The sequence below is a fragment of the Sphingopyxis sp. P8 genome (assembly GCF_020622175.1).
Lineage (GTDB): Bacteria > Pseudomonadota > Alphaproteobacteria > Sphingomonadales > Sphingomonadaceae > Sphingopyxis > Sphingopyxis jiangsuensis.
This window is the reverse complement of record NZ_JACNMK010000001.1, coordinates 338485-394804: the sequence shown is the minus strand read 5'-3', so window position 1 is coordinate 394804 and position 56320 is coordinate 338485. Positions and strand designations below refer to the sequence as shown.

The 56320-nt window shown below is 64.4% G+C and carries 55 protein-coding genes and 2 tRNA genes (2 of these 57 running past the window's edge); 32 read left to right on the top strand and 25 right to left on the bottom strand.

The window, feature by feature from the left end; all coding sequences use genetic code 11:
• A protein-coding gene (locus H7692_RS01980) for a pseudouridine synthase (protein WP_227339687.1) crosses the window boundary here: on the bottom strand, positions 1-370 show its 5' end (the start). The gene continues 464 nt to the left of window position 1, outside the view; only the first 370 of its 834 coding nucleotides appear in the window; its start codon is at positions 368-370; the stop codon falls past the left edge of the window.
• Between the two features lie 155 nt (positions 371-525).
• Here H7692_RS01980 and H7692_RS01975 point away from each other — a divergent pair, with 155 nt between their 5' ends.
• Both H7692_RS01975 and H7692_RS01970 read left to right on the top strand, forming a co-directional pair.
• The gene (locus tag H7692_RS01975; protein ID WP_201925399.1) at positions 526-963 is read left to right on the top strand and encodes a response regulator; all 438 of its coding nucleotides are present in this window, start codon (positions 526-528) and stop codon (positions 961-963) included.
• A 116-nt stretch (positions 964-1079) separates the two neighbouring features.
• Positions 1080-2501: an AmpG family muropeptide MFS transporter gene (locus H7692_RS01970; RefSeq protein ID WP_227339686.1), complete on the top strand. Its 1422-nt coding sequence runs from the start codon at positions 1080-1082 to the stop codon at positions 2499-2501.
• A gap of 10 nt (positions 2502-2511) precedes the next feature.
• Here H7692_RS01970 and H7692_RS01965 read toward each other — a convergent pair whose 3' ends face one another.
• The 6 genes from H7692_RS01965 to H7692_RS01940 form a co-directional block, all read right to left on the bottom strand.
• Positions 2512-3825 (bottom strand): bifunctional folylpolyglutamate synthase/dihydrofolate synthase, encoded by a 1314-nt coding sequence (locus H7692_RS01965; protein ID WP_227339685.1) that lies wholly within the window; start codon positions 3823-3825, stop codon positions 2512-2514.
• A gap of 130 nt (positions 3826-3955) precedes the next feature.
• On the bottom strand, positions 3956-4807 hold the full coding sequence (accD, locus tag H7692_RS01960; RefSeq protein ID WP_201925392.1) for an acetyl-CoA carboxylase, carboxyltransferase subunit beta: 852 nt from the start codon (positions 4805-4807) through the stop codon (positions 3956-3958).
• A complete protein-coding gene (trpA, locus tag H7692_RS01955) occupies positions 4804-5595 on the bottom strand; it encodes a tryptophan synthase subunit alpha (protein ID WP_227339684.1) in 792 nt (263 codons plus the stop codon). Before trpA ends, accD begins: the two co-directional genes overlap by 4 nt.
• Positions 5592-5768 (bottom strand): hypothetical protein, encoded by a 177-nt coding sequence (locus H7692_RS01950; RefSeq protein WP_227339683.1) that lies wholly within the window; start codon positions 5766-5768, stop codon positions 5592-5594. Before H7692_RS01950 ends, trpA begins: the two co-directional genes overlap by 4 nt.
• Before the next feature lie 23 nt (positions 5769-5791).
• A complete protein-coding gene (trpB, locus tag H7692_RS01945; RefSeq protein WP_227339682.1) occupies positions 5792-7012 on the bottom strand; it encodes a tryptophan synthase subunit beta in 1221 nt (406 codons plus the stop codon).
• Between the two features lie 99 nt (positions 7013-7111).
• Positions 7112-7744, bottom strand: a complete 633-nt coding sequence (locus H7692_RS01940) for a phosphoribosylanthranilate isomerase (RefSeq protein WP_227339681.1) — start codon at positions 7742-7744, stop codon at positions 7112-7114.
• A 99-nt stretch (positions 7745-7843) separates the two neighbouring features.
• On the opposite strand from H7692_RS01940, the gene H7692_RS01935 reads away from it, so the two are divergent.
• A complete protein-coding gene (locus tag H7692_RS01935; protein ID WP_227339680.1) occupies positions 7844-8260 on the top strand; it encodes a hypothetical protein in 417 nt (138 codons plus the stop codon).
• A 6-nt stretch (positions 8261-8266) separates the two neighbouring features.
• On the opposite strand, the gene pyrF is transcribed toward H7692_RS01935, so the two are convergent.
• The 3 genes from pyrF to purB form a co-directional block, all read right to left on the bottom strand.
• Entirely contained in the window at positions 8267-8941 is a 675-nt protein-coding gene (pyrF, locus tag H7692_RS01930) for an orotidine-5'-phosphate decarboxylase (RefSeq protein ID WP_201925382.1), read from the bottom strand.
• A complete protein-coding gene (locus tag H7692_RS01925) occupies positions 8938-9264 on the bottom strand; it encodes a lipopolysaccharide assembly protein LapA domain-containing protein (protein WP_227339679.1) in 327 nt (108 codons plus the stop codon). The genes pyrF and H7692_RS01925 overlap by 4 nt, the downstream gene beginning before the upstream one ends.
• A 67-nt stretch (positions 9265-9331) precedes the next feature.
• A complete protein-coding gene (gene purB / locus H7692_RS01920) occupies positions 9332-10642 on the bottom strand; it encodes an adenylosuccinate lyase (RefSeq protein WP_222136131.1) in 1311 nt (436 codons plus the stop codon).
• Positions 10643-10839: 197 nt separating this feature from the next.
• Here purB and H7692_RS01915 point away from each other — a divergent pair, with 197 nt between their 5' ends.
• Positions 10840-11295, top strand: coding sequence for a calcium-binding protein (locus H7692_RS01915; protein WP_201925379.1), 456 nt, complete (start codon positions 10840-10842; stop codon positions 11293-11295).
• A gap of 58 nt (positions 11296-11353) precedes the next feature.
• Here the strand turns inward: H7692_RS01915 and radC are convergent, their stop codons facing one another.
• Complete coding sequence (gene radC, locus H7692_RS01910) at positions 11354-12043, bottom strand: RadC family protein (protein ID WP_222136132.1); 690 nt, start codon at positions 12041-12043, stop codon at positions 11354-11356.
• 152 nt (positions 12044-12195) lie between these two features.
• Here radC and H7692_RS01905 point away from each other — a divergent pair, with 152 nt between their 5' ends.
• From H7692_RS01905 to H7692_RS01835, 15 genes are all read left to right on the top strand, one after another.
• On the top strand, positions 12196-15342 hold the full coding sequence (locus H7692_RS01905; RefSeq protein ID WP_227339678.1) for a YdbH domain-containing protein: 3147 nt from the start codon (positions 12196-12198) through the stop codon (positions 15340-15342).
• The gene (locus H7692_RS01900) at positions 15339-15554 is read left to right on the top strand and encodes a YnbE family lipoprotein (RefSeq protein WP_201925375.1); all 216 of its coding nucleotides are present in this window, start codon (positions 15339-15341) and stop codon (positions 15552-15554) included. The genes H7692_RS01905 and H7692_RS01900 overlap by 4 nt, the downstream gene beginning before the upstream one ends.
• A 14-nt stretch (positions 15555-15568) precedes the next feature.
• Entirely contained in the window at positions 15569-15973 is a 405-nt protein-coding gene (locus tag H7692_RS01895) for a YdbL family protein (RefSeq protein ID WP_201925373.1), read from the top strand.
• Positions 15974-16202: 229 nt separating this feature from the next.
• A complete protein-coding gene (locus tag H7692_RS01890) occupies positions 16203-16523 on the top strand; it encodes an AtpZ/AtpI family protein (protein ID WP_201925371.1) in 321 nt (106 codons plus the stop codon).
• Positions 16524-16590: 67 nt separating this feature from the next.
• Positions 16591-17376: a F0F1 ATP synthase subunit A gene (locus H7692_RS01885; RefSeq protein ID WP_201925369.1), complete on the top strand. Its 786-nt coding sequence runs from the start codon at positions 16591-16593 to the stop codon at positions 17374-17376.
• A 41-nt stretch (positions 17377-17417) separates the two neighbouring features.
• Positions 17418-17645: a F0F1 ATP synthase subunit C gene (locus H7692_RS01880; protein ID WP_003044110.1), complete on the top strand. Its 228-nt coding sequence runs from the start codon at positions 17418-17420 to the stop codon at positions 17643-17645.
• A gap of 74 nt (positions 17646-17719) precedes the next feature.
• Positions 17720-18220, top strand: a complete 501-nt coding sequence (locus H7692_RS01875; protein ID WP_201925367.1) for an ATPase — start codon at positions 17720-17722, stop codon at positions 18218-18220.
• Complete coding sequence (locus H7692_RS01870) at positions 18213-18743, top strand: F0F1 ATP synthase subunit B (RefSeq protein WP_227339677.1); 531 nt, start codon at positions 18213-18215, stop codon at positions 18741-18743. Before H7692_RS01875 ends, H7692_RS01870 begins: the two co-directional genes overlap by 8 nt.
• A 295-nt stretch (positions 18744-19038) precedes the next feature.
• The gene (gene uvrC, locus H7692_RS01865) at positions 19039-20973 is read left to right on the top strand and encodes an excinuclease ABC subunit UvrC (RefSeq protein WP_227340039.1); all 1935 of its coding nucleotides are present in this window, start codon (positions 19039-19041) and stop codon (positions 20971-20973) included.
• Between the two features lie 57 nt (positions 20974-21030).
• A complete protein-coding gene (locus tag H7692_RS01860) occupies positions 21031-21423 on the top strand; it encodes a PaaI family thioesterase (protein WP_222136137.1) in 393 nt (130 codons plus the stop codon).
• A complete protein-coding gene (recO, locus tag H7692_RS01855) occupies positions 21411-22160 on the top strand; it encodes a DNA repair protein RecO (protein ID WP_222136138.1) in 750 nt (249 codons plus the stop codon). The genes H7692_RS01860 and recO overlap by 13 nt, the downstream gene beginning before the upstream one ends.
• 180 nt (positions 22161-22340) lie before the next feature.
• Entirely contained in the window at positions 22341-23387 is a 1047-nt protein-coding gene (gene leuB, locus H7692_RS01850) for a 3-isopropylmalate dehydrogenase (protein ID WP_201925357.1), read from the top strand.
• A 4-nt stretch (positions 23388-23391) separates the two neighbouring features.
• Positions 23392-24597 (top strand): trans-sulfuration enzyme family protein, encoded by a 1206-nt coding sequence (locus tag H7692_RS01845; protein WP_201925355.1) that lies wholly within the window; start codon positions 23392-23394, stop codon positions 24595-24597.
• A gap of 17 nt (positions 24598-24614) precedes the next feature.
• Complete coding sequence (gene apaG, locus H7692_RS01840) at positions 24615-25016, top strand: Co2+/Mg2+ efflux protein ApaG (protein ID WP_201927231.1); 402 nt, start codon at positions 24615-24617, stop codon at positions 25014-25016.
• Positions 25013-25807, top strand: a complete 795-nt coding sequence (locus H7692_RS01835) for a LysR family transcriptional regulator (protein ID WP_201925353.1) — start codon at positions 25013-25015, stop codon at positions 25805-25807. The genes apaG and H7692_RS01835 overlap by 4 nt, the downstream gene beginning before the upstream one ends.
• A 3-nt stretch (positions 25808-25810) precedes the next feature.
• Here the strand turns inward: H7692_RS01835 and H7692_RS01830 are convergent, their stop codons facing one another.
• From H7692_RS01830 to parE, 4 genes are all read right to left on the bottom strand, one after another.
• Complete coding sequence (locus H7692_RS01830) at positions 25811-27133, bottom strand: serine hydrolase (RefSeq protein WP_201925351.1); 1323 nt, start codon at positions 27131-27133, stop codon at positions 25811-25813.
• Between the two features lie 7 nt (positions 27134-27140).
• Positions 27141-27716: a hypothetical protein gene (locus H7692_RS01825; protein WP_227339676.1), complete on the bottom strand. Its 576-nt coding sequence runs from the start codon at positions 27714-27716 to the stop codon at positions 27141-27143.
• On the bottom strand, positions 27713-28234 hold the full coding sequence (locus tag H7692_RS01820; protein WP_227339675.1) for an RNA polymerase sigma factor: 522 nt from the start codon (positions 28232-28234) through the stop codon (positions 27713-27715). The genes H7692_RS01825 and H7692_RS01820 overlap by 4 nt, the downstream gene beginning before the upstream one ends.
• Positions 28235-28316: 82 nt before the next feature.
• Positions 28317-30296: a DNA topoisomerase IV subunit B gene (gene parE, locus H7692_RS01815; protein WP_201925345.1), complete on the bottom strand. Its 1980-nt coding sequence runs from the start codon at positions 30294-30296 to the stop codon at positions 28317-28319.
• Between the two features lie 171 nt (positions 30297-30467).
• On the opposite strand from parE, the gene H7692_RS01810 reads away from it, so the two are divergent.
• A complete protein-coding gene (locus H7692_RS01810; protein ID WP_201925343.1) occupies positions 30468-31301 on the top strand; it encodes an outer membrane protein in 834 nt (277 codons plus the stop codon).
• A 54-nt stretch (positions 31302-31355) separates the two neighbouring features.
• On the opposite strand, the gene H7692_RS01805 is transcribed toward H7692_RS01810, so the two are convergent.
• Positions 31356-31754, bottom strand: a complete 399-nt coding sequence (locus H7692_RS01805; protein ID WP_201925341.1) for a PaaI family thioesterase — start codon at positions 31752-31754, stop codon at positions 31356-31358.
• Positions 31751-32431, bottom strand: a complete 681-nt coding sequence (locus H7692_RS01800) for a GcrA family cell cycle regulator (RefSeq protein WP_201925339.1) — start codon at positions 32429-32431, stop codon at positions 31751-31753. Before H7692_RS01800 ends, H7692_RS01805 begins: the two co-directional genes overlap by 4 nt.
• A 109-nt stretch (positions 32432-32540) precedes the next feature.
• Between H7692_RS01800 and H7692_RS01795 the strand changes: the two genes are divergently transcribed.
• The gene (locus H7692_RS01795) at positions 32541-33413 is read left to right on the top strand and encodes an ABC transporter permease (RefSeq protein WP_201925337.1); all 873 of its coding nucleotides are present in this window, start codon (positions 32541-32543) and stop codon (positions 33411-33413) included.
• Positions 33414-33428: 15 nt separating this feature from the next.
• On the opposite strand, the gene hspQ is transcribed toward H7692_RS01795, so the two are convergent.
• The 3 genes from hspQ to H7692_RS01780 form a co-directional block, all read right to left on the bottom strand.
• Positions 33429-33809 carry a heat shock protein HspQ gene (gene hspQ / locus H7692_RS01790; RefSeq protein WP_201925335.1) on the bottom strand — a complete coding sequence of 127 codons (381 nt, stop codon included), beginning with the start codon at positions 33807-33809 and terminating at the stop codon, positions 33429-33431.
• 85 nt (positions 33810-33894) lie between these two features.
• Positions 33895-33984, bottom strand: a tRNA-Ser gene (locus H7692_RS01785).
• A gap of 92 nt (positions 33985-34076) precedes the next feature.
• Entirely contained in the window at positions 34077-37319 is a 3243-nt protein-coding gene (locus H7692_RS01780; protein ID WP_222136142.1) for an amidohydrolase family protein, read from the bottom strand.
• Between the two features lie 141 nt (positions 37320-37460).
• Here H7692_RS01780 and H7692_RS01775 point away from each other — a divergent pair, with 141 nt between their 5' ends.
• The 7 genes from H7692_RS01775 (at position 37461) to H7692_RS01745 (ending at position 45496) form a co-directional block, all read left to right on the top strand.
• A complete protein-coding gene (locus H7692_RS01775; protein ID WP_201925331.1) occupies positions 37461-38639 on the top strand; it encodes a CaiB/BaiF CoA transferase family protein in 1179 nt (392 codons plus the stop codon).
• Between the two features lie 86 nt (positions 38640-38725).
• Positions 38726-39610, top strand: coding sequence for a glutathione-dependent disulfide-bond oxidoreductase (yghU, locus tag H7692_RS01770; RefSeq protein ID WP_201925329.1), 885 nt, complete (start codon positions 38726-38728; stop codon positions 39608-39610).
• 173 nt (positions 39611-39783) lie between these two features.
• Complete coding sequence (locus H7692_RS01765; RefSeq protein WP_201925327.1) at positions 39784-40239, top strand: TadE/TadG family type IV pilus assembly protein; 456 nt, start codon at positions 39784-39786, stop codon at positions 40237-40239.
• Positions 40239-41861, top strand: a complete 1623-nt coding sequence (locus tag H7692_RS01760) for a pilus assembly protein TadG-related protein (RefSeq protein ID WP_227339674.1) — start codon at positions 40239-40241, stop codon at positions 41859-41861. Before H7692_RS01765 ends, H7692_RS01760 begins: the two co-directional genes overlap by 1 nt.
• A gap of 92 nt (positions 41862-41953) precedes the next feature.
• Positions 41954-42847, top strand: a complete 894-nt coding sequence (locus H7692_RS01755) for a type II toxin-antitoxin system prevent-host-death family antitoxin (protein ID WP_227339673.1) — start codon at positions 41954-41956, stop codon at positions 42845-42847.
• A gap of 205 nt (positions 42848-43052) precedes the next feature.
• The gene (locus H7692_RS01750; RefSeq protein ID WP_227339672.1) at positions 43053-44246 is read left to right on the top strand and encodes an acyl-CoA dehydrogenase family protein; all 1194 of its coding nucleotides are present in this window, start codon (positions 43053-43055) and stop codon (positions 44244-44246) included.
• A gap of 110 nt (positions 44247-44356) precedes the next feature.
• On the top strand, positions 44357-45496 hold the full coding sequence (locus H7692_RS01745) for an acyl-CoA dehydrogenase family protein (RefSeq protein WP_227339671.1): 1140 nt from the start codon (positions 44357-44359) through the stop codon (positions 45494-45496).
• Positions 45497-45522: 26 nt separating this feature from the next.
• On the opposite strand, the gene H7692_RS01740 is transcribed toward H7692_RS01745, so the two are convergent.
• The 4 genes from H7692_RS01740 to H7692_RS01725 form a co-directional block, all read right to left on the bottom strand.
• Entirely contained in the window at positions 45523-47928 is a 2406-nt protein-coding gene (locus H7692_RS01740; protein ID WP_227339670.1) for a TonB-dependent receptor domain-containing protein, read from the bottom strand.
• A 62-nt stretch (positions 47929-47990) separates the two neighbouring features.
• Positions 47991-48926 carry a FecR family protein gene (locus H7692_RS01735; RefSeq protein ID WP_201925315.1) on the bottom strand — a complete coding sequence of 312 codons (936 nt, stop codon included), beginning with the start codon at positions 48924-48926 and terminating at the stop codon, positions 47991-47993.
• A complete protein-coding gene (locus H7692_RS01730) occupies positions 48916-49437 on the bottom strand; it encodes an RNA polymerase sigma factor (RefSeq protein ID WP_201925314.1) in 522 nt (173 codons plus the stop codon). The genes H7692_RS01735 and H7692_RS01730 overlap by 11 nt, the downstream gene beginning before the upstream one ends.
• 243 nt (positions 49438-49680) lie before the next feature.
• Complete coding sequence (locus H7692_RS01725; protein ID WP_227339669.1) at positions 49681-52893, bottom strand: autotransporter domain-containing protein; 3213 nt, start codon at positions 52891-52893, stop codon at positions 49681-49683.
• 182 nt (positions 52894-53075) lie between these two features.
• On the opposite strand from H7692_RS01725, the gene H7692_RS01720 reads away from it, so the two are divergent.
• On the top strand, positions 53076-53792 hold the full coding sequence (locus H7692_RS01720; protein WP_222136148.1) for a 2OG-Fe(II) oxygenase: 717 nt from the start codon (positions 53076-53078) through the stop codon (positions 53790-53792).
• A 14-nt stretch (positions 53793-53806) separates the two neighbouring features.
• Here the strand turns inward: H7692_RS01720 and H7692_RS01715 are convergent.
• A tRNA-Ser gene (locus H7692_RS01715) sits at positions 53807-53896 on the bottom strand.
• 225 nt (positions 53897-54121) lie between these two features.
• On the opposite strand from H7692_RS01715, the gene H7692_RS01710 reads away from it, so the two are divergent.
• The 3 genes in view from H7692_RS01710 to H7692_RS01700 are tightly spaced (at most 8 nt apart) and all read left to right on the top strand, a layout consistent with a single transcriptional unit that may run on beyond the window.
• Entirely contained in the window at positions 54122-55183 is a 1062-nt protein-coding gene (locus tag H7692_RS01710; RefSeq protein ID WP_222136155.1) for a lytic transglycosylase domain-containing protein, read from the top strand.
• Positions 55167-56123 carry a septal ring lytic transglycosylase RlpA family protein gene (locus H7692_RS01705; protein ID WP_222136156.1) on the top strand — a complete coding sequence of 319 codons (957 nt, stop codon included), beginning with the start codon at positions 55167-55169 and terminating at the stop codon, positions 56121-56123. The genes H7692_RS01710 and H7692_RS01705 overlap by 17 nt, the downstream gene beginning before the upstream one ends.
• A gap of 8 nt (positions 56124-56131) precedes the next feature.
• Positions 56132-56320, top strand: partial view of a D-alanyl-D-alanine carboxypeptidase family protein gene (locus tag H7692_RS01700; RefSeq protein ID WP_222136157.1) — the 5' end (the start) only. It continues 1041 nt past the right edge of the window; the window shows 189 of its 1230 coding nt (coding positions 1-189); its start codon is at positions 56132-56134; its stop codon lies off the right edge, out of view.

Genomic DNA, 56320 nt, shown 5'->3' with positions numbered 1-56320 from the left:
TCGTCTTGCGCCCTTTCGGATCGCGCGCCGCAGTCAGGCATCCTGCGGGCTTGTGAAAGCGGTAAAGGCGCGTCGAAACGGGCTTGGCGACGGGATTGCCATCGACTGTCAGGCCTTCCGTAGTCGCAAGGAGCGGCGCGGGCTGCGAAATGATCTCACCATGAAGTGCGATACGGCCTTCCTCGATCATTCGCTCGACATCGCGGCGCGAACCGACGCCGGCGCGGGCCAGCAACTTGGCGATGCGTTGCGGTCCTTCCTCATGTTCGGTTGGCGCAGCTTTGCGCGGCGATTGCGAAGCGCGCGCGGCGCGGCGGCCTTTTGGGGCTTCGCGGTCGGGCGTGTTTCTTGGCGGGCGGCGGGTCGTCATCGGAACGGATGCGGCTTTCTTGTCGTTTTTGGAAAAGGAAGTGTTGCGTTGTGACCACGCTCATAGCCGGAAAACTGTCGCTTCGTCGATGGCAAGCAGAAGCGATATTGCAGGAAGGGGAAGAGCGGGTCATGGCGGTTTCAAAGGGAGTATTCATGCTCTTCGCGTCTCGCCCGTCCTGCATCAAGCGGCTGCTGGTCATCGAGGATGACCCGCTGGTCGCGTTCGACAACGAGCGGACGCTGAAGCACAGCGGCTATCAGGTCGTCGCGTCAGTCGATTCGGGCGAGGCGGCGGTGGCGATCATCGCGTCGGAACAGATTGACGCGCTGGTGCTCGACCTGGGCCTTGCCGGACATATGACGGGACGCGAGGTCGCCCGGCTGGCGCGCGATCGCGGGATGGCCGTACTGCTGGTAACGGGCCAATGCCCCGACGATGCCGCCGATATCGCCGACGCCTTCCTTGGGAAACCCCACGGCCCTTCGGCGTTGATCGGCGCCCTGCGCGCGATCGAGTCGACGATCTGCAAAAACGAGGCGCCGCGCAAGGTCAGCGGCTTTCGCATGTTCCGGCGGCCCGAAGCCGCGTGACGCGACAAGGTGCGTCCCGTAAGGGGCGGATCGCGATTTAGTCGCTTCCAATTTATCGACGAAGCATTAGGCCAATATCCCTGGATGCCGCGATGTGCGGGCAGGGGAGGAACCTTATGCAGCTTGGGCTCGACACGGCGGTGCTGGTGGCCGTTATCCTGTTGGTCATCGGCCTCGCTTTCGTTATCCCGAGTTTTGCACCCTATCGCAAACCCATGCCGATCGTGGCCTTCCTGCTCGGCATTTCGAGCGGCTTCCCGCTGACCCTGCTGCTCGGAACGATGACCTTTTGGCTGTCGAAGGTCGGAATCGAAAAGTCGACCATCGGTTTCGCGATCGGTCTCACCACGCCTTACACGCTCAAATTCCTGTGGGCGCCGCTCGTCGACCGCTTGCCTTTGCCGTTCCTGACGCGGATTTTCGGGCAGAGGCGGGGTTGGTTGTTCTTCATCCAGGCGCTTCTCGTCGTTGCGATCTGGCAACTCGGAACGAGCAATCCGACGAACGACAATCTTGCTCCCTTTGCCTTCTGGGCGATTGCCGTCGCTTTCCTGTCGGCGACGCAGGATATCGTGATCGACGCCTATCGCATCGAAATCCTCTCCGATGCAGAATTGCCGCACGGTACTGCCATGAACCAGTTCGGCTATCGAACCGGCAATCTGATCGCCGGGGTCGGGACGATCGCCCTCGCGTCGCCAGAGGGGTTCAATCTCGGCTGGGCGGCCGCCTATGGCTTTACCGCGCTGGCCGTTCTGCCCGCGCTGTTCGGCGCGCTTTATGCCGGAACGGGGCGTTTCGACCCGACGCGGGCCAAGGCGCTCGCGAGCGGCTTCGGGGCGTGGCTACAGGACACGGTCGTCAATCCCTTCCGCGAATTTCTCGGGCGCAACGGGGCGGTGCTGATCCTGCTCTTTGTGCTTGTTTACAAGGTCGGCGATGCGATGGGGCAGGGCATGCTGAACCCGATGATCGTCGAACTCGGTTTCAGCGACACCGAATTTGTCGCGATCAACAAGGGAGTCGGCTTTGTCGCGCTGATCGTCGGATCAGCGTGCGGCGCGCCCTTCATCGCATGGCTGGGAATGGGCCGCGCCTTGCTCGTTTCGGGCCTGCTGATGATGTTCAGCAATCTGCTGTTCGCGGTCCTCGCTGCGGTCGGCCATTCGCCGCTGATGCTAGCGATTGCGGTGGGGACCGAGAATTTCACGAGCGGGATCGGGCTGACCGTCTTTGTCACCTATCTCTCCGGCCTGTCGAGCCTTGCTTACACGGCCACGCAATTCGCGCTCCTGTCGTCGTTCGCAGCGGTTGGGCGGACGTGGCTGGCAACCCCCGGAGGCTTCCTCGCCGAAGGGCTCGGCTGGATCGGTTTCTGGATCGTCACGGTGGCAATCGCGATCCCCGGCATGCTCCTTCTCTGGATCCTGTGGCGCAAGGGGTTCGTCGTCGAATCCGTTCGCCAGCCGAGCACCGAAGATGACGGCCACGAACTTGTGCATCCCGAGGAAGGTCGACCAAAGCCGGTCAAGACCTGAGGTCACGCCCCTAGGCTGGCAACTCGCCGTTCGCGGCAAGGACAATGCCCGCCAGATAGAGCGACCCCGCGATCAGCACGATTTCGCGCGCGGGATCGACCGCGAGGCCGGCGAGCGCCTCTTCGACGCTTGCGGCCTGCCGTGCGGCGGGGCCAAACGCGCTGGCGTCGTGATGTTCGTGACCGGGCACGGGGACGATATTGATCGACGCGAGGCGGTCGGCGAGCGGCGCCATAATGGCTTCGGGATGTTTGTTCGCCAGCATGCCCGCAATCAAATGGATGCGGCGCGGGTCGTTTCGGAGATGCGCGGCAATCTGTATGCCTGCGTCGGCGTTATGTGCGCCGTCGAGCCAGATCTCGGTGCCAACGGGGGCAAGCTCGCTCAGCGGTCCCGAGTTGAGCAGTTGTAAACGTGCAGGCCAATGGGCGACAGCGATCCCTTGCACGATGGCGTTGGAAGACGGGCGCGGATCGGCGAGGTGGAGCATCGCAATGGCAAGGCCCGCGTTGCGCATCTGATGCTCGCCCGCCATGCGCGATGTCAGCAAAGGTTCGACGTCGCCGCGCGCCGATCGCCAATGGAATCCTGCCTCCGCGCATTCGACGGACCAGTCGCGACCCTCCGCAAAATGCCCGGCGCCCGCCGCGGCGGCGCGACCCGCCACGACGTCCATGACCGCGGGCGAATAGCCGAGCGACGCGAGCTTTGAACCAGGCTTGACGATCCCCGCCTTTTCCCATGCGATGCGCTCGGCCGCGTCCGCCGGCGTCCCGGCCTCGGGAGCGAGCAAAAAGGCTTCGTGGTCGATGCCAAGCGACGCGATGCCGCAGACGGCAGGCGCTGGAATGATGTTCGTTGCGTCGAGGCGGCCGCCCAACCCGACTTCGATCACGCAATCATCCGCCGGGACGCGTGAGAACGCCAGGAAGGCCGCGGCCGTCGTAACCTCGAAAAAGCTGGCGCCGAGATCGTCCGACACGTCGAGCACCTCTGCGAGCAACGCCGCCAGCTGCGCATCGTCGATGAGCGCGCCGGCGAGGCGGATACGCTCGTTGAAGCGCACGAGGTGCGGGCTGGTATAGCAATGGACGCGGCGCCCGTCGGCTTCGAGGATGGCGCGGAGATAGGCGCAGGTCGAGCCCTTGCCGTTCGTCCCGGCGACATGGAAGGTACGCGGGAGCTTGTCCTGCGGGTTGCCGAGGCGGCGGCACAGTGCAGCGATGCGTTCGAGCCCCAATATGTCGCGCCCCGGCGACAGCGCGGCGAGGCGGTCGAGCTGGGCCTGGACGGCAGGGTCGGAGCTGTGCGCGTGGTCGGGCATTGCGGGTGGCGCCTTACAATCGGCTCGTCATTGCGAGCGGAGCGAAGCAATCTCCAGCTTTCGGCGTCTCGATGACGATAACGGGGGATTGCCGCGTCGCTTCGCTCCTCGCAATGACGATACGGGAAAGTCAGGCCGCCTTTTCGGGCGCCAGATAACCGATCAGGCGGCCGAGCGTCGCTGGCAGGTCCTTGCGCGCGACGACCATGTCGATCATCCCGTGCTCGAGCAGATATTCGGCGCGCTGGAAGCCTTCGGGCAGCTTTTCGCGGATCGTATTCTCGATCACACGCTGGCCGGCGAAGCCGATCAGCGCCTTGGGTTCGCTGATCTGAATGTCGCCCAGCATCGCATAGCTTGCCGTCACGCCGCCGGTCGTGGGATCGGTGAGCAGTACGATATAGGGCAGGCCCGCGCGGCGCAGGCGCTGGAGCGCGACGGTCGCGCGCGGCATCTGCATCAGCGACAGCGTGCCTTCCTGCATCCGCGCACCACCCGCGGCCGTGATCGCGATATAGGGGCAGCCGCGCTTGATCGCCTGTTCGACCCCCGCGACAAAGGCTTCGCCGACGGCAACACCCATCGACCCCCCCATGAAGGCGAAATCCTGCACGCCGATCACCGCGGGTTTGCCGTCGATGCGCCCGAAGGCATTCTGATAGGCATCGCGGTCGCCGGTCTGCGCGCGCGCCGCCTTGATACGGTCGACATATTTCTTGGTATCGCGGAACTTCAGCGGGTCTTCGGGCGCCGCGGGCGCGGGCAATAGTTCGTGGATACCGCCGTCGAACAGCTGCGCGAAACGCTCCTTCGCGCCGATGCGATCATGATGCTCGCAGCGCGGGCAGACGTTGAGATTATCTTCCCATTCCTTGACGAACACCATCTGCTGGCACTGGCGGCATTTGTGCCAGAGGTTGTCGGCGCTGTCGCGCTTGGCGCCAAAGGGCAGGGCGTTGCGAACGCGGTCGAGCCAGCTCATGCGGCGATCTCCTTTGCGCCGTGGATAGCATCGGCGAGGGTGCGGGTGAAAGCCTCGACATGCGGCGCCGCGGCGTCGCCGTGCTCGGCAATGATGTCGATAAAGGCCGATCCTACGACGACGCCGTCGGCAACGCGCGCAATCTGCGCGGCTTGATCGGGGGTGCGCACGCCGAAGCCGACCGCGACGGGCAGGTCGGTCGCGGCCTTGAGGCGCGCGACGGCTTCGTCGATGCTGGCCTGCGCGGCCTGTTGCTGGCCGGTGATCCCCGCGACCGAGACATAATAGAGGAAACCGCCTGCGCCATCGAGCACGGCGGGCAGGCGCGCGGTGTCGGTCGTCGGGGTGGCGAGGCGGATCAGGTCGATGCCCGCAGCGCGAAGCGCGGGGCCGAGTTCGGGATCTTCCTCGGCAGGAACGTCGACGCAGATGACTCCGTCGATGCCGGCACGCGCGCATTCGGCGGCGAACCAGTCGCCGCCGCGGATCGTCATCGGATTGGCATAGCCCATCAGGACGAGCGGGGTGTCGGGGTGGCGCTGGCGGAATGCGGCGGCCATGGCAAATATGTCCGCTGTCGTCGTACCCTTGGCCAGACTGCGCAAATTCGCCTGCTGGATCGCGGGGCCGTCGGCCATCGGGTCGGTGAAGGGCATGCCAAGCTCGATCACATCGGCGCCCCCCGCGACGAGCGCGTCGAGATTCGCGGCGGTGTCGCCGTCGCCCGCGGTGATGAAGGCGATGAGCGCGGAGTGGGGGTTGGCAAAGGTGGTGGCGAAGCGGGTCATTCGCTCCATCCTTCTTTACGATTGGGCCACAGGCGGTCGAACTTCGGAAGAAGGAAAAACTGGACGGCGACAATGACTATGACCAGCATAAGATATCGATCAAGGCGGTCAGGAAGCAGGTCGGGAAGTGATCGCTCTACCCAGACCCCAAAAAGCGCAAGCGCGATCACCACGCCCCATTTTACTAACGCGCGAATCACAATCTCACCCCCAACGCCTCGGCGACAGTGAAGATGTCCTTATCCCCGCGGCCCGAGCAGTTGACGATGATGATCTTGTCCTTGCTCATTGTTGGCGCGATGCGTTCGGCGGCGGCGATGGCGTGGGCGGACTCCAGCGCGGGAATGATGCCTTCGAGCTTGGTGAGCTTCTGGAAGCTCGCGAGCGCCTCGGCGTCGGTGACGGGTTCGTAGCGGACGCGGCCGATGTCGTGGAGCCAGCTGTGCTCGGGGCCGATGCCGGGATAGTCGAGCCCCGCCGAGATGCTGTGCGCCTCGGTGATCTGGCCGTCCTCGTCCTGCAGGAGATAGGTCTTGTTGCCGTGGAGGATACCGGGCTTGCCGCCCGCGAGGCTGGCGGCGTGTTTGCCGTCGAGCCCTTCGCCCGCGGCTTCGACACCGACGATCTCGACGCCTTCGTCGTCGAGGAAAGGGTGGAACAGGCCGATGGCGTTCGATCCGCCGCCCACCGGCGCGATGAGCATGTCGGGCAGGCGTCCTTCGGCTTCGAGGATTTGCGCGCGCGCCTCGGTACCGATCACCGACTGGAAATCGCGGACAAGTTCGGGATAGGGGTGCGGCCCCGCGACGGTGCCGATGATGTAGAAGGTATCGTGGACGTTCGCGACCCAGTGGCGCAGCGCCTCGTTCATCGCATCCTTCAGCGTCTTGGCACCGCTTTCCACCGCGACGACTTCGGCGCCGAGCAGCTTCATGCGAAACACATTGGGCTGTTGCCGCGCGACGTCGACCGCGCCCATGAAGATGGTGCACGGCAAGCCGAAGAGCGCCGCGACGGTCGCGGTCGCGACGCCGTGCTGGCCGGCGCCGGTCTCGGCGATGATCCTGGTCTTGCCCATGCGCCGCGCGAGCAGGATCTGGCCGATGCAATTGTTTATCTTGTGTGCGCCCGTGTGGTTCAGATCCTCGCGCTTCAGATAGATTTTCGCACCGCCCAGCTCTTCGGTCAGCCGCTCGGCGAGCCAGAGCGGGCTGGGGCGCCCGACATAATGTTTGAGCAGCCGGTCGAATTCGGCGCGAAACTCATTGTCTTTCTGCGCCGCGCGATATTCGCGCTCGAGGTCGAGGATCAGCGGCATCAGCGTTTCGGCGACATAGCGGCCGCCGAAATCGCCGAAATGGCCGCGCGCATCGGGTTGCGTGCGGAGCGAGTTGGGAAGCGTGCTGGTATCGGTCATCATATTTTTCCGTCGGGCAAATTGGCTGGATCGCAGGCGAGGGTGTCTCGTGCGATTAGCGCCATCGGCTCCCGATGCGCACGACGAAGGGCGGGTGCGTCAGCATGATGCGACCGCTTTAAGGAATGCCGCCATCTTGTCCATATCCTTGATGCCCGGTGCGCTCTCGACGCCCGACGACACGTCGACGAGCGGCGCGCCCGTCTCTGCGATTGCCTGCCCGATGTTGTCGGGTGTCAGCCCCCCCGCGATTCCCCAGTCGATCGCGTGGCGATGGCCGCGGAGCAGCGACCAGTCGAAGCGCGTGCCCGTCCCGCCCGGCAAGGCCTGCGCGGGCGCGTCGAACAGGATGCGATCGGCCGCGCCCTGATATCTGGCGACGCGGTCGAGCGTGCCCGCATCCTTGAGCCCGACGGCCTTCCACACCTCGGCAGGGACGAGTTGCCTGACGCGCGCGAGCCATTCGGGGGTCTCGCTGCCGTGAAACTGGATGATGTCGGGCCGCACCGTGGCGAGCGCCTGTCCGGTGAGCTGCTGCGACGCATTGACGAGAAGCAGCGCGACCTTGACCTTCCCCTCGGCGCGCTTCCTGAGCGCCGCGGCGGTCGCCAGGTCGACGTGGCGCGGACTCGGCTCGTAATGGACGAGGCCGATATGCGTCGCGCCGTGCCGGATGGCGGCATCGACGGTTTCGGGGGTGGAGAGGCCGCAGATTTTGACGAGAGGGGGCATGGAACGCCTTTGCTTTAGTCTGCCAATTCATGCAATCGTCTCGTCAAACGAGGCGTGGCGGCATCGGACTTTTTATCGGGGTAAAAGAAGGGGATCGATATGCGAATTATGTTGGCGTTTCTCTTAGCTTTTTCGGTTGCGGGCTGTTCGCCCGCCGAAGCCGGGAAAAGCGTGGAGCAATCGCAACAGGCGATCAAGACCTTTCACGGAGAGCTAAACGCTGGAAATTTTGACGATATTTACTATGGTTCTGCCGACGAGATGCAGGACAGTGTTGATATTGTAGGGTTTGAAGAATTGCTCGGCGCGGTTCAGAAAAAGCTCGGCAAAGCAGGCAAATCTGAGCAGCAGAGCTGGCATGTCAATTTTGCAAACGGCACCACGATCGTCACACTGACGATGCAGACGACATATGATAAGGACAAAGCCACAGAAACATTCGTCTATGTAAAGGCGAAAGATGGCATGAAGCTGGCCGGCTATAATATACAGTCGCGTGCGTTGATCGTGAACTGATCGGGACTAAAGCGTCGCCTCGATTTCGCGCGCGGCGAGGTCGGGGTCTTGCGATTGGGTAATCGGGCGACCGACGACGAGGATCGACGCGCCGTCGGACATGGCCTGCGCCGGCGTAACGATGCGCTTCTGGTCACCGGCCTTGCCGTTGACGGGGCGCACGCCCGGCACGACGAAGAAGCCGCCGGGCCACGCCTTGCGCGCCGACTTTACCTCCTGACCCGAGCAGACGATGCCGTCGAGACCCGACGTGCGCGCGAGCGCCGCGAGGCGCACGACCTGATCGTGGGTCGTACCCCCGACGCCGATGTCGTCGAGGTCGGGAGCGTCGAGGCTGGTGAGCACGGTGACGCCGACCACCTTTGTATGGAGCCCTGCCGCCGCCTTTGCTTCTTCGAGCATCGCGCGCCCGCCGGCGGCGTGAACGGTGAGGATTGCAGGTTCGAGCGGGCGGAGCGCCTGGATCGCCTTGGCGACGGTGTTGGGAATGTCGTGCAGCTTGAGGTCGAGAAAGATCGGCAGGCCGATTTTCGCCATTTCGTGGACGCCATGATGGCCATTGGCGCAGAAAAATTCGAGCCCGAGTTTGAGCCCGCCGACATGATAGCGCACCTTTTGGGCGAGCGTCAGCGCGGCATCGAGATGCGGCGTGTCGATGGCGAGATAGAGCGGCGAGGTCATCGGGTTTCCAAGGGAGATGGCGGGATGTCGTTGACGGGCGGCGCGGGCGCTGGCTCTGCGGGTCGGTTCGCCATCGCGCGCAGGTCGACGAGCTGGCGCTCGCTGGCCTCGATGCGCCGCCGCATCGACCAGCGCTGCGTGCGCAGCGCGATCCACATCGGAATGCTGCCGATCAGAAAGGTCACGAGGATGATGACGGGGAGCTTCGTTTCGGCTTCCCATCCGGGCCAGACCGTGACCGTCACCACTTTCCAGTTCGCCATCGCAAAGATGACGAGGATGGCGGTCAAAAGCACCCAGATGATCGTCCGCACGATGCCCACTTAATTGCTCCTCCGCTGATCCCTGTCGTCGTTCTAAGCGAGTTTTGTGCGCGTTTCCAGTCCGGGGCTATTCGAAGACGCGCGCAAATATCGTGTCGACATGTTTCATATGGAATTCGAGATCGAATAGTTCCGTCAGCCGTTCGGGAGACAGGCGCGCGGTGACGTCGTCATCGGCCTTGAGCAGTTCGAGCAGCGACAGCATTCCATCGCTTTCCCAGACCTTCATCGCGTTGCGCTGGACCATCGCATAGCTGTCCTCGCGGCTCGCACCAGCCTGGGTGAGCGCCAGCAGGACACGCTGCGAGTGGACGAGGCCGCCCATGCGGTCGAGATTCTTCTGCATCCGCTCGGGATAGACGAGCAGCTTGTCGACCACGCCGGTCAGCCGCGCGAGCGCGAAATCGAGCGTGATCGTCGCATCCGGGCCGATAAAGCGTTCGACCGACGAGTGGCTGATGTCGCGCTCGTGCCACAGCGCGACATTTTCCATCGCCGGGATTGTGGCGCTGCGGACCATGCGCGCAAGGCCGGTGAGATTTTCGGTGAGCACCGGGTTGCGCTTGTGCGGCATCGCCGACGAGCCCTTTTGGCCGGGCGAGAAATATTCCTCGGCCTCGAGAACTTCGGTGCGCTGAAGGTGGCGAACCTCGACCGCGAGCCGCTCGATCGACGAGGCGATGACGCCGAGGGTGGCAAAGAACATTGCGTGACGGTCGCGCGGGATGACCTGCGTCGACACCGGCTCGATGGTCAGCCCCAGCTTTTCGGCGACATGCGCCTCGACGCGCGGGTCGATGTTGGCGAAGGTTCCGACCGCGCCCGAGACGGCGCAGGTCGCGATTTCGGCGCGCGCGGCGACAAGTCGCGCCCTGCAGCGCGCGAATTCGGCATAGGCCTCGGCCATCTTGAGCCCGAAGGTGACCGGTTCCGCGTGGATGCCGTGGCTGCGGCCGATCGTGGGGGTGAGCTTATGTTCGTACGCGCGGCGCTTGATCGCTGCGAGCAGCGCGTCGATGTCCGTGAGCAAGATATCCGCCGCCTGCGCCAGTTGAACCGCAAGACAGGTGTCGAGTACGTCCGAACTCGTCATCCCCTGGTGCATGAAGCGCGCCTCTTCGCCGACATTTTCGGCGACCCAGGTGAGGAAGGCGATGACGTCATGCTTGGTCACGGCCTCGATCGCGTCGATGGCGTCGACGTCGATCTTCGGCGCGGTCGCCCACCAGTCCCACAGCGCCTTGGCCGCCGATTTTGGCACGGTCCCAAGCTCGGCGAGTGCGTCGGTCGCATGCGCCTCGATCTCGAACCAGATCCGGTAGCGATTCTCGGCCGACCAGATCGCGGTCATTTCGGGGCGAGCGTAACGCGGAACCATTGATTTCCCTTCCTTTTCGGCGGCTCGTCGCAATTGCAGCGCGGAATCGCGACAGGGCGCGCCCTAGCAGGGGCGATGCGTTTCGCCAATCAGCGACACCGCGCAACCATGCCCTTCATCCGCCAGTTTCGCGAATGTCTATCCCCCGGCGGCGGCATTTCCCCCTTTCATGCCGCCGCCAACTCAGGAGAAAATACATGCTGAAACAATTGCTTTTCGTCGGCGCGGCGGCGGTGAGTTTTCCGGCGCTGGCCCAAGAGCAACCGGTGCCCGAACCGACCGATCCGCCGACGCAGACCGACCCGATTACCGACCCGATGACCGAACCGGTCCCGCAGTCGGCGCCTGTGGCGACGCCAGCGCCTCAGCCTTCGACTCCGCCGAACGAAGGCACCGCGGCGACGCCGGCGCAGATCGCGCAGATCGTCGATCAGGAATTCCCGACCTACGATTCGGATGCGAATGGCGAACTCAGCGAGACCGAGTTCGCCGCATGGATGAAAAAGCTTCGCGTCGCGACGGAGCCGGGCGTCGATCCGGAATCCGAAGCCGTAAAGTCATGGATCGGGCAGGCCTTTGCGGCCGCCGATGCCGACAAGTCGACCGGGGTCAACAAGACCGAGTTGACCGGCTTTCTGGCGCGCGGCGCCTGACTCCCGCTCCTGGACGGGGTGGTGCAGCCGTCGGATACGTCCGGCGGCTGCATTATGCTTACAAAAGCCCCATCGCGCGAAAGCTGCGATACTCGGTGCCGCCGATGATGATATGGTCGTGGAGGGTGATGCCGAGCCTCGACGCCGCCTCGGCGATGTCACGCGTGATGGCAATGTCCTGACGGCTCGGTTCGGGACTGCCGCTCGGGTGATTGTGGACAAGGATGATCGCCGCTGCGCCGAGCTCGAGCGCGCGGCGGATAACCTCGCGAACATAGATGGCCGATTGGTCGATCGACCCTTCGCTGGCGATTTCATCGCGGATCAGCATATTGCGCGCGTTGAGATACAATATGCGCACGCGCTCGATGTCGATCGGCCCCATGTCGGCGCGGAGCCAGTCGAGAAGCGCATCCCAACTGGAGAGAAGCGGCTTGTCGCGAAACTCGCTCTTCAGCAGGTGCAGGCTCGATGCCTGGACGATCTTGAGCGCGGCGACGGCGCCGTCGCCCATCCCGTCGACACGACGCAGCGCCTCCGGATCGGCGCTTATCAACTGGGCAAAGGAACCGAATTCGCGCAGTAATGATTTGGCAAGCGGCTTGGTATCGCGGCGCGGAATCGCAAGCGCGAGCAGATATTCGACGAGTTCATAGTCGGCGAGCCCGCCGGGATCGTCGAGCAGGCGCGCGCGGAGCCGCGCGCGATGGCCGGCGTGGTCCGGAACAGGATCGGGCGCATCGGCCATGGCTCGGGCAATAACCGCCTTGTGGGGCTCACTCAACGGTCATAGAAACCGAAAGTGGATTGTGCGCCAATTTCCTGCAGCGAAACGAGAATTCCCGCGTTGGTTCGGCGTCGATTAGTGCCTTTGGGGGACGATTGTGGTTCGGTGCGGTTGTGAATGACGAAGAACAACCAACGCCGCCCCGCAAGCGGCTGTTCAAAAAACGCTGGCTGACCGGAGCCGCGGTCGCCGTTCTGGCGGGCGCTGCGTGGCTGGCGCGCGAACCGATCGCCGACGAGGTTATTCGCGATCACCTCGACAATCTCGACGTTCCCGCGCGCTATCGGATCGATTCGATCGGGTTTCAGTCGGAGCGAATCTCCGACGTCGTTATCGGCGACCCAGCCCGGCCCGACCTGACCGCCGACCAGGTTGAGGTCAGGCTGGGGTACGGCTGGTCGGGGCCCTATGTATCGGGCATTCGAGCGACCGGCGTGCGACTGTACGGGCGCTTCGTCGACGGGCAATTGTCGTTCGGCACGCTCGACCGTTTCCGCGATCCCGACGACACGACGCCCTTCGCATTGCCCGACATCGCGGTGGCGCTGACCGATGCGCGGGCGCGCATCGAAACGCCGTGGGGGAATGTTGGCGCGCAGCTCAACGGAAGCGGGAATCTGCGCAACGATTTCATGGGACGGCTCGCGCTTGTCGCGCCGAACCTGACGGTCGGGGACTGCGCCGCGCGTGAGGTGACCTTTTACGGCGCGCTGCTCGTTCGCGACGTCCGCCCCACGCTGCAGGGGCCGCTACGCGGGTCGACGCTGCGCTGCGCGGACAACGGCCTGCGCGCAGAGCGGCCCCAGATCGCGCTCGACGTGTCGCTCTCTGAACAGCTTACGAGCTGGAAGGGACGCGCCGACGCGAGCATTGCAAGGCTGGTGGGGGCGGGTGTTACCGCGTCGCGGCTCGGCGTCCTTGCCAGCTTCGAAGGCGATGCCACCCGCACGCGGATCGACGCCGAGGCCGACATAGAGCGGTTGGCGGGAGCCGATTTTACCGTGCGTACCGCCGAAATGACGGCCGAGATTTTTGTCGGCCGCGCGCCTCCCGCTGCGAGCGGACGCTTGACGTTCGCCGATGCCGCCGCGAGCCCGGCGCTGCGCCGCTCGATCGCCGAAAGCGGTCGCGGTCTTGCCGGAACACCGATCGGCCCCGTTGCGGAAAAGGCGGTGGCTGCGGTTTCGCGGATGCTTGCCGGCACCGTTGGCGAAGCCGGCTTTGCGTTGGCGGGCGAGGGCAAGTCGGCGCGAATCGAGCTGATTGCTCCCAAATTGTCGTCGCCAGGCGGCGCGCGCGTTACCGGCGGCACCGAAAGCCGCGTCGGATATTTGCTCGCGGCCGACCGGCCCGCCTTTCTGGTCAACGGTCGCTGGACCTTCGGCGGCGGCGGCCTTCCCGATGGCAATATCGACCTCGACCGCCGCGCCGACGGGACGATGCGCGGCACCGCGACGATTGCACCCTATGTCAGCGACAATGCGCGCCTTGCGCTGTCTCCGATAAGCTTCTCGGGCGGTCGCGACGCGCTCTTGCATTTCGCGACGACGGCGGAATTGACGGGCCCGCTGGGCGACGGTCGCGCCGAGCGGCTGCGGCTCCGGCTGGCGGGTGTCCTCGCGCCCGACGGTTCGGTTGCGCTCGACGGCGGGTGCAGCCGCGCGAGCGTCCAGCGCGTCGATGTCGCGGGCTTCCGTCTTGCGCCCACCGCAATCGACCTGTGCAGCCGGCGCGGGGCGCCGTTGCTGAGCGCCGGACCCGGCGGCGTCCGGGGACAAGTCAACATCCCCGCCATCGCCCTGCGCGGAACGAGCGGCACGTCCCCCTTTGCCTTCGACGGCGGGCGCGCGGCGATCGATCTGGCGTCGATGCGCTGGACGCTTGCCGACGCCGACCTGCGGCTGGGCGAGGGCGACGGTGCGACGCTGTTCGCGGCCGAGCAGGTTGCCGGTGCCGCGGCGCGGGACGGCATGACCGGACGCCTGAGCGGTGCGCGCGCCAAAATCGGTGCGGTTCCGCTCTTGATGAGCCAGATCGCGGGCGACTGGCGCTGGGCGGAGGGGGCGTTCGACCTCGACGGCGAATTGCTTCTGACCGATGCGGAAACCGACGCGCGCTTTTCGCCGCTCGTCAGCACGGATGCCCATTTGCGCTTTGCCGACGGGGTCGTCGACGCGAATGCCGCGTTCAACGAGCGCGCGACGGGGCGCAAGATCCTCGACACGATCATCACCCACCGGCTCGAAAGCGGAACGGGGGCCGCCGATCTGAAGATCGACGAATTGCGCTTCGACGAAGGTTTCCAGCCCGACCAACTCACCAACCTCGCGCTTGGAGTCATCGCCAATGTCCGCGGGTCCGTCGTCGGCGACGGGCGGATCGAATGGACGCCGGACGGCGTGACGAGCCGCGGGACCTTTGCGACCGCGAACGCCGATCTTGCCGCCGCCTTCGGTCCCGTCAAAGGGCTGACGACGACGCTGACGTTCGAGGATCTGCTCGGTATCCGCTCCGCGCCCGGCCAGATTGCCGAAATCGTCGAAATCAACCCGGGCATCCCGGTGCGTGACGGGCGGGTCGAATATCGGCTGCTCGGCGGCAACCGCGTGCGGATCGAGGGCGGGAGCTGGCCCTTCGGTGGCGGCCAGCTGGTGCTGCACCCCGCAACGCTCGATTTCAGCGCCGACCAGCCGCGCCGCCTCTCCTTCGACATCGTGGGCGTCGACGCGGCGGTTTTCCTCCAGCAATTCGGGTTCGAGAATATCAACGCCACCGGCACCTTCGACGGCACGCTTCCGGTCGAATTCGACGGGCTGGGCGGGCGGATCGTCGGTGGCCGCATCGATTCGCGCGCCGGTGGCGGGACGCTCGCCTATGTCGGCGAATTGTCGAACCGCAACCTGGGCGCGATCGCCAACTTCGCCTTCGGCGCGCTGCGTTCGCTGAAATATGACGACCTGACGATCATCCTCAACGGCGACCTCGACGGCGAGATGGTCACCGACATTCGTTTCGGCGGCGTGGGGCAGGGCGCAGGGGCGACGCGCAATTTCCTGACCGAACAGGTCGCGAAGATACCGCTGGTCTTCAACGTCAAGATCACCGCGCCCTTCCGCCAGCTATTGACCTCTGCCAAAGGGTTTTACGACCCGTCCTTGCTCATCGAACAGAATCTGCCGACTTTGCTGCGCGCCCAGGAAGAAGCCGAAAACGCAGCCGACAGCCCCGTTCAGCCCACAGAAAGCGAGCCCATGCCATGAATCAGCGCAACAGTGGAGCAAGGAGGCGGAACCTGACCGGTCGCACTCTGACGTTAGTGACGGTCGCGGCGCTTTTTGGCGGCTGCGTGCAGATCGAAACGCCGGACAAGCCGATCGAAATCAACCTGAACATCAACATCCGGCAGGAAATTGTGTACAGGCTGGACGGCGACGCCAAGAAGCTCATCGAGCAGAATAGCGAAATATTCTAATTCGAGGATCGAACATGATGCGACTGAAGATAGGAAAAGCAACCGGACTGGCGATTGGCGCATGCGCGGCGATTGCGGCGGTGTCGCTTGCGGTCCCGTCGGCGATGGCGCAGCGTGATCCGGCCTATGCCGCGGCGCGCGCTGCGGGGCAGATCGGCGAGCAACCCGACGGCTATCTGGGCTTTGCGACTTCGCCGACGCCCGAGATCCGCGCGCTGGTGCAGGATCTCAACATCAAGCGCAAGGCCGCCTATACCGAGCGCGCGTCGGCGACCGGGAGCACGGTGGAGCAGTTCGCGTTCACCAGCGGCTGCAACCTGATCGCGAATACCAAGCCGGGCGAGAAATATAAGGCGCCCGACGGCCGCTGGCTGACGCGCGACGCCAGCCCGCCGGTGCGCGATTCGCGCTGCCTGTAAAATTCGGTTTCCAAGGCGGCCCGCGGGCCGCTCCATGCCGCCGCGCCCCTAAACGCGGCGGCATTTTTGTGCGGGTGCACAAAGACGCGCAACGCATGCGCGCACAAGCATTGACTTAATGGGGCGGCATTCCTAAACGGACCGCGCCTTAGGGGTCCCCCGAATTTTCGGGCCTTTTTTCGCAGGCAGAATCGGAGGTTTCCGGCTCTGTTTCAGGAGGATGGCGCAAATGACGGGGAACGGCAGCGATCCGGAACCAGCTTCGGAGGATTCGCGCCTGGTCTCGCTCGAGGAGCGATTGGACCGGGCCGAAGCCGCAGAAGCGAAACGGACCGCAACGAACGCCGGACCGGAATCCGATGCCAATTACCGGCTCGGCAACCGCGTGCTGGCCGAGTTGCTGGGCGGATTGATCGGTGGCGGCCTGTTCGGCTGGCTGATCGACCGGTTCGCGGATACGTCGCCCTGGGGTTTGTTGGGGATGTTGTTCCTGGGCATCGTCGTTGCCTTCAGAAACATCATTCGCCTGTCTTCGCCGCCGCGCAAATAGCTGCGGCGGAACGGTAATTTCGACGGGTCGGCGATTTAGCCGTTCCGCAATGCGTGTGGAGTGAAGAGTGGCGGCGGAATCCGGCAAGATCGACCCGATGCACCAGTTCGAGGTGGCCCCGCTTGGCGGTGGTTTCAATCTTGGCGGGCAGGAGATTCTGTTCACCAACAGCGCGCTCTGGATGATCGTCGCAGCGATTGCGCTCGGCCTGTTCATGTGGGGCGGCATGCGGCGCGAACTCGTGCCCGGTCGCTGGCAGGCTGCGGTCGAGGGCTTCACGGGCTTCATCTCGAGCATGATGACGCAGAATATCGGCAGCGAAGGACGTAAATATACGCCTTATGTCTTCTCGCTCTTCATGTTCATCCTGTTCTGCAACCTGCTCGGCATGCTGCCGCTCGGCGTGTTGGGCCTGCACCCCTTCACGGTGACGAGCCATATCGCGATCACGGGCGTGCTCGCGATCATCAGTTTCGCGATCGTCCTGGTCGTCGGTTTCTGGCGTCATGGGCTGCATTTCTTTTCGCTGTTCGTCCCGCAAGGCACGCCGCTGCCGATGATCCCGATCATCGCGCCGATTGAGTTCGTGTCGTTCATGGTTCGTCCCTTCAGCCTCGGGCTGCGGCTTTTCGTCGCGATGACCGCCGGTCACGTGCTGTTGAAAGTGCTGTCGGGATTTGTGATCAACGGCTTCAACGCCGAAACGCTGTGGCTCGGTTCGATCGTTTCGGTGCTCAGCTTCATCCTGATGATCGGCATCAGCGCGCTCGAACTGCTCGTCGCCGGCATCCAGGCCTATGTTTTCGCCCTGTTGACCTCGCTCTATATCAACGACGCGGTCAATCTTCACTAAAGACGTTTAAAACCAAACGATTATCCCAAGGAGTTATTACAATGGACGCAGAAGCAGCAAAGCTGATCGGTGCTGGTCTCGCCGCTATCGGTGCCGGCATGGCCGCCATCGGCGTGGGTAATGTGTTCGGCAGCTTCCTCGAAAGCGCACTGCGCAACCCCGCGGCTGCCGACGGCCAGCAGGGTCGCCTGTTCATCGGCTTCGCCGCTGCCGAACTTCTCGGCCTGCTGGCGTTCGTCGTTGCGATGATCCTGCTCTTCGTCGTCTAATCGGCGACCGGGTGCCCGGACCGGTGGTTCGGGCACTGTCTTGCAGGTTTCCAGTTATTTAAGGTCCGCCTTTCATGCCCCAGATAGCCCAGCTCACCGCTGACAACTGGTATCTCGCGTCGCAGCTTTTCTGGCTGCTCGTCGTGTTTGCCGGTATTTATATCGTGATCGGTCGCGGCATGCTGCCAAAGATCGAAGCGACGGTGGACGCGCGCGACCGCAAGGTTGCGGACGATCTGGCGGCGGCCAAAGCGGCGCATGCCGCAGCGGACAAGGTCGAGGAAAGCTATCGCCAGCAAAGCGACGCGAGCCGTGCCGTTGCGCAGAAGGCGGTAGCCGACGCGAAGGGCAAGGCTGCGCGCGACGCCGAAAAGCGTCTCGCCAAGGTCGATGCCGAGCTTGGCGCCAAGCTGGCGGCGGCCGAGGCCGATGTCGCGGCGGCGCGCAATTCGGCGATGGCGGAAATCGAATCTGTCGCGGCCGAAGCCGCGAGCGATCTTGTCGCCAAGCTGTCGGGCGCGAATGTCTCGGCCGCGGACGCAAAGGTGGCAGTGAAGGCGGTTCTCAATGGCTAATCTGACCCTTTTGCTTGCGGAAGGCACCAACGAGCCGACCGCGTTCGGACTCGACGCGACGGTCTGGGTATCGCTCGCGATGCTCGTTTTCCTTGGTATCCTCGTCTGGAAAAAGGTTCCGGCGGCAATCGGCGCGATGCTCGACAACCGCATTTCGGAAATCTCGAAGCAGCTCAAGGAAGCCGAAGGGCTGCGGCTCGAAGCCGAAGCGCTCAAAGACGAATATGAGGCGAAGCTCGCCGCAGCCGCCAAGGAAGCCGAAGAGATGCGCGCGCGCGCCGATGCCGAGGCGCAGGCGCTCGTCGCCAAGGCAAAGGCCGACGCGACGGCGCTGATCGCGCGCCGCAAGCAGATGGCCGAGGAGCGCATTGCCGCTGCCGAAGCCAATGCGCTTGCCGAAGTCCGCACCGCGGCGGCGCAGGCCGCGACCGAAGCGGCGGCGAAGCTGATTGCGGAAAAGCATGACGCCGCTACCGACAAGGCGCTCGTCGACAAGGCGATTGCATCGGTCGCCAAGAGCTGAGCGATATCGCCTTGACCTGACACGACGCCCGCAGGTTTCTGCGGGCGTCTTGTTTTGGAGCGGCGGCGAGACAGCGCCGGTTGGAACGCCGTACTCCACCGCTGTGATCGTCTTCCCCGGTCAGACCGGCAATCATCGTCCTCTGCCAAGCCCCAGACCGGGTCCCGGCTTTCGCCGGGGACACTTAACTGGCGGAAGACGATGATCGCTGGTCCGGCCCGGCGTGGAGGGGGTTGGATTGTAATTCAACCCGCAACCTATGGCGGCGCCCATCGCCTTCGCCTACATGGCTGTGATGGTTCGCCCCAACGCCCCCGAACGCTTCAACGAGGAAAAGGCCACCTATGTCGTGCGGGGCAGCGGCGAGGATGGCGACAAGCCCGACCTCGATCGCGGCGCCGGGGTCATCCGTACTGTCGTGAAAAAGCTTCCGGCGCGCCCCGGCGTGTACCGGATGCTCGATGCGCGCGGCGATGTGCTCTACGTCGGCAAGGCGCGCGCGCTCAGGAACCGCGTCACCAACTATACGCAGGTCGCGCGGTTGCCGCAGCGATTGCAGCGCATGGTCGCGCAGACGCGCGCGATGGAGATCGTCACCACGACCAGCGAGGCCGAGGCGCTGCTGCTCGAGGCGCAGCTCATCAAGCGCTATCGCCCGCCCTATAATGTGCTGCTGCGCGACGACAAAAGCTTCCCGTTCATCCTGCTGCGGATGGACCATGATTTTCCCCGCGTGCAGAAGCATCGCGGGGCGCGACGCGCGAAAGGGCGCTATTACGGGCCGTTCGCGAGCGCGGGGTCGGTGAACCGCACGCTCAACGCGCTGCAGAAGACCTTTCTGCTGCGAAGCTGCACCGACAGTTTCTTCGCCAACCGCTCGCGCCCGTGCCTGCTCTACCAAATCCGCCGCTGCTCGGCGCCGTGCGTCGATCGTGTTTCGAAAGACGATTATGCCGCGCTGGTGAGCGACGCGCAGGACTTCCTCGAGGGCCGCTCGACCGCGGTGCAGAAGCGACTTGGCGAAGCGATGACCAAGGCCGCCGATGCGATGGATTTCGAGCAGGCGGCGGTGCTGCGCGACCGGCTGAAGGCGCTGACCTTCATCCAGGGCAGCCAGTCGGTCCACGCCGACGGGCTGGGCGACGCCGACGTCTTTGCGCTCGCGGCGAAGGGCGGGCAGCTTTGCATCGCCGGATTTTTTATCCGCGGCGGCCAGAATTGGGGGCACCGCAGCTTCTTTCCAGCGCATGTCGCGGACGTTCCCGAGGAAGAGGTGCTCGAAAGCTTTCTGATGCAATTTTACGAGGGCGTGCCGCCGCCGAAGCTGATCCTTGTCGATCGCGAGCCCGCCGAGGCGGCGCTGCTCGCCGAAGCGTTCGGCGCAACGGCGGGGCGCAAGGTCGAAATCAGCATACCGCAGCGCGGCAACCGCAAGCGGCTGCTCGACCAGGCGGTGCGCAACGCGGGCGAGGAGCTGGACCGGCGGCTCGCCGAAAGCAGCAGCCAGGCGAAGCTCGGCCGCGAACTCGCCGAGCTGTTCGACCTCGACGCGCCGCCGCAGCGTATCGAAATCTATGACAACAGCCATATCCAGGGGACGAACGCGCTCGGCGCGATGGTCGTCGCGGGCCCCGAGGGGTGGATCAAGGGCGCCTATCGCAAGTTCAACATCAAGCGCGCCGAGACGCAGCCGGGCGATGATTTCGCGATGATGCGCGAGGTGTTCGAGCGCCGCTTCGCGCGCGCGATCGAGGAAGACCCCGAGCGCACGAAGGGCGAATGGCCCGACCTGGTGCTGATCGACGGCGGCAAGGGGCAGGTGTCGGCGGTCGCGTCAGTTTTTGCCGAGCTGGGTATCGATGACCTGCCGTTTGTCGGCGTCGCGAAAGGGCCGGATCGCAATGCAGGGCGCGAGACCTTCTACCTGCCCGACGGGCGCGAATTCACGCTGCCGCCGAACAATGCGGTACTCTTCTATATCCAGCGCCTGCGCGACGAAGCGCACCGTTTTGCAATCGGCGCGCACCGGCAGAAGCGCGCGAAGGCGATGGGAAGCTCGCCGCTCGACGAGGTTCCGGGCATCGGCCCGGCGCGCAAGAAGGCGCTGCTGATGCACTTCGGTACCGCGCGCGCGATCAAGGGCGCGAGCCTCGAGGATCTGAAGAAGGCGCCGGGGGTCAGCGCCGCGGTCGCGCAGGCGGTGTATGATTTCTACAATCCGGGGGGATAGGGCGATTCAAGCGCCTCCCCTGAAGGGGAGGGCGTATCGGTTCAGGAGGAAAAGCCTATGAATTTCGCCGCCACCATGCCGCTTGCGGGCACGCTCGGCGTGACGGTCGACGAGGCCAGCAAGGATCGCGTCACTGGCAAGCTTCCCGTGCGCCCCGAGATCTGCACCGCGGGCAATATCGTTCACGGCGGCGCGATCATGGCTTTCGCCGATTGCCTCGGGGCCGTGGGCGCCTTCCTGACGCTGCCCGATGGAGCGAGCGGCACGACGACGATCGAGAGCAAGACGAACTTCCTCGGGAGCGGTCCGGTCGGCGCGGTGCTCGTCGGAGACGCGACCCCGGTGAAAACCGGCAAGCGGTTGTCCGTTTGGCAGACGCGTATCCGCACCGAGGACGGCGCCGATGTCGCCCTGGTCACTCAGACGCAGTTGGTGCTTTGGCCGTCCTGACCGCCGAGGCTGTCGTGTGCAGCGTCCGCGCGCATGGCGAGCATGGCGCGATCGTGCGCGCGCTGACGGCGGAGGCTGGGCTTGTCGCAGGCTATGTGCGCGGCGGGCGGTCGCGGCGGCTGCGGCCGATTCTGATGCCGGGAAACCTGATCGCGCTCGAACTGCGCGCGCGCACCGAGGAGCAGCTCGCCGGCGCGACCGCCGAGTTGCTGACGAGCCGCGCGCCGCTGCTCGCCGAGCCCTTGCCCGCCTCGGCAATCGACTGGCTGACGAGCGTCACCGCGGCGACGCTTCCGGAGGGGCAGGCCTATCCGGCGCTCTATGCCGCGCTTGCGGCGGTGCTCGATGCGGTCGCGGCGGCGCCCTCGGCGCGGCAATGGGCGCTCGCGCTCGGGCGTTACGAGCTGTTGCTGCTCGCCGAACTGGGGTTCGGACTCGATCTCAGCGCGTGCGTGGCGACGGGCGCGACGGGCGATCTCGCCTATGTCAGTCCGAAATCGGGCGCGGCGGTGAGCGTCGGCGCTGCCGCGGGCTATGAGCAAAAGCTGTTTCGCCTACCGCCTTTCATGCAGCATGACGACGCCGCGCCGACCGATGAGCCGACGATGACCGATATTCTCGACCTGCTGCAGATCACGGGCCATTTCATCGACCGCGACCTGATCGAAGGGCGCAACCGTGACTTGCTGACCGTAAGGGAAAGATTGGTCGCGCGGCTGGGCAGGGCGGTTGCGTGACGCGGCGGCGCTGTTTAGAGCGTGCCGGCTTAGCCCCTCCCCTCCAGGGGAGGGGTTGGGGTGGGGTCCATCGGCCTTGCATAAGGCCGATGGACCCCACCCGCTGCGCCCCGGATCAAGTCCGGGGCTCGCTGCCCTCCCCTGAAGGGGAGGGCGTCGTGCGTGTGGAAAGGGCAAGCGTTGAAAATCCTGCTGCTGGCTGGCGACGGTATCGGTCCGGAGATCATGGCGGAGGCCGAGAAGGTGCTCGCGGCGCTCGCGCTGCCGGCGACCCCTGACCGCGCGCTCGTCGGCGGCGCGGCCTATGCGGCGACCGGCCACCCGCTCCCCCCCGAAACACTGGCGAAGGCGAAGGATGCCGACGCGCTGCTGTTCGGGGCGGTCGGCGACCCGCGGTTCGACAATGTCGACCGGCATGTGCGCCCCGAACAGGCGATCCTCGGCCTGCGGTCGGAGCTGGGCCTGTTTGCCAACCTCCGCCCCGCGAAGCTGTTTGCGGGCCTGGAGGACAGCTCGGCGCTGCGCCCCGAAGTGGCTTCGGCAATCGACCTGCTGATCGTCCGCGAACTCAACGGCGACGTCTATTTCGGCGAGAAAGGCACGCGCACGACCGCGACCGGCGAGCGCGAGGGCTATGACGTCATGTCGTACAGCGAGAGCGAGGTCCGCCGCATCGCGCACGTCGCCTTCCGCGCCGCGCAGGGGCGCAAGGGGCGGCTCTGCTCGGTCGACAAGGCCAATGTGCTCGAAACCTCGCAGCTCTGGCGCGACGTGGTGATCGAGGTGGCCGCCGACTATCCCGATGTCGCGCTGAGCCATATGTATGTCGACAATGCCGCGATGCAGCTCGTGCGCAATCCCGGCCAGTTCGACGTGATCGTAACCGGCAATCTGTTCGGCGACATCCTGTCCGACCAGGCGTCGATGTGCGTCGGATCGATCGGGCTGCTCGCTTCGGCCTCGCTCGGCGAGGGGCGGCGCGGGCTGTACGAGCCGATCCACGGCAGCGCGCCCGACATCGCGGGGAAGGGTATCGCCAACCCGCTGGCGATGATCCTTTCGCTCGCGATGCTGCTGCGCCACTCGGGCGGCGACGAGGCGAATGCGGCGCGGATCGAGGCGGCGGTGGCCAAGGTGCTCGCTGACGGATGCCGCGGCGCCGATCTGGGCGGGAATATGGGCACGGCCGCCCTGGGCGATGCGGTCGTTGCGGCTTTGAACGGATAGGGCGATGAAAAAAACCACGGGATTCGATCGCGACACGACGCGCCAATGGCACCCCGCGACGCAGGCGGTGCGCGGCGGGACATGGCGCAGCGAGCATGGCGAGACGTCGGAAGCGCTCTTCCTGACCTCCGGCTATACCTATGACGATGCCGAAACGGTCGCCGCGCGCTTCGCGGGCGAGGCCGAGGGGATGACCTATTCGCGGCTCCAGAACCCGACCGTCGCGATGCTCGAGGAACGCATCGCGCTGATGGAGGGCGCCGAAGCGTGCCGCGTCCAGGCAACCGGCATGGCGGCGATGACGACCGCGCTGCTGTGCCAGCTGTCGGCGGGCGATCATATCGTCGCGGCGAAGGCGGCGTTCGGGTCGTGCCGCTGGCTCGTCGACCAGCTTTGCCCACGCTTTGGCATCGAGACGACGGTGATCGACGGGCGCGACAATGACGCGTGGGAAAAAGCTGTCAAATCAAACACCAAGGTGTTCTTCTTTGAAACGCCTGCGAACCCGACGATGGACATCGTCGACATGAAGCATGTGTGCGGCATCGCTCGCGCACACGGTATCACCACCGTCGTCGACAATGCCTTTGCAACGAGCGTCCTCCAGCGCCCGCTCGATTTCGGCGCCGATGTCGTCGCTTACTCGGCCACGAAGCTGATGGAGGGGCAGGGGCGCGTCCTTGCCGGCGCGGTGTGCGGCAGCGAAAAGTTCATCAACGATGTGCTGCTGCCGTTCCAGCGTAACACGGGCCCGAACCTGTCGCCATTCAACGCATGGGTCGTGCTCAAGGGGCTCGAAACGCTCGACCTGCGCGCACGACGGCAGTCGGACAATGCACTCGAAGTCGGGCGCTTCGTCGAAAAGCGCGTACCGAAGATGCTCCACCCCGGGCTTGCGAGTCACCCGCAGCACAATCTTGCGATGAGCCAGATGGAGGCGTGCGGCCCGATCTTTTCCTTCATTCTCGAAGGCCGCGAGCAGGCGATGGCGCTGCTCAACGCGCTCGAACTCGTCGATATTTCGAACAACATCGGCGATTCGCGCAGCCTTTGCTGCCACCCCGCCTCGACGACGCATTACAGCGTCAGCGCCGAAGCGCGCGCCGACATGGGGGTCGAGGAGGGAATGCTGCGTATCAACATCGGGCTCGAGGACCCGCGCGACATCATCGCCGACCTCGACCGGGCATTGACCAGGGTCGGGCTTTGAGCGACCTTGGGCGCACGATGATCGACTCCTTCTTCCCTTTCTCGGCGACGACGGGTCCGGTGACGGTGCGCGTGTCGGTCAGCTATTTGCCCGAACAATCACATCCGACCTTGGGGCGCTGGTTCTGGGCCTATCATGTGCGGATCGAGAATCATGGCGACACCGCCGTCCAGCTGATCAGCCGCCATTGGCGGATCGTCGACGGTCGCGGCCAATTGTCCGAAGTCGAGGGCGAGGGGGTAGTCGGCGAACAACCGCTGATCGGCCCCGGCGAGGCGTTCGACTATGTTTCGGGTTGCCCGCTTCCGACCCCCGAGGGATCGATGGTCGGCAGCTATATGATCGAAAGCGGCAACGGAACGCAGATGCTCGTCGCAATCCCGCATTTCCCGCTTGTGGCGCCTGCGACCGCGTCGTGAAGCGCACCCACCTGCCCTTGAACGCGCTGCGCGTTTTCGATGCCGCTGCCCGGCATCTGAGCTTCACGCGTGCCGCCGATGAGCTGGCGGTCACGCCCGCCGCGGTCGGACAGCAAATCCGTGCATTGGAGGACATGCTGGGCGTCGTGCTGTTCCGGCGCACGCCAAAGGGACTCGAACTGACCGGCGAAGCGAACGCGGGGCTCGACGCGCTGCGGCAGGGGTTTCTGCAATTCGAAGAGTCGGTGCGCGCGATGCAGGCGGGGCAGTCTTCGCAGTCGCTAACCATTGCAGCGCCGCGCGATCTGACCGCCAAATGGCTTGCACCGCGGCTTGCCCGCTATAGCCAGCAGGCCCCCGATGTGCGTTTCACGCTGGTGTCGGCCGACACGGGCATCGATTTCACCGAGGCGAACCTCGACCTGGCGATTTTCTGGACCGACGGCGCGGGCGAACATGAAGGTGTGCCGCTGTCCGACGCTTTGATGGTCACGGTGGCTGGCCCCGGCGGTACCAGCGATACGCGGATCGCGTGGCCGGGCTGCCCGGTCGCCGATGGCGAGCCCGCGTTGCGGCTGGGCGATGCGGGACTGGCGATTGATGCCGCCGCCAACGGCCTTGGCCACGCCAACGTTCCGGCCATGCTCGCCGAGGCCGATATTGCCGCAGGCCGCGTCATGCAGGTGGGCGAGCCGGTTGCGGTCAAGCGCGGCTATTGGCTCGTCGCGCCGCTGCCGCAATGGCGGCAGGCAAAGGTCAAGGCGCTGGTTGCGGCGCTGACCGCCGCCTGAACCTTATTCCGCGGCAAGATTGACGAGCCGGGTAACGAGACCCACCATTGTCTCGGTCGATACCGCGCCATCGGGGTTGTTCCAGCTGGCGGTCACGATGAACCATTTGCCGTCCGATTTCCGCTCGCCGAACAGGCTCATCGAAATGACGCCGAGTTCGGACCCGCCCTTGTAACCAAGATAATTCCACTGCTGCGCCGCAGTGCGGTCGACACCGGGGTTGATCGCCATCGCGGCCATTGCCTCGGCCGATCCGCGCTTTTTGAGGTCGATCATCAGCCGCGCGAGATCGTTGGGGCTGGCGAACCATTCGAGGCTGTCGATGAAGCGCGGCCCGCCCGAAAAGCTGACGCCGTCAACATTGGCGAGCGTCAGCTTTTCACTGTTAACATCGAGAATGCGGCGCTGCGCAGCATCGGTGGCGCCGACGAAGGCGGTGCGCTCGTTGGCGAAATTATTGCCCTTCAGTGCGAAAGCCTCGACCGTCGTCAAAAAGGGGATATTGCGCGACGGATCGCTGTGTCCCGCAGCGCGCATCCGGGCTTCGATCGTCTCGCGACCGAGCAGGTGGATGAGCGTGTCCGTGGCGCTGTTGTCGCTGACCGAGATCATCCAGTTCGCGAGGCTATGCAGCGTAACCGGCGTGCCGACGGGCCAGTTCGCCGTTCCCGCCGACGAAAAGCTCTGATGCGCAAGCGGTGCGACATCGGACCAGCGGCGCTTGCCGTCCGCAATCTGCGCCGCGAGTTCGTCGAGGACATAGAGCTTGAATGTCGATCCAACGGCAAACTGGCGATCCGCCCCGGCTTGCGCGACCGGCAGAATGCGCGCGTCGTCGATTTCGGCAACGAGGAAGCCGGTAGCGCCCGGAAGAGCCGCGATTTCAGCCGCGACCTTGTCGAAACTGTCGTCCGTCATCTCGAAACCCGTCAGGCGCAGCCCGGTCACGCGCTCGTCGGCGGCACTTCCTACCTCGAGCTGGATCGTGGCGATCCCTTTCGCGAAACGGAGCAACACCGTCCCGGACCGCCCGTTCGCCGATGTCGCGTTTTCGACTGCGACCGGATCGCCGTACTGCGTGGTCAGACTGTTGCTGATGGCATTGAACTGCGCCGCCGGAACGACCGCCTGAAACGAGGGAGCGAAAAAGTCCGCATAAGGATAACGACCCGCGATCAGATCGACGAGTTGCATCGCGCGGCGATCGAACGCGCTCTCCCCGGTCGCGGAAGTATCAGCCGCCTGCGACGCGTGCGACGACGGGCCCATCGTGAGAGCAGCGGCCGCCAGACAGGCCGATTGCAGGATCGTCTTCATCATCATCATTCCCTCTTCAGTCGTTCGAGTAGCTGTCGAGCCGCGCAATCTGTTGTCGCAACTTGGCAGCGACACGAAGGTTGACCAACCAGATGGCGAGGAAAACAAGCGCGGGGAGCGCTGCAAAGAACAGCCACGCGGCCACCCCATCGGTCCCCGCCTGCTTGGCTTGCCCCGCCATGAAAATGCCGAGTCCGGGGACGAACGGTGCAAGATACCAACGGCCGACCCGCGCAAGCATATACTCCTCGCGGGCAAGCCGTGCGCGATAGAAGGCCCGGATATCGCACATTTCGGCGTCCGGATTGGATCGCGACGTGCGCCGCGAAAGCTGCCACGCCACGAACAAGGCGGCGGCGATTGTCAGCAGGCTCCCGAGCTTGAGGAGCAAGCCAGGCAACACCGCAGCATAAAGTGCGAACATGACCACAACGATCGCGGCCGCGCCATATTCGCGCTGGTTCCGTCGCTCGACGGCGCTTCCGAGACGCGCCGCCCGCTCCCTCACGGCGTCGAGCGAGAGCGCGTCGAGTTCTGCCTCATTGCTTTGCCATATCGCGCGCAGGCGGTTCGTTTCGCCATTGTCGATCATGCGGCACCTCCTTCGGCAAAGCGCCGCGTCAGCATCGCCTTGAAGCGATGGATCTTGGTCGCGACGGCGTCGCTCGTAACCCCCGTTATCTCGGCAATGTCGGCGCCGGTCACGCCTTCGAGATAGAGCAGCATGATCTGGCGGTCGGGCGGGTCGAGGCAGTCGATGATCGCCAATATCCGGGCCATCGCATCGCGTTCATCGGCGTCATCGATCGTCGATGCCGCATCGTGAGAAATCTCCAGTTCCTCGATGCTCGACCAGCCGCGCTGCCGATGCCGTTTTTGCGATACGACGAACGAAACCGCCCGATTATGCGCGACACGCCAAACCCATGTGCTTAGTGAGCAGCGGCCGTCAAAGCGTTCGAAACTCTGCCAGAGTGCGACCTGCAATTCCTGCTCGAGGTCGCGCCGCGCATCGGGATTGGCCTCATAACCACGCGCCATCCGCGCCAGCGCACCACCGAATTGCTCGATGGCCTCGCAAAACAGCCGGTCCTGCTTGGATTCGGTCACCCCATTGTCCAAAATCGCATGCTGCATACCCCTTTTAGTCGGCAGCAATGCGGATTTCTGACGGCGACGCCGAAAAAAATTCTCAGGCGTCGATCGCCGCCTCGTCGAGCGTCGCCGCATTGGCCTGGATGAACTGGAAGCGGTGCTCGGGATGCTTGCCCATCAGCCGGTCGACCAGATCCTTGACCTGGTGCCGTTCCTCATATTCCTGCGGCAGGGTGACGCGGAGCAGGCTGCGCGTCGCCGGGTCCATCGTCGTTTCCTTGAGCTGGTTCGGATTCATCTCTCCCAGCCCCTTGAAGCGGCCGACATCGACCTTCTTGCCTTTGAACAAGCTCGCTTCCAGCTCGGCGCGATGCGCGTCGTCGCGCGCATAGGCCGAAGCCGAGCCTGCGGTCAGGCGATAGAGTGGCGGTTGGGCCAGATAGAGATGTCCGTTGCGTACGACATCGGGCATTTCCTGAAAGAAGAAGGTCATCAGCAAGGTCGCGATATGCGCGCCATCGACGTCGGCGTCCGTCATGATCACAATTTTTTCATAGCGAAGCCGGTCGGCGTCGCAATCCTTGCGCATCCCGCAGCCGAGCGCGAGCGCGAGGTCGGCGATTTCCTGGTTGGCGCGGATCTTGTCGGTGCTGGCACTCGCGACGTTCAAGATCTTGCCGCGGATCGGCAGGATCGCCTGCGTCTTGCGGTCGCGCGCCTGCTTGGCGCTTCCGCCCGCGCTGTCACCCTCGACGATAAATAATTCAGTACTTTCTGGCCCGTCATTGGCACAGTCTGTCAACTTTCCGGGGAGGCGCAACTTGCGTCCGCTCGTCGCGGTCTTGCGCTTGACCTCGCGCTCGGCCTTGCGCTTCAGCCGCTCGTCCATCCGTTCGAGCACGAGACCCAGCAGCGCGCGGCCGCGGTCCATATTGTCCGACAGAAAATGGTCGAAATGGTCGCGCACCGCATTTTCGACGAGCCGGGCGGCTTCGGGGCTCGAGAGCCGGTCCTTGGTCTGGCTCTGGAATTGCGGGTCGCGGATGAAGACGGACAACATCATCTCTCCGCCGTTGAACACGTCTTCGGGCGTGATCTGCGCCGCCTTTTTCTGTCCGACGAGTTCGCCGAATGCGCGCAATCCCTTGGTCAAAGCCCCGCGCAGCCCGGTTTCGTGCGTGCCGCCGGCAGGCGTCGGGATGGTGTTGCAATACCAGCTATAGCTGCCGTCGGACCAGATCGGCCAGGCGATCGCCCATTCGGCGCGGCCTTGCTCGTCGGGGAAATCCTGCCGCCCGATAAAGGGTTCGGCGGTCGCGCATTCGCGTGTCCCGATCTGCTCCTTCAGATGGTCGGCGAGGCCACCGGGAAACTGGAACACCGCTTCGGCTGGGGTATCGTCGCCGATCAGTTCGGGCGCGCATTTCCAGCGGATTTCAACGCCCGCGAACAGATAGGCTTTCGAGCGCGCAAGCCGATGGAGGCGTTGGGGCTTGAAACGCCCATGTTCGCCGAAAATCGCCGGATCGGGGACGAACGATACGCTCGTGCCGCGCCGGTTGGGTGTCGGGCCGAGTTCCTCGAGCGCTCCTTGCGGGGCGCCCTGGGCAAAGCGTTGGCGGAAAAGCTGCTTGTTCCGCGCTACCTCGACCACCGTTTCGATCGACAGCGCGTTGACGACGCTGACCCCGACGCCGTGGAGGCCGCCCGAGGTTGCATAGGCCTTGCCTTCGAACTTGCCGCCCGAGTGAAGCGTGGTGAGGATGACTTCGAGCGCCGATTTGCCCGGAAACTTGGGGTGCGGGTCGACGGGAATACCGCGGCCGTTGTCAGTCACGGTCAGGCGGTTGCCAACGTCGAGCGTGATTTCGATGCGGCTCGCATGCCCCGCGACCGCTTCGTCCATGCTGTTGTCGATGACTTCGGCTGCGAGGTGGTGCAGCGCGCGCTCGTCGGTCCCGCCGATATACATGCCCGGCCGTCGGCGGACAGGCTCCAGCCCCTCCAGAACCTCGATCTGCGAGGCGTCGTAACTTTCGGCGACGGGGGCGGACTTGTCGAACAAATCGTGACTCATGACCGGGCTATACGGGCGCGGGGAGGGCGGTGGCAAGCGCGGTTTTCCTGCGGTTCGATACATCGCGGACCATGCCCGATCCGTCTCTTTTCGGACGGAAAGGGGAACTTCGTTCCGCCGCCAAGGGTTTCGCCGACGACTGCAAAGTCATTCAAATAATGGAGAAATCATATGAAATTCGCAGCTCTCCTCGCTGCTTCGGCGGCGTCGCTTCTGGCCGTCCCCGCCTTGGCCCAAGACGACCGCGATCCCGGCAGCGACTTCAACGGACCTTATGTCAGCGTCATCGGCGGCGCGACATTGCAGGGCAATGATCGCCGCGAAACGCTGGTCTTCGACACCGATGGCGATGGCCAGTTCGACAACAGCGTAAACAGCGTCGGCGGCAGCGACGCCTTCGCGCCCGGCTTCTGCGGTGGAAGCGCGACGGGCACATCCAACATGGCGTGCCGTAACGACAAGGATGGTCCCGGCTTTTTCGGGCGGCTCGGGTACGACAAACGCATGGGCAATTTCGTCCTCGGCGCGCTGGTCGAAGGCGGACACAGCGTCGCGCGCGACAGCGTCAGCGGATTTTCGACGACGCCCGCCAGTTACACGATGAGCCGCGAGGCCGATTGGGAGGCGAGCGCACGGCTTCGCGCCGGCTATACGCCGGGCGGCGGCGCGCTTTTCTATGTTACCGGCGGTCCGGCCTATGCGCGTCTCGACAATCGTTTCACGACGACGAACACCGCCAACAGCTTCAGCGACAACGGCAAGACCAATGGCTGGGGCTATGCGGTCGGCGGCGGCGCCGAAGTGATGGTGACGAACAATCTCGGCGTCGGACTCGAGTATCTCTACACCGACGTGAAGGACGATGATTACACCGTCAACGTCGGCCCCGGCACCGCGCCGGCGACCAATCCCTTCCTTGTCGACAGTGGCGGAACCGATATTCGCCGCAGCGACCCGAATTTCCGCACACATAGCGTGCGCGGGACGATCAGCTATCGCTTCTGATCGCGCGCCAAACTGAAAGAGGCGCCGGAATCACCCTCCGGCGCCTTTTCATTATCACTCGGCCTTTGGCGCCGGGAAAATGGCAAAATTGCCGTTCGCGCTGCCGACCAGCCGGTCGTGCTGGTACAGTCGCGCGTCGATATTGGCGACGCGCTTGCCGCGGTGAAGCACCTCGGTCTTGCAGGTCAGCCGTCCTTCGACGACCCGCGCGTGGTAATTGAACTTGATCTCGAGTGTCGCGCACCACTCATCGTCGGCGATCAATGTGGTCAAGGCGCCGCCCATTGCCGAATCGGCCAGCGAATAAGCTACGCCGCCGTGCGCGACGCCTTGCGGGTTGAAATGGCGCTCACGCTCGATGTCGATCGCCATTTCGCAGCGGCCGTCACCGCGCTCGACCATTTCCAGGCCGAGCGTGCGCGCAAAATGGAACTCCTGCGCGAACGGCCTCACCGAACGCGCGGGCCGCCAAAGGGCGGCGGCGGAGGCGGACGCCGTGTTCCGCGCGGCAGCTGCGCCTGATAGGCGCGGCCGCAATGTTCGACGCAATAAGGGAAGCCGGGGTTCACCGCCTCGCCGCAGAAGTGAAAATCGGGTTCGCCGGGATGCCCCATCGGCCAACGGCAGATGCGGTCGTTGAGGTCGAGCAAGCTCGTCTTGTCGGCGATCTCGGGGCTCGGCTTTGCGGGCACGAGGCGGCGCGGCGGGGCAGGCGGGATCGGCGCCTGCTGGTCGCCGGGGCCCTGCCGGATAAAGCCGCCGGGGCCGATCGAGACGATGCGCGGTGTGTCGGCCTTGGGCGCGGCGTCGCCAGCAGCCGGTTGTGCCGGGGCGGCTGCAGCGGGGCGAGGTTCGGGCTTGGGTGCCGTCGCGGTCGGCCGCGGCGCAGCAGGAGCAGTAGCGCGCGGGGCCGCCGGCGCAGCAGGCTTCGGCGCGGACGCAGCCTTGGCGGGCTTGACCTTCTCCGTCGCCTTCACCGGCGACGGGCGCGATTTCAGCCCCAGGCGGTGCGCCTTGCCGATGACCGCATTGCGGCTCACGCCACCGAGTTCGTCGGCGATCTGGCTGGCCGTCAGGCCCTTTTCCCACATGCTGCGCAGCTGGTTGATGCGCTCATCGGTCCATGACATTTGCAAATCCTTATCATTCCACGCCGCGGGCATTCGGCGGTCCCAAACGGACCGGCGCCGTCAATGCCCTGCTTGCGGTAAGAACGGGGAGGCGATAGGCGAGAACGCCATGAACGACCAGCCCCAAATTTCGTACCCCGACTCCAACAAATCGCCCGTTGCGCGGGCCTTCGCCGAACCCGGCGTCCCGCACATCCGTGCACTCAATGTGCCCGGGCTGCGAGCGCTATATGTCAAGGAGGTGCGGCGGTTTTTCAAGGTCCAGCTGCAAACTATCTGGGCTCCGGCGATCACGACGCTCCTCTTCCTCGTCATTTTCACCGTTGCGTTGGGCGGTGCGGGGCGCACCGTGATTGGCGTTCCGTTCGCCGATTTCATCGCGCCGGGCCTGATCATGATGGCGATGCTCCAGAATAGCTTCGCGAATTCAAGCTTTTCGCTGTTGGTCGGAAAGATTCAAGGGACGATTGTCGACTATCTGATGCCACCGCTTGCGGTTGGCGAATTGATGATCGCACTTGTCGGCGCGGCGATAACGCGCGCGGTGCTCGTCGGCTTCGCGCTCTGGCTCGCGATGCTGCTGTGGCCGGGCGTCGATGTCATGCCCGACCATTTCTGGGCGATCGCAGTGTTTGGCGTGCTCGGCGCGATGATGCTCGGCTTCCTCGGGCTGATCACCTCGGTATGGGCGGAAAAATTCGATCACGCAGCCGCGGTGACAAATTTTGTCGTTACCCCGTTGGCGCTGCTATCCGGCACCTTCTATTCGGTCGACCGCCTTGCCCCCTGGTTCCAGACGGTCGCGCACGCAAACCCCGTCTATTACGCGATCATGGGTTTTCGTTATGGTTTCATCGGGACGGTCGATTCCACGATCGCCAATCCGGTGTGGCTGGCGATTGGGGTTCTGGTCGGCGTCAATGCCGCACTGGGGCTATTCACCTATCGCCTGCTGACTTCGGGCTGGAAGCTGAAAGCCTGACGCGCGGCGCCGCCCTCAGTGGCGGTGGATCGCGCGGAGACGATAGCGGCCGCGCTCTATCCCCTCGAACATCGTGTCGATCTGTGGATGGTCGACCGGGCCGCTGTCGCCGTCGGCGACGAGATTCTGCTGACTGACATAGGCGATGTAGGAGGAGTCGTCGTTTTCGGCGAGCAGGTGGTAATAGGGCTGCTCCTTCGCCGGGCGCACCGCCTCCGGGATGGCTTCATACCATTCGTCGCTATTCGAAAAGACCGGGTCCACGTCGAACACGACGCCGCGAAAATCGAACATGCGGTGCCGGACGATATCGCCGGGCGCAAACCGCGCCCGCTCAATGAGCGGCGCTACGACGCTGGGCGACCGTGTGTCGTCATTTGGTGATTCTGATACCATAATGCCAATTTATGACGAAACATCGGTGGTTCAACCCGTTTCGCTGCCGCTTCGGTCGGGTCTGCTGGTCGAATCAGGGAAAAAATGGAGGAGAGTGAGGGATTCGAACCCTCGGTACCCTTGCGGGCACTTCGCATTTCGAGTGCGACGCTTTCGACCACTCAGCCAACTCTCCTCGCTGAGAGGAGTGCCACCTAGCGACGGCCCGCGAGTCTTGCAACCCCATCGTCACAAAATTGCGCGAGCCATCGCCGGACCGCCAAGTTTTCAGGGTTTTTCGGCCTCCCACCAATAGGGTGCGCGCTTGCGATTGCCGGTGACGACCTCGTTCATCGTCAGCGGGTCGTACAGACGTCCGCCGAGCATCACGCGGTGGATACGCTCGGTGTTGCGGATATTCTCCGTCGGATCGGCATCGAGGATGAGAAGGTCAGCGAGCTTGCCCGGCTCGAGCGAGCCGACATCCTTCGCGTAGCCGAGCGACGTTGCAGGCATGATCGTCGCGGCGCGCAGCGCATCGATGTTGCTCCAGCCACCGCGAACGAACGACCAGATTTCCCAATGTGCCCCAAGTCCCGCCTGCTGGCCGTGCGCGCCGATCGAAACCATGCGCCCCGTATCGGCGATTTTTTTGGCCTCGCGCGCGGCATCGTCGTCGACGTAATCGCTCTCGGGGGCAATCACGCGGCGCTTGTTGTCAGCCGCGAGCACGTCCGGCGGTGCGTGCCGCGACAGGATCGGCTGTTTCCACACGTCGGTGTGTGCGCGCCAATAGGGGTCGCCTGCCGGTCCGCCATAGGTGACGACAAGCGTTGGCGTGTAGTCGGTGCTGGTCTGCCCCCAGAGCTGGACGAGATCCTTGTAGAAGATGTTGAGCGGAATATTGTGCTCGACGGTCGTATTGCCGTCCTGGATCAGCGACACGTCCATCGTGTAGAGCGAGCCGCCCTCCGGCACGACGGCCATATTCTCTGCCTGCGCCGCCTTGACGACCATCTGGCGCTGCTCGCGGCGCGGCTGGTTGTAGTTTTTGACGCTATGCGCGCCCTGCGCCTTCAGGCGGCGGACATGCGCGAGCGCATCGTCAAAGCTGTTGATCTCGGCATACACCCCGGCGGACTTCGCGCCATAGATGATCTCGCCGGTCGAAAATATCCGCGGCGCGAGGATGAGTCCTGCGCGCTGCATCTCGGCAGAAACGAAGATTTCCGAGGCGCGCGACGATGGATTGTGGCCCGTCGTCGTGCCCATCGCGAGGTTTGCAATCTCCGACCAATTCTGTTGCGGGACCAGTTCGTCATCGCCGTGCGGGCCGTGGGCGTGGGCGTCGACAAAGCCCGGAACGATGGTCTTGCCCGTCGCGTCGACGGTCGGCGTGCCCGCGGGAATGGTCATCGCGGCGAGTGCGCCGACCGCGACAATCCTGTCGCCGTCGATCAGGATCGCGCCATTCTCGATAATCCCGCCATCGGCGTCTGCCATGGTCAGGATCCTGACACCGGTGATCGCAACCATGCCCTTCGGCTTGTCGGCCGCGCGGACCATCGCCAGCGACAGACCGTCGGTCGGCGGTGTGAATTTGGGCGTCTTGTCGTCAGTTGGCGCGCTCGCGAACAATTGACCGAGGTCGGCGCTGAACAGCGTCGGGCCGCGGCTCCAGTGGAGGCGGCGGCCGCCGTTCGACCAATGGATATAGTCGGCGCCGCTTCCGCTCGCGCGCGTGACGGGGAGCGCCCCGCTCTTGGTGCCGAGCGACACATCCTGCCCGCCCGGCATCAGCGGCGTGACATAGGCATCGTAATTCTGGCGGAAGGCAAGGGTGCGGCCGTCGGGCGACACTTCGAAGTCGGTGACAAGCTCGCCATTGGCATGGATGCGCCTGTCCTGGCCATTGAGGTCGGTGCTGACCAATTGCTGCTTGCCGTCGCCCGATGCGACCATGAAGATGCGGTCATTGCCGGCGCCGAACTGGGGCTTGGCGCCATCGCTGCTGACCCGCACGGGCGCACCACCCGCCGCCGCGACCCGGTAAACACCGGGATCGGCGCTCCAACGGTCCGTCGTCAGCCCGCCACCGGCGCGCCGTTCAAACGCAATGGTCTTGCCATCGGGAGAAAAGCGCGGTTCGGCGTAATGGCCGGGAACGCTCGTGACCTTGCGCGACGCCCCGCCACCGGCGTTGACGACATGGACTTCGCCCAGCCCGCTATCGGTCCAGCGAACGAAGGCAATCGAGCGCCCGTCGCGCGACCAACTCGGCCATAGTTCGAACGCGTCATCCCTTGCCGACGTCAGGCGTCGCGGCTCCCCGCCGCCCATCGGCTTGACCCACAGCTTGCCGAGCGTTTCGAACACTACCGATCGCCCGTCGGGCGACACTTCGGCCCAGCGCGGCATGCGTGTCGTGAAGCTGTCGGGCGCCACCTCGACAGCAGGATGAATGGCGTCGATCACGATGCGGTCGTCGTCGATCGCGAAGGGGATTTCGCGCGCATCGCCGCCCGCAGCGCTAACGCGGCGCAGCTTGCCTCCCGCCCAGAAAAGGATCTCGCGGCTGTCGGGCGTCCACGCCATATTGGGATAGATGCCGGTGACGGCCCAGGTTTCCTGCATGTCCTGGTCGAGCGCGTCGTAAAGCTTGCGCTCGGTTCCCGAGGCGAGGTCTTTCACATAGAGCTTCGAGCGCGTGCCTTCGCGGCGCACGAACGCAAGCGACTTGCCGTCGGGGGCAGGGGTCGGGCGCACCGCCCCGCCATTGCCGGAGGCGACCGTCGCAACCTCGCCGCTCTCAATGTCATAGCGTTCGATGTGGAAGAGGTCGGCGTTGCTGTCCTGCGCATATTCGAAGATCGGCCCCGGCGTGACGTTGCGCGTGTAATAGACGCCCCTGCCATCGGGCGCGAAGACCGGCTCGCCCAGCTCCTTTTGATGTCGCTCGTTGGGTTTCTTGACCAGTGGCACGCCGGCACCGCCCGAAACATGATAGAGCCACACTTCGCCGGTCCCGAGCGAACGGGCGGTCGTGAAATGCTTCTTCGCAACAATATACTCGCCGTCGGGACTCCAGCTCGGCTGGTTGAGCAACCGGAAATCTTCCTTGCTGAGCTGGCGCCGGTCGCTCCCGTCGCGGTTCATGATCCAGATATTGTCGCCGCCGCCGGCGTCTGAGACAAAAGCAATGCGCTTGCCGTCCGGCGAAAAGCGTGGCTGATGCTCATAGGCAAGGCCCGCCGCGATGCGCGTCGGCGTTCCACCCTCGATCGGCATCGTATAAATGTCGCCGAGGAGATCGAAAGCAATGGTGCGCCCGTCGGGGGCGACATCGACGTTCATCCAACTGCCTTCGTCCACCGCGATCGGAACCGAGCGCGTCGCCATGCCGGGCGGGGCGTTGACGTCCCATTTTTCGGGCTTTGCTTCGTCTTTCGGAGCGGCCGTCGGCGTAGCCTGTGCCCAAACCGACGTCGATGTTGCCAAGGCCGCCGCAAGGGCGAGGACGAAGCGCGTCATGAAATTATCCCCTGTTGAAATTATGTGCCGACCATATGGCGCGATGCCCGGTATGCAAGCGCCGCCTTTCGATGAAGATGCTGGCCCGGTCGACGGGCGGCTGCTAGCCCTCCTGCGATAACAATCGCGAGGGGAGATGGCGTGCCGCTAACGGGAATTCGCGTACTGGATTTCGGCCGCTACATCGCAGGCCCCTATTGCGCCGCTCTGCTGGCCGATTACGGCGCCGACGTGATCCGGATCGAGGCGCCGGGCGGCAATGACGACCGCTTTACCGTTCCCGTGGCCGAAGACGGATCGGGCGCGATGTTCATGCAGATGAACCGCGCCAAGCGCAGCTTGACCCTCAAGATCGGTAGCGCGGAGGGGCGTGAGATCGTGCGGAAGCTGGTCGAGACTGCCGACGTCGTGGTTGCCAACCTTCCGCACGAAGCGCTCGTCAAGCTCGACCTCGATTACGCGAGCCTGTCGGTGATCAATCCGCGCGTCATCCTTGCGACGGCATCGGCGTTCGGGAGCACTGGTCCGCTGTCGGGCCACGTCGGTTTCGACGCCGTCGGACAAGCGATGTCGGGCACCGTCCACCTGACCGGCGAGCCCGACCAGCCCTACCGCGCGCAGGTCAATTTCGTCGATTTCGCAACCGCGCTCCATTGCGCCTTCGGCGTCATGCTCGCACTGCGCGAGCGCGATGCGACGGGGAAGGGGCAGTGCGTTTCGGGGTCGCTGCTCGGCACGGCGCTCGCACTGTCGAACGCGCTGACGATCGACCATGCGCTCAACGGTATCGAGCGTCAGCCGATGGGAAACCGTGGGTTCAGCTCGGGTCCGACCGATTTGTTTCGGACACGCGATGGATGGATCGTGACCCAGATCGTCGGCGCATCGATATTTGCGCGCTGGGCGAACTGCGTCGGCCGTCCCGAATTGATCGACGATCCGCGTTTCGCGAGCGACATATTGCGTGGCGACAATGGGGCCGAGTTGAGCGCCATCATGCAGGACTGGTGCGCCGAACGGTCGCGCGATGCGGCGCTATCCGAATTGGCGGACGCCCGCGTTCCTGCCGCGCCGGTGTTGAAAGCGAGCGAAGCGCTCGCCGAGCCGCAAGTCGCGGCGATGGGCCTTGTCGAACCGATGGCCTATCCGGGCGCTCCCGCCGCGGCGCCCGTCATCCGGGCGCCGATTGCCTTGTCGGCGGTCGACAAGGCGGCGCCGCAGCGCGCTCCGACGGTCGGCGAACACAGCAACGCCATCCTTTCCGATCTTGGCTATGGCGCGGAGGAAATTGCAGCTTTGCGCGCCAAAAACATAATTTGAGCATCGGGCGGTGGACGCCGTAACGCGGCGCACCTAAGTTGCGAACAACAACCTAATCCCTCCCGTCAAGCAACAAGGAACCCCCGATGACCGACCAGAGCGAATATGTGCCGCCGAAGATCTGGACCTGGGACAAGGAAAGCGGGGGACGCTTCGCAAATATCAACCGGCCGATCGCGGGGCCGACGCACGAGAAGGAGCTTCCGGTCGGCAAGCACCCGCTCCAGCTCTATTCGCTCGGTACGCCCAATGGCGTGAAGGTGACGGTGATGCTTGAGGAACTGCTCGCCGCGGGCCACTCGGGCGCCGAATATGACGCGTGGCTGATCAATATCGGCGAGGGCGACCAGTTTTCGAGCGGTTATGTCGCGATCAACCCGAACAGCAAGATTCCCGTGCTCGTCGACCGCAGCGGCCCCGAACCGATCCGCATCTTCGAATCGGGCGCAATCCTGATCCATCTCGCCGAGAAGTTCGGCGCCTTCCTGCCGACCGACACTGCAAAGCGCGCCGAAACGCTGTCGTGGCTGATGTGGCAGATGGGGAGCACACCGTTCCTCGGCGGCGGTTTCGGGCATTTCTATGCCTATGCGCCGTACAAGATGGAATATCCCATCAATCGTTATGCGATGGAGGTGAAGCGCCAGCTCGACGTCCTCGATCGCCGCCTCGCCGAAACCGAATTTCTGGCGGGCGACGATTATACGATTGCCGATATGGCCGTGTGGCCCTGGTATGGCGCGCTCGCCAAGGGGCTCGTCTATGATGCAGGCGAGTTTTTGCAGGTGAACGAATATAAGAATGTGCAGCGCTGGACCGATCAGATCGCGAAACGCCCTGCGGTCAGGCGCGGGCGCATGGTCAACCGGGTGACCGGCGATCCGGCGAGCCAGTTGCACGAGCGGCACGACGCATCCGATTTCGAATTGCGCACCGCCGACAAATTGCAAGACGAGCCTGCCGCGGGCTGATTATGCGCATAACCCGCGTCCACTGGGGCAGGCGCGGGTAAGGCGGCGTTAGGAAAACCCGTTCGCCACGGGTTTTCCGTCGCCGGTCGCGGCTCGAAAAGCCGCAAAATACGCAAAATTAAGTGCGCCGATCATCGACGGCAGCTTCACCGATGCCGGTCCATCATCGGGGCATGACAGTTCACACCCCCTTGGTTTCGGCGGCTTGGCGGTTCGGTCGATTCGCGCGCCGCCTCGCCGGGTCGCAGCGGGCAGCGGCGATTGTCGAGATGGCGATCGTACTTCCGCTGCTGCTCGCACTGGCGATGGGCATATTGGTCTATGGCCAATATTTCCTGCTCGCGCACAGCGTCCAGCAGGCGGCGAATGACGGCGCGCGTGCCGCAATCGTCGGCCTCGATGCGGAAGATCGCCGGGCCATCGCCGAACGCGCGGTCGACCGGAGCATGGGCGGCGTGGAAAGCTATACGCCGACCGCGCGGGCAGTCGCGGTGAGCGAGACGACCGACGCGGTGACGGTGGCGGTGAGCTTCACCGTCCCCGAGGACAGCTTCCTCCGCTCCGCCTTTGTCCCGTCGCCCGGCAACGTCATCACGGCGCGGGCGACCTTCGAGCTTCCGGTCGACTGATGGCAACGCCGCCCCCCTCGTTCGGCCGCGACGCGCGCGCCGGTGTCAGCACCATGACGGCGTTCGGGCTGACGATGCTGATCGGATCGGCCGCGCTCGCGGTCGATGTGGGATCGCTCTATCTCGACCGCCGCAAGCTCCAGGGGATTGCCGACGCCGCGGCGCTGGCCGCCGCCGAACGGCCGGGGGAGGAGCGTGAAGCGGCGGAACGCATCATCGCCGCGAACTGCAATTGCAACATCGCCATCGCCGTGCTCTCGGCCGGCACCTATACCGCTGATCCCGCCATCGCTGCCGAAGAGCGGTTCGCCCTTGGCGGAACATCGCCGAACGCCGTGCGGATCAAGCTGGTGCGCAACCGTCCGCTCTTCTTCGGGCGGTTTCTGTCCCGAAAGGACAGCAGCGTGATTGGTGCGACCGCTACGGCGGCGCGCCGGGGTTATGCCGCCTTTTCTCTCGGCTCGCGTGTTGCGGCGGTCCGCGGCGGCATCCCGAATGCCGTGCTGTCGGCTCTGACGGGGAGCGAGGTCAACCTGTCGGTCATGGACTATGAGGCGCTGGCGAACGCCGACGTCGACCTGCTCGCCTTTTCCGACGCGTTGCGAACCGATCTCGATGCGGAGATACTGACCTTTGGGCAGACTCTCGACAGCCAGGTCAGCCTGCCGCAGATCCTATCGGCGCTCGCGCGGTCGACCGACGGGCGCGGGGCGGAGGCGCTCGACCGGATGGCCTCGCGCGCGCTGCCGCGGACTCTCGTGCCATCGCACGCAATCGACCTTGGCCCGCGTTCGTCGACGATCCGCATCGACCCGGCCAATCCCGTCAAGGTGAACGCGCTCAGCCTGCTACGCACGATGCTGTTCCTCGGCAATGCGAACCGGCAACTCGACCTGTCGATTGCGAGCGACCTTCCCGGCGGGTCGGGGATCGACGTAGCGCTGCTGATCGGCGAGCCGCCCGCACAATCGCCGCTGATCGCGGTAACCGACACGAATGACGTCATAGTCCGCACCGCGCAAGTCCGGCTGAAGATCGATGCGACGGTCCGCACGCCTGCGGCGCAGGTGCAAATACCCGTGGTTGCCGAACTCGGATCGGCTTCAGCGCGGATTACGGACATCGATTGCAGGCCGCACAGCAGCACGGCGGTGGCGCTGGGCGTGAAAACATCGCCCGCAACACTCGCCATCGGAACGGTCGACGACAGCGATTTCCAGAATATGCAGCGCCCGCTCGACGTGCGCACAGCAAGGCTGCTGCGTCTGCCGCTGGCCTATGTCGAGGGAGAAGCCGAACTGGTCATGTCGGATCTTGCCGAAAAGCCTGCCGGCTTTTCGCGCGCCGACATCGATGCGGGCACTGTGAAAAGGGTCGAAAGCACCGGACTGGCCACCGGTGCCGCCAAATCGCTGGCCGACCGAATGGAGCTGAAAGCCCATATCCTCGGCATCGGTGTCAATGCAAAGGCGCTGACGGCGCTCGTCGGCGAGACGGTGGGAATCGCCGCACCGGCCATCGACGGGGTTATCGAAGGTCTGACAGGCGCGCTGGGCGTCCACATCGGAGAGGCCGATGCGCGCGTCAATGCGCTGCGATGCGGAAAGGCGCGGCTGGTGTGACCGGTTCGGCGCCACAACGGACAGAAATTACGGCCTTTCGGAGCGTCGCTTGCCCATAAGAATAGGGAAGGGGCAGACGACGGGAGCATCCGATGGCGAGGAGGCAGCAACCACAGCGTGTATTGGCAGCAAATTTCATACGCGGTTTTGCGAGCTGGCGGGTGCGAGCCGCGCGCGATCCCGTGGTGGTGACGCATCACGGAAAGGATGCGCACGTCCTTATATCCCTCGACGACTATCGGAGACTTGACGGCCACGATCCCGACGCGCCCGGTCACTCGCTCGAAGTCTCGCAGGCGCGTCTGGTCGAATCGATCCGCGACGCGGTCATCCTTGTCGATCGGCAGCGGCGCCTGGTCGCCATCAACCCGGCTGCGGCAGACATGCTGGAACTGTCCGCCGCTGCCGTAAGCGGTGAACCGTTGGAGTTGGTGGTGCCACGTGTGACAGAAAACCCGCTCTATCCGCATCTCTTGCGCCTGCTTGACCATCGCGCGCGCTTCTCGGGCAACATCGCTGCGCTGACGCGGCCCCGCCAGTGGCTGCATGTCGATCTGGTCCCCGTGCCGATCGGAGGAGCGATCATCCTGCGTGACGTCACGGCGTCAATCGACGCGGCGGCCTCCAGCGACCGCGGACAGGCGACAATGCGCGCCCTCGACGCCGACGGCACGATCGGGCACGCGCGCCTGTCGGTACGCGAAATGATCGAGGCGGCAAATGATTGTCTGGTGGCGATGGTCGGATCGGACGCCGCGGCGATCCGCCGGGTGCGCTTCTCGGCCTTGCTTGCAAATGGACATCGGCATGGTTTCATCGACGCGCTCGAATCGGTTTTCCGGTCAGGCGAGCCAGCGTGCGTCGCATCCGAGTTGATTACGCGGGGGGGAGGGTGCGTTCCCGTGCGCCTCTCCATCGCCGAACTGCGCGGCGCCCACGCCAGCGAGGGGGCTGTCGTTCTGGTAAGCCGGCACGGAGACGCGTAGCGATTGGCGAGGCGCTCGTTACCGTCGCCGTAGCGTCACCCCAAATCCCAAGCCTGGACTCACGCAAAACTGCGCCGCGCGGCACTGGACAAGGCCGCTTTGGCGGCGCAATCTGTTCGCGAAAGCCGGTTGCAATCCGGAACCTACCGTTTACGTAAACGTGAGTTGAGACTATAAGGGCGCCTCAGCCCAAGGGAGATTCGTCATGGACATGGAGTTCAGCCCCGAAGACCTCGCCTTCCAGAAGGAAGTGCGCGACTTCATCGCCGAAAACTACCCCGCCGAACTGCGCGGGAAGCAGGATGAAGGCGAGGAATTGTCCAAGGAGGACTTTCTGGCGTGGCACAAGGTCCTCTACGAAAAAGGCTGGGTCGCGCCCGCGTGGCCCGTCGAATATGGCGGCACCGGCTGGACGCCGACGCAACGCTTCATTTTCTCCGAAGAAACTGCACGCGCCGATTGCATCCGGCTGCTGCCTTTCGGCCTGTCGATGGTCGGACCGGTTATCTACACCTTTGGCACGCCCGAACAGAAAGCCTATTTCCTGCCCCGCATCCTGTCAGGAGAGGATTGGTGGTGTCAGGGCTATTCGGAGCCGGGCGCAGGCTCCGACCTCGCGTCGCTGCGGACGACCGCGGTGCGCGATGGTGACGATTATATCGTAAACGGACAAAAGACGTGGACGACGCTGGCGCAGCACGCCGACTGGGGCTTTTTCCTCGTGCGCACCGACAAGGAAGCCAAGGCGCAGGAAGGTATTTCCTTCCTTCTCATCGACATGAAATCGCCGGGTATCACCGTGCGCCCGATCATCACGCTCGGCGGCGAGCATGAGGTGAACGAGGTTTGGCTCGAGGATGTGCGCGTGCCTGTGTCGCAGCGCGTCCATGAAGAGAATAAAGGTTGGACCTGCGCGAAATTCCTGCTCGCGCACGAACGCACCGGTATCGCGGGCGTCGCGGCGTCGAAGCGCGGGGTCGAAAAGGTCAAGGCGATCGCCCGCACCGAAGTCGACGGCGACAAGCCGCTACTCGCCAATCCTTTCTTCAAGCGCAAGGTTGCCGAGCTGGAGGTCGATCTGACCGCGCTCGAATTCACCGAGCTGCGCAGCCTCGCCGGACCGAACGCGGGCAAGGGGCCGGGACCCGAGTCGAGCCTGCTCAAGATCAAGGGCAGCGAAATCCAGCAGCGGTTGACTGAGCTGACGCTTGAGGCCGTGGGCCATTATGGCGCACCCTATTTCCGCAGCTTCGGTGAAGGCGATAACGAGCATCCGATCGGCCCCGACTATGCGCATCGCGCGGCGCCAACCTATTTCAACGTCCGCAAGACGACCATCTATGGCGGGTCCAACGAAATTCAGCGCAACATCATCGCGAAGATGGTTTTGGGTCTCTGATATTATAATCGACGTCATCCCGGCGAAGACCGGGATCTCGCCCTTTCGCCATAATGCAGCGGTGGGATCCCGGCCTTCGCCGGGATGACGAAGAAATCGAGGATAGTTTAATGGATTTCACCTACACCGAAACGCAGGACATGGTCCGCGACACGCTGGCGCGCTTTCTGGCCGACACCTACGATTTCGACACGCGCCAGAAGTTCATCGACAGCGAAACGGGGCGCGACCCTGCGATCTGGACCGCATTGGCGCAGGAACTCGGCATGCTGGGTGCAGCCTTTGGCGAGGAGCATGGCGGCCTTGGCGGCGGCGCGCTCGAAAATGCGATTGTGATGGAAGAAATGGGCAAGGTCATCGCGATCGAGCCCTATGTTCCGACGGTCGTCATCGCGGGCGGCGCGCTCAAGACCGTTGGCGGCGCGCAGGCCGACGCGATGATCCCCGAAATCATCATGGGCAATGCGATCATCGCCTTTGCCTATGCCGAGCCGCAAGGCCGCTACGATCTCGCCAACCTGCGGACCACCGCCAAGAAGGACGGGAGCGGTTACGTGCTGAGCGGGCACAAGAGCGTCGTTTACGCCGCACCCTGGGCCACACACCTGCTCGTCACTGCACGGACGGGCGGCGGACAGCGCGATGCCGAGGGCGTATCGCTGTTCCTGATCGACGCAAACCTGCCGGGGATCGTCCGCCGCGACTATCCGACCGTCGACGGCAATCGCGCCTCCGAAATCTATTTCGAAAATGTCGCCATTCCCGGTGATGCGCTGCTCGGCGGCGAAGGAGCGGGGCTCGCCCTGGTCGAGCAGATCGTCGACGAAGCCATTGTCGCCACCTGTGCCGAGGCGACGGGCGTGATGCAGAAGCTGCACGAAGGCACGCTCGAATATACGCAGCAGCGCAAGCAGTTCGGCGTGCCCATTGCGAAGTTCCAGGTGCTCCAGCACCGTATGGTCGACATGTTCATGGAGGTCGAACAGGCGCGTTCGATGACCATCATGGGGACGCTGAAGCTCGACCTGCCCGCAGACGAGCGCAAGGCGGCGGTGTCGGCGTGCAAGGCGAAAGTCAGTCGCGGGGCGAAATTCGTCGGGCAGAATGCGATCCAGACACATGGCGGCATCGGCATCACGCAGGAGCTTGCTATCGGCCATTATTTCAAACGCGCGACCATGATCGAGGGCCAGTTCGGCAGCGCCGATTATCACATGGACCGGTTCGAGCGGTTGACGCTCGCAGACTGACCGTGCCCCGACGGTCGGCGTCGCCGTCAATAGGCGATGTCGACCGCGACGCGTAGCGTGCGGGGACGTAGGGGGGTCAGAAACCCGGCGCTCCCTTCGAGAAAGGGCGTCCCGAGCGCGAAACGGTTTCCGCGAGCATCGAACAGGTTCGTAAGCGTCAACGACAGTCCACGCCGCTCGTCGCCGAGCCGCATGGCGAGCCCCGTGTCGACATAGTCGCCCTGGCCCTCGCCGAGGATCGGACCGATTCCCAATCGCGACGGGCCAACGTAATTGGCCCAACCGTTCACACGGAAATCGCGATCGCCGAGCTGCATGACATAGGTTATCGAACCGCGCGCTGCATGGCTTGCGACATTCGGTATGCGGCCCAATCGCGCGGGCGCGGCGGCGAATATCGGCAGAATCTGCGGTGCCAGCTCATCGACCTTGCTGTGGTTGTAAACGCCGCCGAGCTCGAAAGTGAGGGCCGATGAGGCGCGCAGTGTCAGCGCCCCCGTAACGCTGGTAATCCGGCCATCGCCAATGTTCGCGGTCGTCGGAAAACCGTTGCTGTCGATAAAATCGGCCTGAATATCGCGCCAGCGACTGTGCGATACCGCGACATTGGCATCGACGATACTGTTGCGCTTGTCGCCGAACCGCATACCGGCTTCCCATGTGCGCACCTGATCGTTGCGAAAGCGCCGCACGAAATCGCCGTCGATCGCAAGACCGCCGGGGCGAAACCCCTCCTGGTAGCGCGCATAGAGTTTCACATTGTCGAGCGGCGTTGCGAGGATCGAAAGCGACGGGAGCAGGTCGGTCTCGCGCCGGCTCGCCGTCGTCGCCTCGCCCGCCAGTTTTACCGCGAAAGGAACATCCTCCGCGCTTCCGCCGAGCCGCATGTGCGAAAGCCGCGCGCCGCCCGACAGGATGACGTCGCGAACCAGTTCGACGTTCGCTTCGGCATAGCCGGTGAATTCGGTGATGTCGTTCTGCACGCCTGGCAATGTGGTGCGCAGGCCGCCAAAGCCATACTCACGCCTCTGGGCCGTACGATTGTCGATGAAGCTTGCGCCGAGCACCCAACCCCAGCCGTCGTGAAAGGGCCGGGACAACCGGTTTTCGCTGACAATCATCGTCGTCCGGTTGCGTTGGTCGAGCACGCGGGGACGGTCGGCGAAGGCGTCGATGACCGCCGGAGCGAAAAGGCGATCGACGTCGACCGTACCGGCAACGCCGTTGGGCAAACTCGCGTCGAAACGCTCGGCCAGTCGGTGGCGCACATAGGCATTCGACGATTGAAAGTGCAGACTGCCCCAGTCCTTTGCAAGAACGACCGTGCCCATCGCATAGCGCGCCTTTGCATTCTGCTGCACCAGCGAATGACGCATCAATGGCGGCGCATCCTTGTCGGCATATTGCGCATCGTCGGAGGTGATCGCCTGATAGACGCCCCCGACGTCGACGGTCCAATCGTCACCTGCGTCGATCCGAAAGACGCCGCGTCCGCCGCGGATGTGTACGCGATTGACGTCGTCCTGCCCCCGCAGGGGATTGTCGATATAACCGCCCTCGCTGATCATATAGCCGACGAGCCGCAGGGCATGACCGCCATCGCCGACGGGCAGGTTGACGATCCCTGCTATGTCGCCGCCGGGTTCGCCGTGCTGCGTCAGCGTCAAGCCTCCGATCGCCTGCAACGTCAGCGCGTGCGCATCCGGAGCTTTGGGCACGGCGCGAATGATCCCGCCAAGCGATCCGGCGCCATAGAGCGTGCCTTGCGGGCCTTCGAGAACCTCGACACCGTCGATGTCGTAAAGGCGCAGGTCGGGGTCCGGCGCGTTATAGCTGATCCGGATGTCGCCCAGATACTGGCCAACCGTCGCCTGCGTCGGCCCGGTAAAACTCGAATCGGCGATCCCCCGGATGAACAGCTTGTTGCGCCCCGATCCCAAATGGGTCGAGGAGACGGTTGCGACGCGTGACAGGATCGAATCGGTGCCACGCTCGCCACCAAACGCCAAATCGCCGCCATCCAGAAGGGTGGCGACGCCCGCAAATTGCGAATAGGGCAGTTCGGTCTTGGTGGCGTTGACGATGATTTCGTCCTCGGGCGCCGCGACAAGGAAATCGTCGGGAGCGCGAGCGCGTGGTTGCGGCGGCTGTCGTGGTGGGGTCGCCGCGCGATGGGATACGCGCTGCACCGACGCTTGCCGCTCGATGCGCCAACTGGTCGTACTCACGCGGACCGCGCGCGTTCCGGTTCCCGCGAGCATCCGCCGTATCGCTTCATCGACACCCATGCGGCCGCGCACCGGCTTGACCCGCGTCGCCCAAAGCTGCGCATCGGCAACGCTGATGCTCACGCCCGCCTGCCGGCTGAGGAGAGGGAGGGCGCTGGACAGACGGCCGCCCGGAACGTCGTAGCGACTTTCCTCGGCCGCCATCACCTGCGCCGGCGTGCCCAGTGTCGCGATCGCCAGAACGATCGAAAGGCCGCGCTCGCCGGTCAGCGCGCAAGCTCCCAGCCATCGCCCTTTTTACGCGCGCGCGTGCCGGAAAGCGCCGCCAGATCGGCGATCGTGCGTGCACGGTCGGGATCGATGATCAACGCGCCGCGGAACGACAGATCGGCAGCATCCGGCGCAACCGTGACCTGCATTCCGGCGGTGCGCGCCAGATCCTCTGCGACAACCGCCAATGGCGTATCGTTATAGACCAGCAAGCCGTTCCGCCACCCGCCGACGGTCGCCGTGTCGACCGACCGCACGACCGGCGCATCGGAGTCGCCATCGCCGACATCGAGACCCTGACCGGCGGTCAAGCGAACATTCTGACGGTCCGGATTATAAGCGACCACGCCCTCGGACACCGCCACCGAGGTCCGCTTGCGGCCGCGCACGACGTTGAAAGCCGTGCCGAGGTCGACGATTTTCGCTTCGCCGGCCTCCACCACGAAAGGCGCATCGTCGCGATGAACCACATGGAACATCGCCTCGCCGGATTCGAGGCGGGCAAAACGCGGCCGGTCTTCGTCGAGCTCGATGATCGAGGCGCCGTTGAGTTCGATCCGCGAACCGTCAGCGAGTTCGATTGTGAGATGTTCGCCGGCGGCGGTCTGGATACGGCCGGTGTCGCCGAAAAAGGCAGGACCATTCATGCCGACGACGAGGGCAAGCGCTGCAGCGACCGCGCCGCCAAACCACGCGCGCCGCGACAACCGCCGCCGCTGCTCGGGCGCGGGCACGAATACCGTTTTGCGGACCGGCGGCAGACTGTCGAGATCCTCGTCGAGGCAGGCGACCGCATCGTAAACGGCGCTATGTTCGGGATCCTCGGCAAGCCAATTGGCGAAGTCGTCCCAGTCGGCAAAAGCCGGATCGCGCTGGCGGATAACCCAGTCGATCGCCTGCGCTTCGGCGGCGTGCTGCTTGTCAGGACGCATCGAATTGCCTCCGGAGTGTGGCGAGCGCGGCATAGACTTTACGCAAATCGGCTTCGACAGTGCTCAGGCTGACACCCAGTTCGATAGCGATGTCGCGCTGCGCCACCCCGTCAACCCTAAACCGCCGAAATGCGCGCGCAGGCCGTTCTCCGGTTGCGTCGATTGCCTGCTCGACCTGCACAAGCTGTTCGCGAGAAATGAGCGCGTTTTCGATCGACGGACGTTGCCTCGGCTGCGTCTCGCTCCAGTCGTGGTCGCGTTTTTCGCGTTGGCGGCTCGACCGGTAGCGGTCGAGCATCAGATTGTTGGCCGCGCGCATGATATAGGGCAGGGGATCGCCAATGGGGCCGATCTGTCGTTCGGTCAGCCGCATCCACAAATCCTGAAAAATATCCTCGGCAGCATCCCCCGCACCGCGAAGTTCCAGGAAACGGACAATGCGCGCGCGTTCGGCCAGCAAAATCGCTTCGATGCCTTGGACGGCGTCGGTCTGCTCCCTAGCGTCGGTCATGAAGTTCTTGTTTCGGAACGCCGTCTTTTGCTGGTCGGTGCTGCCCCCGCGCGCACCAAAGGGTCCCCTGTTCGCGGCGTCATATAGCGCCAAAACACGTCCGCGCAACCATGGTTCATATGGGCGCCCTTGGCGGGGGAGGGTTGCGGTTGCGAACATCGGTTCCTTCTTCGTTGGCGCCAAGGCAAGGGGGAAGCAGACAGGGAGGGTGCTTCCCCCTTGCAGCGGAGTCGGTCAGGGGGGCTAGAGACCGACCCGCAGGCTCGCACGGAACGCCCAGCCAACATGGCTTTGCTGTTCCTCCGCAGACACTTCGGCGCCGACCTGGAAGGCCGAATTGCCAGCGATGCCGCGAAGGCGGCCGACCCAACCGCTCGTGCGCTCCTCTGGGGTAAGGGTGAACGGCGTGCCGTTCTTGAACGACGCCACGGTGGCGCCGAGCTGACCGCTGACGATTTCGCGGCGGCCGGCTTCGAGTTCGAAGCGCGTCCAGCCCGAATAGGCATCATAACCGCCGAAATCGAGGCCGACGGCAACGGTGCCCGTCACGGCAAGCTCGTCGCTGCTGCGGCCAAGGACCGTCAGGTCGAGCGCGTCGCCACCACCCGTTTCCTGATAGCCGTCCTCTTTGAGCTTGTAATAATCGACGGCCAGCGTGGGACGGAGCGAGATCATGCCTTTGCCGCGCATGTCATAAGCCACGGCGCCCGATGCAGACCACAGCGTCGCATCCCATTTGCCACGCATCGTTTCTTCGATGTCTTCGGCACCCGCTTCGGCCGTGAATATGCGCGTTCCCTTCATCTTGACCGGCGCGCCCGAAACGCGGGCGTTGGCCATGAACTTGTCGGACCGCAGGCGCCAGTGGAGGGCGCCTTCGAACTGGCTGGTGCTCACCTCATTGGCATTGCTGCCGTTGCTGTCCTTGCCGCTGAGATAGGCGATCGAGCCGCCAAAGTTGCCGAGGTCGCTCTTGATCTCGGCCCCCATCGAAATACCCCAGCCGCTGACATCATAGCTGGCGGTATCGCCGACGCTCTTCGACGTGCCCCAGACGGCCTGGTTGACCCAATAGCCCCACTTCCCCTCGTCCTGGTACAGGGCGTTCGGGTCCTGAAGGTAGCGGGCAAGCGCGCGCGAACCGGTCGTGACGGTTTCGAACACGCCGCCTTCATGTTCGGGGAGCATCTGACCCAGCTGATTGCGGAAATGGTCGCCGTCGGCAATGTCGAGAAACACGTCCTCGATGTCTTCATCCTTGGCCACTGCGGCAAGAACGGCGCCAAATGCGCTCGCTTCCGACCGGTTGAGGCCAAGCTCGGACACTTCCTTGCGCGCGACATTGACGATCAGCTGGTTCGCGTTCGACGACAGCGTCCCCTTGTAAAGGAACGGAAGCAGGGTCGACGACGCGGTCAGATTGTTTGCGCCGGTCAGCGTTCCCGCGGTCAGAACGACATGCTGCCCTTCGGCCTGTGCAAGGCTCGACAGCTTCAGAATGAGCTTGGAATCGGCGGCAAAGCTCGCATTGCCGGTAACCTGCAGCGCCGTGCTCGACCCGCCGCCCAGCGTGACACCGAGGGAGCCCTTGTCGGTGACGGCAAGCGAAGAGATGGTGCCGCTGCCAATGACGTCGAACGTGCCGCCGCCAACCGAGACCGCGAGTCCTTGCGAATTGACGAGTCCTGCCGAAAAGACCGCAGTTCCACCGATCGTAAGCGTGTCGGCGCCGCCGCCGAAATCGGCCGTGCCATTGAACACCGACGTACCGGCCAGGGTCATCGTGTCGTTACCGGCACCAAAGCGCGCGGTACCGGAATAAACGGCATCGCCCGACAGGGCGAGGCGGTTGTTCCCGGCGCCGAAATAGGTCGTGCCCTTCACGCTGCCGTCGGCAATGTCGAACAGATCGTCGCCGCCGCCGAAGCGCACGTCGCCGACGATCGACGGGGCGGCAACCCCCGAGGCGACCGCAGTTTGCTTCACCGTCGTTCCGCCGTTGTTTGCCGACAGATCGATCGCGATGTTGCGATCTGACGTTCCCGTGGCGCCCGTTGCACTGATCGTACCGCTATTCTCGATCAGGTCGAGCGTACCCGACAGGTCGACGATGCCGCGCGCCGTTCCGTTGGCCCCTGTCGTCTTGGCGGCGATCGTTCCGCTGTTGCGAATGAAGGGGAGGTTGGCGCCTGTGTCGACCAGCACCGCCGTCGCGACCGCGGTGGCGACATTCTCGGTCGTCGTGGCCTCGATCTTGCCTGCATTGCGCAGTTCGGGCGTCGTCGCACCCGCGCCGAATCGAATTGCCGTCGCAGCCATGTCGCGTGACAAGGCGACGACCGAACCGGTGCCGCCGATGCCGATACCGCCAGCGATGGTCACGTTGCCGCCCATGCCGCCGATCTGCATCCCGTTGCCGGTTTTGCCGGCATAAAGACCGCTGCCGAGGATCGAGCCGTCGATGATGACGCCAAGCCCGGTTCCGGTGCCTGCCACGGGCCCGATGGTGACATCTTGCGTTGCCGACCCGATACGGACAGCGGCGGCCGAACCATAGGATCGGATCGCTGCCGACCCCTCCTTGCTGTCCTCGATGCCGTCCTTATCCTCGTCCTTGTCGTCCGGGTTGGTATCCTTGGGCGGTACTGCAAAAACGATCCCGCCCGTCACATTGCCCTCGATCGACAGCGCCGGACCGCCGATCAGCAGATCGTCGGCGTCGAGTTTGCTCGGATCGGCAGGTGCAGTGGTGTGGCGATAGCCGGTGGCCGAGAGGTTGCCCTGCACGACAAGCGCGCCGGTGATATTTCCGGCAAGCCGCGCCGCCACCGCGTCAACACCGACCGCAGTGATCGTTCCCGCAAGGCGGACATTGCCGGTAACATCCTGCAACCCGACACCCAGCGCACGGTCGCCGAGCACCGAAATGGTGCCATCATTCGTGAAATTGCCCGTCAACGGCCCGCCCAGGCGAATGCCCGCCGAATCATTGCCGCGGATGGTGATTTCGCCACTATTGACGATATTGCCGGTAAAGGCGCCGCCTGTGGAAATGCCGGTCCGTCCCGTCCCGATCGCAAATGGGCCGTCGAGGTCGCCGTCCTTGTCGATGTCGGTCGGATTATAGACTTCGTCGATGATGATCTTGCCGGTCGCGCCGTTCGTGATCGCGCCGACCGTTCCCGCACCCGCGGAAATGCCAGTCGCGCCATTGGCGTTCGTGATCTGGATCGTGCCTTCGTTGACGACCTTGTGGTTGCTGTCGATCGTGACGGCGGTGCCGCTGGTCGGCTTGATCGAGCCGGCCGACGTGATCTTGATGTCGTCAGGGCCGCCCGATTTGACGGTCGACGTACGGACCGGTGCGGTCGTCGCCGTCGTGATCGTCGTTTCAGCGTGAAGCGGCGTCGAAACAATAGCGGCCAGGCAGGTGGAGGCCAGCAGGGTTTTGCGCATCGGGTTCCTCTTGTGAATGTCGCTCGGGACGTATTCCCTTGAACATCCACAAGACGGAGCCGGTCGGCGGCAGCCTTGAAAAAATCTTGGCGCTTGTTTGACCGCAAGAAGCGGGGCGCGATGTTACCGGCAGGACCCTATTTGTCGGCGCCGTGTTTTCGCCAGGACAAGGACAGGCCGATATGTTTCCCGCCAGTGTATTTGCCGATGCCCAAGCGCTCGATATCAAGGCGCTGGCGCACGACCTCAACGAACAGGGTTGGCACGTCGTGCCGCAGTTGCTGTCCCCCGAACAATGCGCCGCGCTTCGCCACAATTATCGCTGCGACGATCGTTACCGTAGCACCGTGGTCATGCAGCGCCATGGATTCGGCCGGGGCGAATATCGCTACTTTCGCTATCCACTGCCCGATCCGATCGCGCAGCTGCGCACTCGTTATTACGTCCCGCTGGCAGGGCTCGCAAACGAGTGGATGCAGCGCACGGGCAAGGAGCAGGCCTACCCCGCCGATCACGCCACCTTTATCGAACAATGCCATGCGCGCGGGCAACAGCGGCCGACGCCGCTCATTCTCCGCTACCGTACCGGCGACTTCAACTGTCTGCATCAGGACCTTTATGGCGAGGTGCATTTCCCCTTTCAGATGGCGATATTGCTGTCTGAACCCGGATGCGACTTCCATGGCGGCGATTTCGTGATCACCGAGCAGCGCCCGCGCATGCAGTCGCGCGCGCATGTCGTTCCGCTGGGCATCGGCGACGCGGTGATTTTCCCGGTGAACGAAGCGCCACGGGACGGGACGCGCGGCACATACCGCGTAAAACTGCGTCACGGCGTCAGCGTCGTCCGATCGGGCGAGCGCTTCACGCTCGGCATCATCTTCCACGACGCGAGTTGATTGAGGCAGGTCGATGGCGGACAGGGTGGGATTCGAACCCACGGTGAGCTTGCACCCACGGCGGTTTTCAAGACCGCTGCCTTAAACCACTCGGCCACCTGTCCGGTAGAGGCGCCATAGCGCGTGGGCGATGCGCGGCAAGCAAAACATGGCGCGGCTCGACCCGGCGCACATTTGAATCGCCCTGTCTTGCCATCCTATGGCCAAGGTGCGTGCATCTGTGTCACTATTTGCCTATGGGGTGGGACGATATGCACGCTCGAACATTCAGAATCAGGCCGGTTTTCGCCTTTGTCTCCGTCGTCCTGTCGGCTTGGGTGCTGGACGATATGCACGCTCGAACATTCAGAATCAGGCCGGTTTTCGCCTTTGTCTCCGTCGTCCTGTCGGCTTGGGTGCTGACAGCATCGGCGCCGCTGCGGGCACAAGGCAGCGACGCGGGATTCGACGCCTATGTCCAGTCGCTCTGGCCGAAGGCGCAGGCGCGCGGCGTGTCGCGCGCGACCTTTGATCGCGTGACCGCCGGGTTGCGTTACAATGCCCGCGTCGTGGCGCTCGACCGCGACAATCTGGGCAGTCCGTCGAGTTCCAATGCTCCGATCCCGGCCTTCACGCCGTACAAGATCAGGCATGTCGATGCGGCGCGAATCAATGGCGGACGGCGCGTTCACGACCGGCTGCTCCCGCTCTTGTCGCGCATCGAACAACGGACGGGCGTGCCGACGAGCATCATGATCGCCATCTATGGACACGAGACGGCTTATGGACAGGTAACGGGGAGCTTCGATCTCCCCGAGGCGCTTGCGACCCTCGCCTATGAAGGGCGCCGCCGCAGCCTGTTCGAGCCCGAATTTCTGGCGACGCTTGAAATGGTACAAAAGGGTGTCCCGCGCGAGGTGCTCAAGGGAAGCTGGGCCGGCGCTTTCGGTTATCCGCAATTTCTGCCTTCGGTCTATCTTCAGGTGGCCGAGGATGGCGACGGCGACGGGGTGGCACGGATCTGGTCGAGCGAAGCGGACGCGATCGAATCGATCGGTTCCTACCTCCGCCGTGCAGGGTGGCGCGCCGGGCAGCCGTGGGGTGTCGCGGTGCGCGTGCCTGACGGCTTCAATCGCAATGCAGTCGCCAGCCGCCTCGTTCCGACGCGGTGTCCGCGGGTCTTTGCGCGCCATAGCCGTTGGCGGACGATGGCCGAATGGCGCGCCGACGGGATCGCGCCGCTCGACGGTCGATGGCCCGACGGTCAGGTCCAGGCGACGTTGCTCGAACCCGACGGTCCGGGTCGGACCGCCTATTTGCTGACGGGCAATTACCGTGCGATACTCGATTATAATTGCTCGAATTTTTACGCGCTTTCTGTGGGGTTGCTGGCGGATGAGATCGATCGATAGGGGCGGGGGCCTGATCGCGGGTGCGGCGCTGTTACTCAGTGGTTGCGGCAGTTTCGACGGCACGCGGGGGGACGGACCGACCGCCGGTCCGGCACCGTCGGCAGCAGGCAGTCTGGTATCCGACACGCCCGTCAAGCTTGGCAATCCGTACGCCGTCGGCGGCGTCACCTATACGCCGGTCGACGTCGCGGACTATGATGCAGTGGGCTATGCCAGTTGGTACGGCGATGAGCTCGCGGGGAAACCGACGGCCAACGGCGAGAAGTTCGACCCGGCGCGCATCAGCGCCGCGCACAAGACGCTGCCGCTGCCAAGCTATGTCGAGGTTACCGCGCTCGATACTGGACGGACGATTCTGGTCCGCGTCAACGACCGCGGTCCGATGGCGAACGATCGGCTGATCGACCTGTCGCGCGCGGCAGCCGAGCAGCTCGGCCTGTCGAGCGGCGTCGCGGCCGTCCGCGTCCGCCGCACAAACCCGCCCGCGGCGGAACGGGCGCAACTGCGCGCCGGCAAACCGGTGCCCGAAAGGATCGTAACGCCGCAGTCGCTGCTCGCGATCTTGCGCGCCAAGGCAAAGAAACTGCCCGTCCCGGCGATGGCACCTGCAGCCGCTGTCACCATCGAACCCCCACCGCCCGTCGCTTCGGCAAAGGCGAAACCCGGCGATGATCGGATCGATATGGGGACGTCGACCGCCAAGCCCGCCGCTTCGGCGTCACCGGCAAAGGACGGAAATATCGTCGTCCAGGTCGCTGCATTCAGCAGCGAGGCGCGCGCTGACGCGACCGCCACGGCCGTAGGCGGCACCGTCAGCCGATCGGGCAACCTCTGGCGCGTTCGCATGGGTCCCTTTGCCAGCCAGGCCGAAGCGCAGGCAGCGCTCGACCGGGCCAAGGCCAAGGGTTTTCGCGACGCGATGCTGCTGCACGACCGCTGACAACCACAATGAACTTCAGTCGAGCATTGACGAGAGCAGGGGTAACCGCCGTCCTGTTCGCCGCATTGTCGGCCGCGACGCTCGCGCCAGCACCGGCGCGCGGCGACGCGACACCGGCGCGCCCCGCAACGCGGCCGCTTTATGTCACCGAAGCGCCGATCGTCATGCTCAAGGATGCCGATTCGGGGGCCATATTG

Excerpts from the sequence above, each read along its gene's own strand:
- H7692_RS01760 (WP_227339674.1), top strand. The coding sequence starts at position 40,239 with ATGGCAACGCCGCCCCCCTCGTTCGGCCGCGACGCGCGCGCCGGTGTC.
- H7692_RS01875 (WP_201925367.1), top strand. The coding sequence starts at position 17,720 with ATGCCCCAGATAGCCCAGCTCACCGCTGACAACTGGTATCTCGCGTCG.
- yghU (WP_201925329.1), top strand. The coding sequence starts at position 38,726 with ATGACCGACCAGAGCGAATATGTGCCGCCGAAGATCTGGACCTGGGAC.
- hspQ (WP_201925335.1), bottom strand. The coding sequence starts at position 33,809 with ATGGTATCAGAATCACCAAATGACGACACACGGTCGCCCAGCGTCGTA.
- H7692_RS01810 (WP_201925343.1), top strand. The coding sequence starts at position 30,468 with ATGAAATTCGCAGCTCTCCTCGCTGCTTCGGCGGCGTCGCTTCTGGCC.
- pyrF (WP_201925382.1), bottom strand. The coding sequence starts at position 8,941 with ATGACCTCGCCGCTCTATCTCGCCATCGACACGCCGCATCTCGATGCC.
- radC (WP_222136132.1), bottom strand. The coding sequence starts at position 12,043 with ATGGCCGATGCGCCCGATCCTGTTCCGGACCACGCCGGCCATCGCGCG.
- H7692_RS01935 (WP_227339680.1), top strand. The coding sequence starts at position 7,844 with ATGCGAATTATGTTGGCGTTTCTCTTAGCTTTTTCGGTTGCGGGCTGT.
- H7692_RS01830 (WP_201925351.1), bottom strand. The coding sequence starts at position 27,133 with ATGATGATGATGAAGACGATCCTGCAATCGGCCTGTCTGGCGGCCGCT.
- H7692_RS01720 (WP_222136148.1), top strand. The coding sequence starts at position 53,076 with ATGTTTCCCGCCAGTGTATTTGCCGATGCCCAAGCGCTCGATATCAAG.
- H7692_RS01745 (WP_227339671.1), top strand. The coding sequence starts at position 44,357 with ATGGATTTCACCTACACCGAAACGCAGGACATGGTCCGCGACACGCTG.
- H7692_RS01710 (WP_222136155.1), top strand. The coding sequence starts at position 54,122 with ATGCACGCTCGAACATTCAGAATCAGGCCGGTTTTCGCCTTTGTCTCC.
- H7692_RS01845 (WP_201925355.1), top strand. The coding sequence starts at position 23,392 with ATGAAAAAAACCACGGGATTCGATCGCGACACGACGCGCCAATGGCAC.
- H7692_RS01725 (WP_227339669.1), bottom strand. The coding sequence starts at position 52,893 with ATGCGCAAAACCCTGCTGGCCTCCACCTGCCTGGCCGCTATTGTTTCG.
- H7692_RS01765 (WP_201925327.1), top strand. The coding sequence starts at position 39,784 with ATGACAGTTCACACCCCCTTGGTTTCGGCGGCTTGGCGGTTCGGTCGA.
- H7692_RS01730 (WP_201925314.1), bottom strand. The coding sequence starts at position 49,437 with ATGACCGACGCTAGGGAGCAGACCGACGCCGTCCAAGGCATCGAAGCG.
- apaG (WP_201927231.1), top strand. The coding sequence starts at position 24,615 with ATGATCGACTCCTTCTTCCCTTTCTCGGCGACGACGGGTCCGGTGACG.
- H7692_RS01975 (WP_201925399.1), top strand. The coding sequence starts at position 526 with ATGCTCTTCGCGTCTCGCCCGTCCTGCATCAAGCGGCTGCTGGTCATC.
- H7692_RS01705 (WP_222136156.1), top strand. The coding sequence starts at position 55,167 with ATGAGATCGATCGATAGGGGCGGGGGCCTGATCGCGGGTGCGGCGCTG.
- H7692_RS01895 (WP_201925373.1), top strand. The coding sequence starts at position 15,569 with ATGATGCGACTGAAGATAGGAAAAGCAACCGGACTGGCGATTGGCGCA.
- purB (WP_222136131.1), bottom strand. The coding sequence starts at position 10,642 with ATGGTTCCGCGTTACGCTCGCCCCGAAATGACCGCGATCTGGTCGGCC.
- H7692_RS01870 (WP_227339677.1), top strand. The coding sequence starts at position 18,213 with ATGGCTAATCTGACCCTTTTGCTTGCGGAAGGCACCAACGAGCCGACC.
- parE (WP_201925345.1), bottom strand. The coding sequence starts at position 30,296 with ATGAGTCACGATTTGTTCGACAAGTCCGCCCCCGTCGCCGAAAGTTAC.
- H7692_RS01880 (WP_003044110.1), top strand. The coding sequence starts at position 17,418 with ATGGACGCAGAAGCAGCAAAGCTGATCGGTGCTGGTCTCGCCGCTATC.
- H7692_RS01890 (WP_201925371.1), top strand. The coding sequence starts at position 16,203 with ATGACGGGGAACGGCAGCGATCCGGAACCAGCTTCGGAGGATTCGCGC.
- uvrC (WP_227340039.1), top strand. The coding sequence starts at position 19,039 with ATGGTTCGCCCCAACGCCCCCGAACGCTTCAACGAGGAAAAGGCCACC.
- H7692_RS01860 (WP_222136137.1), top strand. The coding sequence starts at position 21,031 with ATGAATTTCGCCGCCACCATGCCGCTTGCGGGCACGCTCGGCGTGACG.
- H7692_RS01780 (WP_222136142.1), bottom strand. The coding sequence starts at position 37,319 with ATGACGCGCTTCGTCCTCGCCCTTGCGGCGGCCTTGGCAACATCGACG.
- accD (WP_201925392.1), bottom strand. The coding sequence starts at position 4,807 with ATGAGCTGGCTCGACCGCGTTCGCAACGCCCTGCCCTTTGGCGCCAAG.
- H7692_RS01825 (WP_227339676.1), bottom strand. The coding sequence starts at position 27,716 with ATGATCGACAATGGCGAAACGAACCGCCTGCGCGCGATATGGCAAAGC.
- trpB (WP_227339682.1), bottom strand. The coding sequence starts at position 7,012 with ATGACCGATACCAGCACGCTTCCCAACTCGCTCCGCACGCAACCCGAT.
- H7692_RS01965 (WP_227339685.1), bottom strand. The coding sequence starts at position 3,825 with ATGCCCGACCACGCGCACAGCTCCGACCCTGCCGTCCAGGCCCAGCTC.
- H7692_RS01940 (WP_227339681.1), bottom strand. The coding sequence starts at position 7,744 with ATGCCCCCTCTCGTCAAAATCTGCGGCCTCTCCACCCCCGAAACCGTC.
- H7692_RS01800 (WP_201925339.1), bottom strand. The coding sequence starts at position 32,431 with ATGTCATGGACCGATGAGCGCATCAACCAGCTGCGCAGCATGTGGGAA.
- H7692_RS01915 (WP_201925379.1), top strand. The coding sequence starts at position 10,840 with ATGCTGAAACAATTGCTTTTCGTCGGCGCGGCGGCGGTGAGTTTTCCG.
- H7692_RS01740 (WP_227339670.1), bottom strand. The coding sequence starts at position 47,928 with ATGGCGGCCGAGGAAAGTCGCTACGACGTTCCGGGCGGCCGTCTGTCC.
- H7692_RS01755 (WP_227339673.1), top strand. The coding sequence starts at position 41,954 with ATGGCGAGGAGGCAGCAACCACAGCGTGTATTGGCAGCAAATTTCATA.
- H7692_RS01900 (WP_201925375.1), top strand. The coding sequence starts at position 15,339 with ATGAATCAGCGCAACAGTGGAGCAAGGAGGCGGAACCTGACCGGTCGC.
- H7692_RS01735 (WP_201925315.1), bottom strand. The coding sequence starts at position 48,926 with ATGCGTCCTGACAAGCAGCACGCCGCCGAAGCGCAGGCGATCGACTGG.
- H7692_RS01970 (WP_227339686.1), top strand. The coding sequence starts at position 1,080 with ATGCAGCTTGGGCTCGACACGGCGGTGCTGGTGGCCGTTATCCTGTTG.
- H7692_RS01795 (WP_201925337.1), top strand. The coding sequence starts at position 32,541 with ATGAACGACCAGCCCCAAATTTCGTACCCCGACTCCAACAAATCGCCC.
- trpA (WP_227339684.1), bottom strand. The coding sequence starts at position 5,595 with ATGACCCGCTTCGCCACCACCTTTGCCAACCCCCACTCCGCGCTCATC.
- H7692_RS01750 (WP_227339672.1), top strand. The coding sequence starts at position 43,053 with ATGGACATGGAGTTCAGCCCCGAAGACCTCGCCTTCCAGAAGGAAGTG.